Origin of the sequence: Pseudomonas syringae CC1557, from assembly GCF_000452705.1 — a bacterium.
GTDB lineage: Bacteria > Pseudomonadota > Gammaproteobacteria > Pseudomonadales > Pseudomonadaceae > Aquipseudomonas > Aquipseudomonas syringae_F.
Window position 1 is genome coordinate 4,577,915 of record NZ_CP007014.1, and the last position, 57,104, is coordinate 4,635,018.

Here is a 57,104-nt window from a genome sequence, read left to right on the forward strand (position 1 = left end):
GCTTGACCTTGCGTGCACGCTTGCTCGCAGGCTCAGCCAGGGGAGGTTTCTTGTTCACGCACATCCATCCAGTGATGCCGAAATGAGCGGGCATCTTAACGGGCGCAGCTGTTTTGTCGATACGGATCACACGCCCTGTAAGCGCTGCCCTATCAGCGTGCGCACTGCACAAACCAAGTGCTCTTATTCGGACCAGATGGTCTGAACTAATTCATATAAATCCTCAACTCATTGAATAAAAACAATAAAAAATTATGGCCCGCTTAATGCAAAGCCCTCGATGCAGGTAAGGATTCACCGGGTGCCAGCGACAGTGGCTCGCATCGACTAACGCAGAGAGGCCTTATATGGACATCGGTATCTTCATCCCCATTGGCAATAACGGCTGGCTGATTTCCAGCAACGCGCCGCAATACATGCCGACTTTCGAGCTGAACAAGCAGATCGTGCAGAAGGCCGAGGGCTACGGCTTCGACTTTGCGTTATCGATGATCAAACTGCGCGGCTTCGGCGGCAAGACCGAGTTCTGGGAACACAACCTGGAGTCCTTCACGCTGATGGCGGGCCTTGCGGCAGTCACCAGCAAGATCCAGCTGTTCGCCACGGTCGCGACCCTGACCATTCCACCCGCCATCGCCGCGCGCATGGCATCGACCATCGATTCGATCTCCAACGGGCGCTTCGGGATTAACCTGGTGACCGGCTGGCAGAAACCCGAATACGAGCAGATGGGCCTGTGGCCCGGCGATGAGTTTTTCCATACGCGTTACGAATACCTGGCTGAATACGCGCAGGTTCTGCGTGACCTGTGGGCCACTGGCAGCAGCGACTTCAAGGGCGAACATTTCAGCATGCAGGACTGCCGCGTCAGCCCGCGCCCGCAAGCTGACATGAAACTGATTTGCGCCGGTCAGAGCGAAGCCGGCATGGCGTTTTCGGCGCAATACGCAGACTACAATTTCTGCTTCGGCAAAGGCGTGAACACCCCCACGGCCTTCGCACCGACCGCCCGGAAACTGCTCGAAGCCAACGAAAAGACCGGCCGTAATGTCACCTCCTGCGTGCTCTTCATGGTCATCGCCGACGACACCGATGAAGCCGCAAGGGCGCGCTGGGAGCACATCAAGGCAGGTGCCGATGAAGAGGCCATTGCCTGGCTGAGCGAAAAAGGCGCGGCCGACAAGAGTGCAGGTTCGAACCTGCGGCAGATGGCCGACCCGACCTCGGCGGTCAACATCAATATGGGCACCCTGGTGGGGTCCTGGTCCAACGTTGCGAAGATGCTCGATGAGGTCGCCAGCGTGCCGGGCACGCAAGGCGTGATGCTGACCTTCGATGATTTCGTCAAGGGTGTCGAAGATTTCGGGCAGAAGATCCAGCCACTGATGACCAGCCGCAAACACATCACCCAACTCAAGGAGGTGGTGTGATGAGCCTGTCGGCAACGGTCGCAGGCGTAGACCTGCCGCTGGATCAACAACCTGCACGCGAGTTGCCTGCACGTCCGGAAGCCTTGCGCATGAAGCTCGGCGAAACGGCACTGGTGGTGGTCGACATGCAGAACGCCTACGCATCACTGGGTGGCTATCTGGACCTGGCCGGGTTCGATGTCAGCAGCACCGGGCCGGTCATCGCCAACATCAAGAAGGCCTGCGCTGCTGCACGAGCAGCAGGCATTCCGGTGATCTTTTTTCAGAATGGCTGGGACCCGGCGTATGTCGAAGCCGGTGGCCCCGGCTCGCCGAACTGGCACAAGTCCAACGCATTGAAAACCATGCGCAAGCACCCGGAACTCGAGGGCCAACTGCTGGCCAAGGGCGGCTGGGACTATCAACTGGTCGATGAACTGACGCCGCAGCCTGGCGACATTGTGGTGCCGAAAATCCGTTACAGCGGCTTCTTCAACTCCAGCTTCGACAGCGTGTTGCGCAGCCGTGGCATTCGCAACCTGGTGTTCACCGGCATCGCCACCAACGTCTGCGTCGAGTCAACCTTGCGGGACGGTTTCCACCTGGAATATTTCGGCGTGGTATTGGCCGATGCTACCCATCAGGCAGGCCCCGAGTTCGCTCAGCAAGCCGCGCTGTTCAACATTGAAACCTTCTTCGGCTGGGTCTCCAGCGTCGATGACTTCTGCACCACTTTCGCCCCTGTCGGGCACACTTCGTGAGGACCTCAGCATGACCAAGAAAGCGATCATTCCCGCTGGCACCAGCAAACCCATCGCCCCGTTTGTACCAGGCTCGATGGCCGATGGCGTGCTGTATGTGTCGGGCACTCTGCCGTTCGACAAGGACAACAATGTGGTGCATGTCGGCGACGCCACCGCGCAGACCCGCCACGTGCTGGAGACCATCAAAAGCGTGGTCGAAACCGCTGGTGGCACCATGGATGACGTCACGTTCAACATGATCATGATTCGTGATTGGGCCGATTACGCAAAGGTCAACGAGGTCTATGCCGAGTATTTCGCAGGTGAAAAACCAGCGCGCTACTGCATTCAGTGCGGCCTGGTGAAACCCGAAGCGCTGATCGAAATCGCCAGCATCGCCCATATCGGCTGAAAACCGATCTGCAGCACGACCGGAGAACGCGCATGTTTCATGAAATCCATCGTTGCCAGCATGATGATGCGCCGATGTTGGTACTCAGCTCCGGGTTGGGCGGGGCCAGCCGTTACTGGGCGGATGACCTGTCGACACTGACCCGCGATCACCATGTGCTGGTCTACGATCACGCCGGCACCGGACGCAGCCCTGCGGTGCTGCCGGCGGATTACTCGATCCGGCACATGGCCGTCGAACTGTTGAATCTGCTCGACACGCTGAACATCCAGCGTTGTCATTTCATGGGCCATGCACTGGGCGGTCTGGTCGGTCTGGAGCTGGCACTGTTGCGTCCTGCATTGCTGCAAAGCCAGGTCCTGATCAACGCCTGGAGCAGCCCGAATCCACACAGTGCGCGCTGCTTCTCCATCCGTAGACAACTGCTGTTGAACAGCGGGCCTGAGGCCTATGTGCAAGCTCAGGCGCTGTTCCTTTATCCGGCTGACTGGATCGCTGCCAACAGCGCCCGCCTGACCGAAGATGAAGCCCATGCACTGACGCATTTTCCCGACACCGATAACCTCCTGCGGCGTATCAATGCGCTGGAGACCTTCGATATCGAGGCGCAGCTGACGCGCATAAACACGCCGACACTGCTGATTGCCAACCGCGACGACATGCTGGTGCCATGGCAGCAATCCTTGCATCTGGCCGAGGCATTGCCAAACGCCAGGCTGGCATTGCTGGAATACGGCGGCCACGCCTCCAGCATCAGCAACCCGGCACCGTTTCGACGTGCCTTGCTCGATTTTCTCAACACTCGCTCTTGAAAGGATGCTCGCCATGCGCCCCCAGACCCAACCTCATGCCCAAAACCCGGACAGCCCTCTTTTGACCGCTGACAGTGCAGCGGTCAGCCAACAGGACTTTCGCAATGCGATGTCCAGCCTGGCAGCAGCAGTCAACGTCATTACCACCGACGGCCCCGAAGGACGGGCAGGATTTACCGCCACCGCCGTGTGCAGCGTGACGGATCAGCCACCCACGTTGCTGGTGTGTATCAACCGTTCGGCATCGGTATATGACACTTTTATCGGCAATGGAACGCTGTGCGTCAACACGCTGGATAACAGCCAGCAGGCACTGTCCAACCTGTTCGGCGGCAAGACCTCACAGGAGGAGCGTTTTGCCGCGGGTCAGTGGCACAGCGGCGTGACAGGCTCGCCCATCCTGGATGGCGCCAAACTGGCTCTCGACTGTCAGGTGAAGCAATCCGTCAGCGTCGGCACGCATGACATTCTGCTCTGCGAAGTCGTGGATATCAGACACCAGACTGAAACTGCCGCACTGGTTTATTTCGGGCGCCGATACCACTGCCTGTCAGGTGCGACGGCCACTGTTTGAACACAACAGGCGACGCTCAGATGTTTTCAATGCGTCAGAAAACCTTCAAACGAGCGTTTTCCTATCAATGTCACACAGCATCCGGCGAGTTGTTGACGCTCTATAAATAGACATGATTTTCACAGACAGCCCCGTATACTGGCATTACGAGATCAGGATGATCCTTGTCGCCAATCAGGTGAAATCATGTCGACCGATAAACCCGGCACGCTGCTTGCGTCAGCAAACACGCTGCCGCCCTCTAATAACCCTGGCCCGCGACCCCTGATGTCAATGCACACGGGTGACTGAGCATGTTAAAGAAAATCCCCGTCGACCAGCTTGCCCTGGGCATGCACATTCATAAATTCTGCCGCGCGTGGACCAACGATCCCTTCTGGATAGGCCTGGTCGAAGTGGTGCTTGAAGATGTGGAAGTGCTCAAGCGTATTCAGCAGTCAGACACACGGGAAGTCTGGATTGAAACCAGCAAATACCGCGTGATCAAAGGGCCTGTAGTGACCGCGCCAGCTTCAAATGACACCGCTCCGGTCAGTCTGGACAAGGAAGTGCTGCGCGCCCGGGCCATTTGCGGCAAAGCCAGAAATGCTGTCATGAACATGTTCACCGAAGCCCGCAAGGGCAGGTCGATGGACGTCGACGATGTACTGCTGCTGGTCGAGGAGATATCCAACTCCATTCTGCGCCATCCTCATGCGCTGATCAGCCTGTCACGGCTGAAAACATCCGACGAATACACCTACATGCATTCGGTGGCAGTCTGTGCACTGATGGTCGCACTCGCTCGGCGCATGGGCATGCCGGATGAACAGATACGCGAAGCAGGCGTAGCGGGACTGATGCACGATGTCGGCAAAATGATGATCGACCCGGAAGTGCTCAACAAGCCCGGCCGGCTGACGAGCGAGGAATTCGCAGTCATGAAAGCCCACCCGGAACTGGGCCTGAAAATCCTCAAGGAAAATCAGCCGGTGGCGCAAATGGTCATGGACGTATGCCTGCATCACCACGAAAAAGTCGACGGCTCAGGCTACCCGCATGGCCTGCAAGGCGATGAGATCAGCCTCTTTGCCCGGATGGGCGCGGTGTGCGATGTGTACGACGCCGTCACCTCCGACCGGCCTTACAAAAAAGGCTGGGGCGTCGCCCACTCGATTCGCGAAATGGCCTCGTGGAAAGGCCACTTCGATGACGTAGTGTTCCAGAGTTTCGTCAAAACCGTCGGCATCTATCCGATCGGCGCGCTGGTGCGACTGGAAAGCGGACGTCTGGGGGTCGTGATCGAGCAGAGTGAAAATTCCCTGCTGAAGCCGAAAGTAAAAGTGTTTATGTCCGCACACACGGGCAAAACCTTCGCAGCGCAGATTATCGACCTCGAAGACTCTGTCGAGCGCGATGCCATCGTGAAAATCGAATTGCCAGCCGATTGGGGGTTGGAGGACATCGATACGCTGTGGGCAGGCAATGCAGACTGATCGCCCTGCACACTCACCCCAGCAAACCCAGTGTCTTCGCCCTTGCCACCGCCTGAGTACGCCGCTCGACGCCCAGCTTGCTGTTGATGTGGCTGGCGTGGGTCTTGACGGTATGCAGGGAAATGAACAGTTGCTCGCTGATTTCCTGATTCGAGCAGCCTTCGGCAATCAGCTGCAGCACGCCCAGTTCCCGCACGCTCAGGCAATCGCTGCCATGCGCAGGCTCCAGTAATACGCGAGCAGCGCAGGCCGGGAGTTTTTCCAGCAAGGCATCGCGTACTGTGCCGGGCGGAGCCTGAAGCAGTTGTTCGTGCAGCCACTGGGCATGCTCGCCAAGCAGGACTCTGAACGGCAGCAGCGCACCGCCCGCCGCGACCGGCAAACTGCGCAGCAACAGAGCACGGGCCTCATCCTGCCGCGCCTGCCCCAGCAATAATCCGATCTGCTGGGTCATGGCGATCAGTCGCAACAACTGCGAACCGACAGCCTCAGCACGCCGTTCAAGCGCCTGCAAACGCCGTTCACTGGCATCGCCGTCGCCTTTCAATCGCTCAAGCACCGCACGCTGCAACTCAATATGCTGCGGCAATTGCGGATGACACTCAGGAGCCGCAGCGCCAAGGCCGCCGTTGCAGGTGTGGGTCAGTCGCAGCAACCAGGCCTCGGCCAAATCGATGCGCCCCTGCACCAGCCACAGCTCGCACTTCACCAGCGTGATCATGCCCAGGTAGTAAATCGGTGGCACGTCCCAGATATGCATCAGCCTTTCGGCTTCGGCGAGTTCGGCAAACGCTTCGGCAAAACGGCCAGCACAGCCCTCTATCGTGGCGATCACGCAGTGCCCGATCAGCACACTGATGTCACGGCAGGCGCGTGCTTCGGCCAGACCGGCAAGTAGCAGGGCCCGCCCTTCATCGACCTGCATGCGCAGGGTCAGCAGGTAGCCTTCATACAACGTCAGACGTGCGCGAACGGCGTACAGCCGGGCGCTGGACAAGCCCTTGAGACGCTGCTGACCCTGGCGCACTTCTTCAATCGCCCGCCTGACTTCGCCACGCGCCTGCAACGCTCTGGCCCGGTCATAATGCGCCAGTGCTTCGAACAGCGGATTGGCAACCCGCTGTGCCACTTCGAGCGCGTCGCGGTTCAGTACCTTGGCACGCCAGAGATCGCCGTTGGCAATCGCCAGGTTGGCCAGCGTCGACAGGCAGACCAGCCGCTGGCCGTAGCGCTTTTCCGGCAGCGTAAGCAGCGCCTCGCTACAACAGCGCTCGGTCTTTTCGCTGTCGCCCCGCCCACGTGCAATGATGCCGCTCAGCGCCAGCCATTGGGCGAGCATGGATTTCTGTGCAGTGGCAGACGGCGCGGGCAGGAACCGACTCAGCTGGCTGGCCAGTTCCTCCGCCGCGTCCAGCTGACAGGCCAGCCCCAGTGCCCATGCGTAGAGGACGATCAAGCGCGGCGTACTGGTCAGCAGCTCGTCCGGTAAGTCCATCTTCCAGCGCAGCAACATGCCGACATTCTGTTCGGCCAGCAATTGCTCCTCGGAAAGGTTCTGCACCAGATTGGCGGCAACATCCAGATGCCCGGCGCGCAAGGCCTGCTCGACTGCCTCGTCCAGCAAGCCCTGAGCGCTGAACCAGCGACAGGCGTTGAGGTGCAGACGGGTGGGTTGCGTTCCGGTCGCCTGGCGCGCGCGCAACAGGTCGGAGAACAGATGATGGTAACGAAACCAGCGGCCCTGTTCGTCCAGCGGCACCAGAAACACCTGATGCGCTTTCAGGTAACGCACCATGTCTTCGCTGTCGTGACTGTCACGGGCGGCGTCGCACAGCTCGAAGCAAAAACGCTCCAGGCACGCCGTGTCGTAAAGGAACGCCTGAACATCGGCAGGCAGACAGTCGAGGACTTCTTCGAGCAGGTATTCACGAATCAGTACTTCACTGCCGCGCAACGCCTGCGGCAAGGCGTTGCCATCACCCGCTTCGGCAGCCGCCAGCAGCCAGAATCGCAGCCCCGCCACCCAGCCTTCGCTGCGCACGATCAGTCGTTGCAGCGTCTCGCTGTCAAGCGAACGACCCGGCTGGTCCAGTACCGCGATGGATTCGGCCTGCGTCAGGCGCAGATCCTGCTCGCCGACTTCAAGCATCTGACGCGACAGACGCAGGCGCGACAGTTGCCAATCCGGCCGCTGGCGGCTGGTCACCATGACCACCAGCCCGACCGGCAGATGGTTGAGGAAAAACTGCAGACAGCGATCAAGTACCGGCCCCTGGGCCAGATGGTAGTCATCCAGAACAAGCAACAGCGGCTTGCTCAGCATCAGGTGCATGGCCAATTCGTCGAGCAAACCTTCAAGCCACTCGTCGAACACTGACGGCTGCTGCCGCTGACGCATTTTCAGCAGGCCCATCGCCTGGGCGCCCAGTTGCGGAAAGAACTGCTGAAGGCTGGCGAGCAGCCTTTCAAGGAAGCGGCCCGGATCACTGTCCCGAGTACTCAGCCCCAGCCATATATTCTGCCATTGGTCTGGCAAGCCCTGACAAAACTCCACCGCCAGCGAACTCTTGCCGAACCCGGCCGGAGCGCAGATCAACAGCAAACGACCGCTCAACCCGGCGTCGAGGCGCTGACACAGGCGGGCGCGTGGAACGTAGCCCTCCGGGAGCGGTGGACGAAAGAATCGCCCTTCTAGCGCAGGAATTGCGCTGTCTGCAAACCCTTGCATGCGGGACAGATCGGTCATGGCCGGCTCGTGTGAGAATCGTTGGTTCGGCATCGCGGTGCTCGGAGACTAGCGGGTAAATCTGCACCTTTGAAAGTCCATCACCGAAAAGACTGTAACAAAATTCCTACCGCTTATAAGCCGCCTGAACAGGCGCAAAAAAGCCCCATTCAAGGGGCTTTCATGCGAATCAACAGCTTATCGGCCTGCGGTAGGTATCAGCTGTCGCCACAGGCGTTTATCCAGTGCGTTCAACGCACGCCTTCCTGGCGTAACGCGTTGGGAGAGAAGTCGCTGGTACCCGCTGTGAAACCGAACTCGTAAGCCTTTTTCTCTTCGTTTTTCATGCCAAGGGCCACGTAGCGGCCGGATTGCAGGTCATACAGGGTTTCGACGGCATACCACGGCACTTGCTTGTCGTAATAATTTTCCGAATGCGCTTCGGCGACCCGCCACAGTTGACCACGCCCGTCGTAATGGTCGATCACTGCTGCCTGCCATGTGTCTTCGTCGATGAAAAAGTCGCGTTTGGCGTAGATATGCCGCTGGCCTTCCTTGAGCGTTGCAGTCACGTGCCAGACACGGCGCAGCTCGTAACGGGTCAGGTCCTGGTTGATATGCCCGGCCTTGATGATGTCGGCGTATTTCAGTGTCGGATCGTCCAGCTTGTGGCTGTTGGCGGCGATGTACATTTCCTGCTTGCCGATCAGCTTCCAGTCATAGCGATCCGGGGCGCCATTGTACATATCGAGGTTGTCGGAGGTCCGCAGACCATCGGACGCCGTACCAGGCCCGTCGTAGGACACCTGCGGCGCACGCCGCACACGACGCTGACCGGCGTTATACAGCCATGCCGAGCGAGGCTCCGCTACCTGATCGAGGGTTTCATGCACCAGCAGTACACCGCCTGCCAGCCGCGCCGGAGCCGTGACTTCCTGCTTGAAGTAGAACAACACGTTGCCCGGATTTTTCGGATCGAAATCCCTCATCTTGTCGCGGAACACGAACTGATCGGAGAAATACACCAGGCTGTAAGAGCCATTGGGCTGCGGCGTCGCCTGCGTGACCAGACGTTTCACGCTGCCACCCCGGTAACGGGTGATGTGGTTCCAGATGACTTCAACACCGCTGGCCGGAATCGGGAACGGGATGGCCGTGTCGAAATTCTCCAGACCGCTGCCGCCACCGACCAGTTTGGTGGTAGTCGCGTTTTTCCTGATCGCGGCGAACACTTCATCCGGCACCGTGGCGCCGCGATGAGTGGGGTAGACCGGAATCCGGTAACTGTCAGGGTAACGCTTGAACATCGCGTATTGACCGGGTGCCAGCTTGTCCTTGTACTGCTCGACGTTGGCCGCCGTAATAATGAACAGCGGCTTTTCACTGGCATATGGGTTGGCCAGGAACCCCTTGCTGTCGACCGCACCGGCAGTTTTCAGCATCGGGCTCCAGGCAGAAATCGTGTTGGCCGCGTTACCGGCTTTTTCCGCCCCCATTGGGGTCAGGGAGCTGCCCAGCTTTGCCGCTTCGGATGCGGAGACTGCCGCCATAACTCCGGTCGCCAGCAACGACATTCCCAGTACACCCGCTTGCAACAGACTTTTTGTTATTTTCATGTTCGTCGTCATCCTGAAAACATGTGCTTAGAAGTTCATGCCGAAGCTGAGCGCTACGAAATCCCGGTCGTCCACCGTGGTGTACTTGCCGTCGAAGAAGTTGGTGTAGGAGAGGTTTGCGGTGTAGGTGTTCTGGTACTCGGCATCAAGCCCCAGACTGACCGCCTTGCGACCCTCTTCGAAGTTGCCGCCAGGGCCGGGGGAATAGCCTTTGACGTCATGCGACCAGGCTATGCTCGGCTTGAGGTTGATCCCGGCGAATACGCTGTTGTAGTCCCAGATGGCGCGACCGCGATAACCCCACGAATTGGCCGTGGTAAAGCCGTCGTCTTCGCAATAGCGATTCAGGTTGTTCTGCTCTGCGCCGGTCAGCGTGCCTGCGTTGAGGGTCGCGCACTGGCCACCCGGCAGAGGACCGGGGCCATACACCGGGTCGCGGCCATAGCGGATTTTCGAGGTACTTTCGAGACCACCGACGTGTGTCCAGCCCACCTCGCCCACCAGGGTCAGCCGCTCTGCGCCCATGACCTGATCGAAAAACTGGGTGAACGTGGTTTGCAGCTGGGTAATTTCCTTGCGGCGATAACCTGCCTGGTCGGTGTTCGGTTGCCCACTCAACAGCGATACGTTGGGGTTGAGCGGGGAAATGCCCGAATACAGGATGTCAGTGGTGTTGACCTGAATCGGCGCGTTGGGACGGTAGCTGATCTCGCCACTCCATGCGGTGCCGGTAGGCAAGGTAGTCGAGAAGCTCAGACCGTACAGACGGATATCTTCGGGGTATTCGACGTAGTAACTGGAGTTGCCCGCCACGACGACCGGAAGCAGCGTTGGTGCAAGTTGCGTTGCGGTTGCGACCGGAATCCCGTTGCGAACCAGTGAACCCACCAGCCCCTGAGGACTGAAGGACGCGGCCGAACCACCGCGCCCGCTGAAAATCGGCGCACGGCTGTGGTAATTCATCATGTAGGCACCGAATTCGGTGTCCAGCGGCTCAAAGTTGTAGCGCATGGCAAAGCCGAACTGGCCACTGTCGCGCGCATCGCGATCAGGACCTCGCCGCACCACGGCGCCTTCATCCGGGTTGCCGAATACCACGCCCTGCTGTGACAGCGAGTTGAAAACCGCCCCGCGCGCACCGGCTGGCAGACCGGCAGCTGTCAGCGAATTGTTCAAACCGCTGCGGCTGCGCAGTACCGCGAGGTTGTTGTTGCAGCCGTCAGCGATCACGTCCGGTTGCGAAAAGAAGGTGCCGCAGTTGTCGACGACAGTCTGGTCCCATTCAAGCTGGTAGAAACCTTCGGCAGACAGATTGTCAGTCAGGTTCTGGGACACGTAGAACATGTTGACCGGAATCAGGCCTTCCTTGATTTCCGAACCTGGACGCCGAAAGGCCGAGACATCGACCGGGTTGACGCTGTTGATACCACCCTGAATAAAGGTACTTTCGCCCCAACTGATGACCTGCTTGCCGAAGCGTACTGCGCCCGGTTGATCCGCGATCGAGTAGTTGTGATAGACGAAGGCGTCGAGCAACTGGAACCCGGACGACTTGGCGCCTTCTTTACGGCCCGAGTCGCTGATGTCCTTGAACTCGCGATTTTCATCCTTGAGTTCGAAGTCGTACCAGTATTTGCCACGCAAAAACACACCGGTGTCGCCGTATTTCAGCTCCAGATCATGAATGCCCTTGAAGATCTTCGAAAACGTCTCCCCACGCTTGAAGTTCAAGTGACCGTCATCCGACGTCTGCGACAGACCCCGCCCGCCGTTGTTGGCCCCGATCAGGTTCTTGTCGGGGCTGGCGGTCGACCAACTGGCCCCCACTGACAGCGAGGAATCGAAACTGCCTTCGATTTCACCGACATTGAACGTCACGCCGAACGCCGGGCCGGCCAGTGACGAAGCAAGACTCACGGCCAGCGGCAGCTTTGCCCGCCGCCAGAACAGGGTTGTGGTAGTCATCGATGCTACTCCGTGTGTTTTATTGTTATGGCAGTGGGAAAATCCGGAAAACGATTCAGTCATCGAATCAACTCACACGCCAGGTCCGCGGTCACTCATTCCCTGTGGCGACTATAGCCAGCAGACTCCGCCCCTTGATCCCTCTAAAGGGTGATTTGCAGAACCAACGCCTCTGGCCCGCTCTTTTTCGAGCCGCTGCGCAAAAGTCAGGCGGGGAGAATGGCTGAAATAGAAAATTTGGCAAGTCGCAGAGCAGGACCGGCGACGCAGACGCTTGCCGTACCCGACAGGCACGGCAAGCGTCAATCATCAGAGCGTGGAGAGAAACGCGCTGTTGCTGTTTTGCCACTCGACGATATCCAGACGCATACGCTTTTTATCGAGCTTGCCGACACTGGTCTTGGGAATTTCAGTAACAAGCGCGATCTGGCGGGGAATGGCCCATTTGTTGATGTGACCATTAACGACAAAAGGCATGAGGTGTTCCTTCAATTCAGTCGCGTCGAACGGATGGCCTTCGCGAATCACCAGCAAGGCAAACGGCCGCTCGCCCCATTGCGGATCAGCGATACCGACCACAGCCACTTCGCGGACAGCAGGGTGGCGGCTGCACAGGTCTTCAAGCTCCAGTGACGAAATCCACTCACCACCGGTTTTGATGACATCCTTGATGCGGTCACGAATGTCGATGAACCCCATGTCGTCCAGAGTGGCCACATCGCCCGTATGCAGCCAGCCACCGGCCCACAATTCGGCGCCTTTCTCAGGCTCGCGAACATAGCTTTCGGTCAGCCAGGGCGCACGCAGCACCAGCTCGCCCTGGGTTTCGCCATCGGCTGGCAGAAAGTTGCCCTCCTGATCGATGATCGCCGCCTCGACCAGCATGCCGGGAACACCGGCCTTGATCCGGTAAGTGATGCGCTCGTCTTCGCTGCCGGCTTTCAGCTCTTCGTTGATGTGCGCCACGGAAATCAGCGGCCCGGTTTCCGACATGCCATAGGCGGCGGTGAGCTGGATACCCCTGGCCTTGGCCGCCTGATAGAGGGTGCGAGTCAGGGCGCTGCCGCCAATGATGATTTTCCAGCCGCCGAAATCCGCATCCTGCGCCCCTTTGGCGTTAAGCAGCATTTGCAGGATGGTCGGCACGCAATGCGAGAAGGTCACCTTCTCCCGGCGCCACAACTCCACCAGCATCTCGGGCTCGTAACGGCCGGGATAAACCTGTTTGAGCCCGAGCATGGTGGCGGCATACGGAATGCCCCAGGCATGCACATGAAACATTGGCGTGATGGGCATGTAGACGTCATCGGTGCCCAGCAGCCGGGTACTGTCAATGCACCCCATGATGGTCGCCACGCCCAGGGTGTGCAGCACCAGTTGACGATGGGTGAAATAGACCCCTTTGGGGTTGCCGGTGGTGCCCGTGGTGTAGAACGTGGTCGCGACCGAATTTTCGTCGAAGTCCTCGAACGCGTATTCGGGGCTGGCGGCCGCCAGCAATTCTTCGTATTCGCCGATCAGATTGGGCAGCTCGGCAGTCTTTTCCGCCTGATCGGTCAGTAACAGGGTTTTCTCGACCGTAGTCAGGTGCCCGGACATGGCCTGATACAGGCCGACGAACTCGCTATTCACCAGTACAAAGCGGTCATCGGCATGGTTGATGGTGTAGGCGATCTGTTCTGGAGACAGCCGGACGTTGACGGTGTGGATCACCGCGCCCAGCATCGGAATCGCAAACATGCATTCCAGATAGCGGTGGCTGTCCCAGTCCATGACGGCCACCGTATCCCCGGCCTTCACGCCTGCGGCGGTTAGCGCGTTGGCCAGGCGAGCGATACGTTCGTTGAGGGTCTGGTAGGTGTAGCGGACGGAATCACGGTAGACAATTTCACGCGTCTTTTCATAACGCCTGCCGGATAACAACAGGCGTTTTATTAACAGAGGGTACTGATAAGCGCCATCGGCAGGCGGAAGAACGCGAGTCTGTAACATATGAGTCCCTTTTCAAAGTCCACAGGCGAGGCCTGAAATATGGACGCTAGAGCCTTCTTCTGCCAGTAAAATCCCGTGAAATCAGCGTTGGGAATGCGGTGTCGACCGGCGCTCGCGGGGTAACTGGTCAGGTAGAAGCACTGCTAACCCGGGAATTTCAGCGCACCTCGGTCAGTGCGAGCTTGATGCCCAACGCGACCAGAACACCGCCCATGGCCCGGTCGAACCAGTGGCCCATGCGCGCAAAACCGGCGCGTACCCGTGCCTGACTGAACAATCGCGCCACCAGACAGAACCAGGCCGCCGTGGCCACCGCCAGGTACACGCCATACCCGGCCTGCACCGGCAGCGGGGTATGCGGGTTGATCACCACCGTGAACAGCGACAGGAAAAACAGCGTCGCCTTGGGGTTCAGGCCGTTGGTAACGAAACCACTGATGTAGGCGCCCCGAGCAGTGCGTTCGCCGGGCGCCTTGCTGATCGCCGCCTCGTCGCCCGCCGCAGCCGGTTTGGCGCGCAAGGCTTTGATACCGATGTACAGCAAATACGCAGCCGCCGCCCATTTCAGCGCGTTGAACAACACAATCGACTGAGAAACAATGATCCCGATCCCCAGCAGTGAATAGCCCACATGCAGGAAAATGGCCGAGCCGACACCCAGCGCTGACCAAGTGCCCGCCTTGCGGCCATGGGTCACGCTTTCCCGTACCACGACCGCGAAGTCCGGACCGGGACTGGCAACGGCCAGCAGGTGAATCAGAGCAACGGTGAGAAATTCTGCCAAGTACATGTGAGACCTCATGGAGGGTTGACGTTGGACCTGGCAGGTTACGCCGTCTGATGCCTTCGCAAAAGGTGCCGGCATCTTTGCGACGCAGAGCGTCGTGAACTGCATTCTCACGCGGAGCGTGCGGAACGATAATCTCAACTATCGTGCGACGCTCCGCGTCGGCATGCCGTTCTGGACGCTCCGCGTCCTCTTTGCGACGCAGAGCGTCTAGAGCTACGTTCTCACAGGAACGAGAGTCGTCCTGACGAACGTCTCTCGTGTCGCTGCTACGCGTTTCAGCAGGCGGCTTTCTGCTGTGCATCCAGACGACGCAGGCTACGGACCTTGTTCAAGGTGTCCGCGCAGGTCTTCGCCGCTTCTTCGCCTTTGTGCACGAAGTGATTGAAAAAGAACTTCTGATGCTCTTCGCCCGAATGAAAATGGTGCGGTGTCAGGACCACGGAGAAGACCGGTACTTCGGTTTCCAGCTGGACCTGCATCAACGCGCTGACCACGGACTGCGCGACGAATTCGTGGCGGTAGATACCACCGTCCACCACCAGTGCGGCACCGACGATGCCCGCATAGCGACCGCTATTGGCGAGGAGTTTTGCGTGCAGCGGAATTTCAAAAGCACCACCGACTTCAAAGATGTCGATGTCACTTTCGGCGTAGCCCTGATTGGCCATTTCGGCGATGAAACTTTTACGGCTCTGGTCGACGATATCTTTGTGCCAGCAGGCCTGGATGAAAGCGACGCGTTCGTTCGAATGGTTTTTGCTTTTGCTGTCAATTGCGGTTGGTTGCACGTGTTCTGACTCCTGTTTATGAAAAAAACAGGGCATTTGGATCGAAAGGGATTCAAGTCGCGTAGGAAAGCCTCCTGAACGATGTCGTTCATGATGAGGTTTTGCAGACGTTCTTGCAGACACCAATCCCGCTCTCTCTTCATCCGGACTATGACCGTCGGCCCCGGAATCACACCGGGTCTGCTGACCTTGCAGATCGCCCGCCAAAGCTGCGACCTGCAAGCGCTCGCGGGCTAGACACATTGCGCGCCATTACCGCCGGTGGGGAGTTGCACCCCGCCCTGAGAACGTTGCCGTCACTTTACGTGGCCGGCGGGGGATTTTTATCACAGATCAATCAATCATGCATGGACACTTTCGTACGGTACACCTACCTTTTTCATCTAAGGAAACAGCGTATCGGCAGTCGTAGCGCTTGATTATCATGTATGCCGGCTCAAGTAATGCCTTGTTGCAAGCCAAAGGTTGCATGCATTATCGATTTTCAATTTCAGGGAGCTTTTTCGTGACCGTCATCGATCTGCGCAGCGACACAGTGACTCTGCCCACGGCGGGCATGCTCGACGCCATGGCCCATGCGCCTGTAGGCGATGATGTTTATGGTGAGGACCCGACGGTCAATCTGCTCGAAGCAACTCTCGCCGAGCGTCTCGGGTTTGACGCCGCACTGTTCGTGCCTTCCGGCACCATGAGCAATCTGCTGGCGCTGATGGCGCACTGTGAGCGCGGCGACGAATACATCGTCGGCCAGCAGGCGCATACCTACAAGTACGAAGGTGGCGGCGCGGCGGTGCTGGGTTCGATCCAGCCGCAGCCGCTTGAAGTGCAGGCTGATGGTTCGCTTGACCTTCAGCAAGTGTGCGACTTCATTAAACCCGACGACATTCACTTTGCCCGCACACGGCTGTTGGCACTGGAAAACACCATGCAGGGCAAAGTGCTGCCTCAGGCTTACCTCGCCGCTGCGCGCAAACTCACGCTGGATAAGGGCATCGCGCTGCATCTGGACGGTGCCAGGCTGTATAACGCAGTGGTGAAGCTGGGCGTCGATGCGCGCGAGATCACCAGGCACTTCGATTCAGTGTCCGTGTGCCTGTCCAAGGGCCTGGGTGCGCCGGTCGGTTCGGTGCTGTGCGGATCGCAGGCGCTGATCGCCAAGGCGCGTCGCCTGCGTAAAATGGTTGGCGGCGGCATGCGTCAGGCCGGCAGCCTCGCAGCCGCCGGGCTCTACGCACTGGATCATCAGGTCGAGCGACTGGCGGACGATCATGCCAACGCAGCGTTTCTGGCCAAGGGCCTGAGCGAACTGGGTTACAGCGTCGAGCCGGTGCAGACCAACATGGTCTATGTGCAGGTCGGGGAGCGCGCCGCCGCGCTCAAGGCCTTTTGCGCCGAGCGTGGCATCCTGCTCACTGCTGCGCCGAGGCTGCGCATGGTCACCCACCTGAATGTCTCGCGTGCTCAGACAGAGCAGGTGGTCGAAGCATTCGCAGCGTTTGAACACTCATGACATGCCGATAATCCAGTTACTTGTTTCTATCGCACAAACACACTGTACCGAGGGCGCAACGCCTATATAATGCGGCCCTTTGCCGTCGCTACGTCATTTGACGTTTTGCACTTGCCTCTGGCCGCAGTCTCCGTGGAAGAACCTATGAAAAGCGCAGAAATCCGTGAAGCCTTCCTTGGCTTCTTCGAAGAGCAAGGCCACACCCGTGTCGCTTCAAGCTCCTTGATTCCGGGCAACGACCCAACCCTGCTGTTCACCAACGCAGGCATGAACCAGTTCAAGGATTGCTTCCTGGGCCAGGAAAAACGCGCCTACACCCGCGCTGTCACCAGTCAGAAATGCGTGCGCGCCGGTGGCAAGCACAACGACCTGGAAAACGTCGGCTATACCGCTCGTCACCACACTTTTTTCGAAATGCTGGGCAACTTCAGCTTCGGTGACTATTTCAAGCGTGATGCCATTACCTACGCCTGGACCTTTCTGACCTCCGAAAAGTGGCTGAACCTGCCCAAGGAAAAGCTTTGGGTCACGGTCTACGCGACTGACGACGAAGCCTACGACATCTGGACCAAAGAGGTCGGCGTGCCTGCCGAGCGCATGGTTCGCATCGGCGACAACAAAGGCGCGCCTTACGCTTCCGACAACTTCTGGACCATGGGTGATACCGGCCCGTGCGGTCCTTGCAGCGAGATATTCTTCGATCACGGCCCGGAAATCTGGGGCGGCCCGCCGGGTTCGCCGGAAGAGGATGGCGACCGTTACATCGAAATCTGGAACAACGTGTTCATGCAGTTCAACCGCACCGCAGACGGCGTGCTGCACCCGCTGCCAGCGCCGTCGGTGGACACCGGTATGGGCCTGGAGCGTGTCAGTGCCGTCCTGCAGCACGTGCATTCCAACTACGAAATCGACCTCTTCCAGAGCCTGCTGGCTGCGTCAGCCAAGGCCATCGGTTGCAGCAACGACAATCAGGCCTCGCTGAAGGTTGTGGCTGACCACATCCGCTCGTGCGGCTTCCTGATCGCTGATGGCGTGCTGCCTTCCAACGAAGGCCGCGGCTACGTGCTGCGCCGTATCATTCGGCGCGCCTGCCGTCATGGCAACAAACTGGGTGCCAAGGGCAGCTTCTTCTATCAGATCGTAGCGGCACTGGTCGCCGAAATGGGCTCGGCATTCCCTGAGCTGGTGCAACAACAGTCGCACATTGAGCGCGTCCTCAAAGGCGAAGAAGAGCAGTTCGCCAAGACCCTGGAACAGGGTTTGAAGATCCTTGAGCAGGATCTGGCCGAGCTGAAAGGCACCGTGGTGCCCGGCGAAGTCGTGTTCAAGCTGTATGACACTTACGGTTTCCCGATGGACCTGACCGGTGACATCGCCCGTGAACGTAATCTGACACTGGACGAAGAAGGCTTCGAGCGCGAAATGGACGCTCAGCGCGTGCGCGCTCGTTCGGCCAGCTCGTTCGGTATGGACTACAACAGCCTGGTAAAGGTCGATGTGGCCACTCAGTTCACCGGCTATTCGGCGACCACCGGCAGTGCCACAGTCGTTGCTCTGTACAAGGAAGGTCAGTCCGTCACGCACCTGAACGAAGGTGAGGAGGGCGTTGTGATCCTCGACATCACGCCGTTCTATGCCGAATCGGGTGGCCAGATCGGCGACAGCGGCTTCCTGCTGGCTGGCGAAGCGCGCTTTGACGTCAGCGACACCACCAAGACCGGCGGCGCATTCCTGCACCACGGCGTTGTGGCGTCCGGCAGCCTGAGCGTTGGTGCGCAGGTTGAAACACAGGTGGCTGATGAAGTCCGCGATGCAACCAAATTGAACCATTCGGCCACTCACTTGCTGCACGCCGCATTGCGTCAGGTACTGGGTGAGCACGTTCAGCAGAAAGGCTCGCTGGTCGACAGTCAGCGTCTGCGTTTCGACTTCAGCCACTTCGAGGCCATCAAGCCTGAGCAATTGCGTGCGCTGGAAGATATCGTCAACGCCGAGATTCGCAAGAACACGCCAGTGGTTACCGAAGAAACCGACATCGAAACCGCCAGAAAGAAAGGCGCCATGGCGCTGTTTGGCGAGAAGTACGGCGACAGCGTTCGTGTGCTGAGCATGGGCGGCGAGTTTTCCGTCGAGCTGTGTGGTGGCATTCACGCCAACCGCACCGGTGACATCGCGCTGTTCAAGATCGTCAGTGAAGGTGGCGTTGCTGCCGGCGTGCGCCGTATCGAAGCGGTGACCGGTGCTGCGGCACTCGCCTGGCTGAATTCGGCGGAAGATCAACTCAAGGAAGCCGCGACGCTGGTCAAAGGCAATCGCGACAACCTGCTGGACAAGCTGACAGCTGTGCTTGAGCGCAACCGTCTGCTGGAAAAGCAACTGGAACAACTGCAAGCCAAGGCAGCCAGTGCCGCCGGTGACGATCTGTCGTCGGCTGCGCAGGATGTCAAAGGGGTCAAGGTTCTGGCCACGCGCCTGGATGGTCAGGACGGCAAGGCGCTTCTGGCGCTTGTCGACTCCCACGCCGGAGCGTGCGGAACGAGAATCTTGTAACGCTTGTGCCAATGCTCTGCGTTGGCCTGCCGTTCTCGATGCTTTGCGCCTGACGCTGTGGCACGCCGAAACATCCTGCACAAAAATACCCCGCCGCTGTCACCCAAGCGTAACGAAGCGCCTGCATTGTGTGGCTCCTCAAGAAACGGACTTCACTCTTTTTGGAGCTTGTCATGCTGCACGCAAAAAATCAGGATCGCCTTTATCTCATGGCCCAGAGCGATGAGCAGCAGGAGTTGATCGATGGCCTGGCCTTCAACGTTCAGGACCGCCACTGGCTGGTCTATTGCGCACTGGGCGGACATGTTCATCACGACCTGCCGGACCTGGATCAGGACACCGGCTTCAGTTTTCTGGAGTTCTATCAGCAGGCAGCCTGAGCCGGACCGCTATTGCCCGGCGGCCAACCACCAGAAAACAAAAAGCCCGGCCTCTTCAACAGGGGCCGGGCTTTTTAATGACCGCTGGGTTTACTGCGACAGGGTCGAACCGATGGTCGCGTCCTGGAAGACGCGGGTCAGCGCGTCGCTCAACACGTCACTGACCAGCTTGGTGTTGGTTTCCTGGTTCGGCGCCATGCCGAAACGCTGGTCCAGCGATGCTGCGTAACGACCGCTGTAGGTACGGCCGTTGTTGCGCACGTCAGCACGGAATGTCGAGCTGATGGTGGCTTCGGTCACGTACAGGCCTTCTTTCGGCGACTGGTACTTCAGGTCCGCCAGCGTGACCGTCAACTGTGGAGCGTTGCCGCTCTGAGTCGGAGTGAAGCCCAGCAGACGCACTGCCGCTTCAGCCTGAGCCTGCAATTTCGGAACGATGTCAGCACCGTTGACGCTGATGGCGCTGGTTTCCGGGTACATGCCACCCCGCGTACCCAGCGTCGGACCAGGACGGCCGTCAACCACGCGCACAACCACAGGCTGACCACGACCAACCGGAGCAAGCTGTGCGTTGATCTTGGGGGTAGGACTCAATTGTTGTGGACTGTGGGCGCAGCCCACCAGGGTCAAACTGCTTACAGCAAGCAAACCGAACAAAATGCGACGCAGCATGCTCATTTCTCCATGGGCCAGACACTGAATGTGCAGCAGTATAGCGGCGGGCGTGACCCGCCCACCAGTAGCCAGTGGCCGCTGAACCGCCATCCGTTGAGGTTGCGCAATGTAATCAGGGCGTAACATCAGCGCGGCAGACTCGCTCCCATCGCACAGGCACTCATCCACGTCATAGGAGCTGCGCCATGAATCTGTTCCAGTCCTTGTTCTCGGCACGCCGCCAATTCCGCCATTACGCACGCGTTGATCAGGCCGGCATCTGCCGTGCATTCAAGCACTCTGCCCAGCGCCCATCCGGTGTCGAGTGGGTCGAAGTGACCGAACAACGACTGGCCTGGTTGAATCAGCCATTGCCCGCCAGCGCACGCGCGGCGCAGCCTCGCATGCGCTCGACTCGCGGCCAGTTGCTCACCGCCTGACCCGATGGCGAATAAAAGTCATTTAAACCGATCAATTCCTGTCATTTCATCGCTATAATCTCCCCCCGATTATAAGGACGTCTCCTGATCGGGCCTCGCAGCATCGCTAATCCTCGTATTAGCTCCTTCGTACTGCCCACAGAGAGCCGCCCACACAGGTCATTTGCGCACGGGTGTGCTCGATGAATGGTGCAGAATGCTCGAATCGTATCGAACCTTTCTCGCCTGACAGCGCCTCACTCTTTATGCACCTGACCTGCCAGCGCTGTCATCGCAGCCATTTTGAGGTTTGGTTCACGTTCCCAAAAGGACGTGAAAAACGGGTTTCACTACTTCACAAGAGTGTGGCGAGCAAATGAATAGGTACGCGTTTGTAAATGCACCATCAGTGTCTGAACCGGCCCTTTTGCACAGGACTGACCGCAGCTGCGCCTCCATCACCGGAGCCTGAAGCCGTCGTCGGAGCCTTTGCGATAGCAGGCTCCCTGACGATGGTCGAATGGCCCTGCGGGCTTGAAAATGCGTTCATGCTGGCCTGATGAACCATGACTGAGCCTGACCGGGACCTGCGCTTTGGAAGCGAAGAATTGCGAAGAATCGGACAGGCGATCCTGGCCGGGAAATGAGGGCACAACCTTGATCCACGCCCCGCACACCCGGCCATCAGCCTCAGGATCGTATGCCGTCAATTTGGTGCTGCAGATTTTGGAGACGCGTTAATGGCGCATAACGAAGCAGTCGACGTAGTACTGGTCGGAGCGGGCATCATGAGTGCCACGCTGGCGGTATTGCTCAAAGAGCTCGACCCCGGCCTCAAGCTGGAAGTCGTTGAGCTAATGGATTCCGGCGCTGCGGAGAGTTCCAACCCGTGGAACAACGCCGGCACCGGTCATGCCGGTCTGTGCGAGCTGAACTACACACCGCCCGCCGCCGATGGCTCCATCGACATCAAGAAAGCCGTGCACATCAACACCCAGTTCGAGGTCTCGAAGCAGTTCTGGGCCTACCTGGCACGCAAGGGCACCTTCGGTTCGGCGAAGTCGTTTATCAATCAGGTCCCGCACCTGAGCTTCGTGCAGGGCGAAAAAGGCATCTCGTTCCTCAAGACCCGTTTCGAGGCGATGAGCAAACATCACGCGTTCTCTTCGATGGAGTACACCGAAGACAAGGCCAGGCTGGCCGAGTGGATGCCGCTGATGATGCCCGGGCGTCCGGCCGACGAAAAAATCGCGGCAACGCGCATGATGAACGGCACTGACGTCAATTTCGGTGCGCTGACCAATCAATTGCTCACTCACCTCTCGCGCTCTGCGGACGCACAGATCAAGTACCGCAGCCGTGTTACTAACCTCACCCGCAAGGGTGCTGGCTGGACCGTGACCGTCAAGGACGTGAACGGCGGCGGCACGCGTGAGATCGACGCAAAATTCGTGTTTCTCGGTGCAGGTGGCGCAGCATTGCCGCTTTTGCAGCTTTCGGGTATCGAAGAAAGCAAAGGGTTTGGCGGCTTCCCGGTCAGCGGCCAGTGGCTGCGTTGCGACAACCCGGAAGTGGTCCGGCACCATCAGGCCAAGGTCTACAGCCAGGCAGCGGTTGGTTCCCCACCGATGTCGGTGCCGCACCTGGACACCCGTGTGGTCGACGGCAAGAAATCCCTGCTGTTCGGACCTTATGCCGGTTTCACTACCAAATTTCTGAAACACGGTTCGTTCCTCGACCTGCCGCTGTCTGTGCGTATAGCCAACATCAAGCCGATGCTGGCCGTGGCACGCGACAACATGGACCTGACAAAGTACCTGGTCAGCGAAGTGATGCAGTCGATGGAGCAACGTCTGGAATCATTGCGTCGCTTTTATCCGCAGGCAAAAGCCGAAGACTGGCGTCTGGAAGTCGCGGGTCAGCGGGTGCAGATCATCAAGAAAGATCCGAAAAAAGGCGGTGTTCTGCAATTCGGCACCGAGCTGGTTTCTGCGCAGGACGGCTCGCTGGCCGCGCTGCTCGGCGCTTCGCCAGGTGCTTCGGTGACGGTATCGATCATGCTGGAGCTGCTTGAGCGCTGCTTCCCGGAAAAAACCCGTACTGAATGGGCGGCAAAACTCAACGAGATTTTCCCGGCTCGCGAGAAGATTCTGGAAACCGATGCGCAGCTCTACGAACGCATCAGCAGTCAGAACGACGAGGCTCTGGAACTGGTCGAGAAGAGCAATCAGGAACAGACGTTTGCCTGATGACTTCTGCTGTGTGAACAGACTGTAAAAACCATACGCTGTAAAAACCAAAAGCCCCGTGAGCTCTTTCAAGCCACGGGGCTTTTTATCAGCGCCCGTCAGAGGCTTTTCGACAGCACCGCGATATGTTCCGGGCCAATCCCGCAGCAACCGCCAATGTGCGTGGCACCGCGCTTGACCCAGTCCGCCGCCCACTGCTGGTAGCCCTGCGGGTCGAGATCTTCACGCAACTCGTCCAGACCGTCATTGGCCTTGGCATCCTTGGGCTGCGGCGGGAAAGCGTTGGCGTAAGCGCCAATGGCGATATCGACCCCCAACGATTCAAATACCTCACGCGCTGCATCGATCGCACCACCAATCACTTCCGGCTGGCTGCAGTTGAACAGCAGCGTCGCAACGCCCATCTCGGCCGCAGCCCTTGCCGCGTCGGCAACCGGCTCGCCGGAACGCAGGCGCGGAACCGCGTCGGTGTCTTCATCCTGCAAGGTAAATGACAACCAGAACGGCTTGCCGTCAACCGGCAGACCGGCGCGAATGGTCTGCGCTTCGAGGATGCAGCTCTGTGTTTCGGCCAGCCACAGGTCGACATAAGGCGACAAACCGGCAACCAGCGGTTTCAGCACATCGGCCGCCAGCTCAGGTTGGTACAGGTCCGGGCGATAGGAGCCGAACAGCGGCGGGATCGAACCGGCCACGCGCGCACGACTGCCCGAGGCATCGGCTGCCCCACGTGCCAGTTGCCCGGCCAGTGCTGCCAACGCCTGACCTTCACGCGCGAAGCGCTCTTCGCCAATGTGAAACGGTACAACCGCATAACTGTTGCTGGTAATGACCTGAGCGCCACTTTCGATATAAGCGGCGTGTACTGCACTGACCGCCTCAGGCGCTTCGCTCAACGCCAGCGCCGACCATTCGGGCTGACGAAACGGCGCACCGCGACGCTGTAGTTCGCGGCCCATGCCGCCATCGAGAATTACAGTTGTGCCTTGGGTCATATGTGATCTGCTTATATGTATATGAAAAAAACTCATTATGAGTCAGTCTTGTATACCGTATTTAATACGTCCCCTCACTCAAACCACAAACACTTTTTCAGGGGTCATTTGTGAATTATCGCGCTCTGCTGGGCATTGGCCTGGTCACTCTGGCTGCCTCCACTCAAGCTCTGGCCGGCGCCACGCTGGATCGCGTGCAGAAAAACAAAGAGTTGGTCAACGTCCTGATGGAAAGTTACCCGCCCTTCTCTTTCCTGAATGACAAGAACGAACTGGACGGCTTCGATGTGGACGTAGCCAAGGCCGTTGCGCAGAAGCTGGGCGTCAAATTGCGCCTCGAAACACCCTCCTGGGACGTGATTGCGGCAGGTCACTGGAGCGGCCGCTATGACATCTGCGTCTGCTCGATGACCCCAAGCAAGGCACGCGCTGAGGTCTTCAACTTCCCGGTCGAGTATTACGCTTCGCCGGCGGTCATTGTGGTCAACGCCACCGACGACCGCATCCACTCGGCCAAGGACTTGAGTGGCAAGAAAGTCGGCCTGACCAGCGCCTCCAGTTACGAAAGTTACCTGAACAAGAACCTGGTCATCGACGGCGCGGAAGACAAGCCGTTGCAGTACCCGTTCGAAGACGTGCAGATCGCCCCGTATGACAACGACAACGTGGCCTTTCAGGACCTCGGTCTCGGCGCTGGCAAGCGGCTGGACGCTATCCTCACCAATCTGGTGACGGCAAAGCCGCGTCTGGATCAGGACAAGCGCTTCAAACTGGCCGGTGAAACGCTGTACGAAGAACCCAACTCGGTGGCCATCGAGAAAGACGATCCGGAATGGGACGCCAAGGTTCGCGAGGTCTTCGCTGAACTCAAGAAAGACGGCACCTTGAGCAAGCTGTCACAAAAGTGGATCGGTGCTGATATCAGCAAATGACTTCTTTCGAGCCCCAACGCCCACCTGAGCAGGCTGATCAAGGCCTGCTCAAACGAGTCTTCGGTTTCCGCACGCGGCTTTACCTGACCTGGCTGGTCATGTTTGTGCTGTTCGCCGGGTTCTTTCTGAGTTTCGACCTCAAGCTGTCGATCATTCTCGACAAACTGCCCAATCTGATTGGCCTGCATCTGGCGCCCAACGGCTTTCTGCAAGGCGCGGCGCTGACGCTGTTTGTGTCGGTATGCTCGATTGTCGTGTCAGTGGTGCTGGGCTTTGTCACAGCGCTGGCGAGGCTGTCCAGCAGTGCTGTCGCGTTCGGCATCGCCAGCTTTTACGCCTCGTTCTTTCGCGGTACACCGCTGCTGATCCAGATTCTGCTGATCTATCTGGGCTTGCCGCAGGTGGGCATTGTGCCGGGCGCGATCATGGCGGGGGTTATTGCCTTGTCGCTCAACTATGGGGCCTATCTGAGCGAGATCTTCCGTGCCGGGATCATCGGCGTTGCGGCCGGGCAGCGTGAAGCTGCGCTTGCCCTGGCGCTGCGTCCGGCGCAGATCTTCTGGCGCGTCACACTGCCCCAGGCCATGCGCACCATCATCCCGCCGACCACCAACCAGTTCATCTCCATGCTCAAGGACTCGTCACTGATCTCGGTGATGGGCGTCTGGGAAGTGATGTTTCTGGCCCAGTCCTATGGCCGGTCCAGCTATCGCTACATCGAGATGCTGACCACCGCAGCGGTGCTGTACTGGATCATGTCGATCGGGCTGGAGCTGTTGCAGTCGCGACTGGAAAAACATTACGGCAAGGCGTATCAGGCTCGGAAGTAGCTGCGGCGTTCGTCTTAAGCTCCGCGTGGGAATACGGTTCGAGGTGCTCCGCGTGCTGTGCAGCGTAGCTGTGTGACGCAGAGCGTCACGAAATGCATGCAAACGCGGAGCGTTGGCACGATAGGTGTTCTCTTGTGCGCCTCTCGTTCCTCACGCTCCGCGTGGGAAAGAAGTTCCGGACGCTCTGCGTCCAGCTCTGGCAACGCGGAGCATTGGCACGATAGTCAGCCGCGGGCTTTTTCGATCAGTTCGATGTACTCGTCTGCATTGCGCTGATCCTTGATCAGGGCGATGAAGTCGTTGCCGTGCTCGTCCTTGCCATCGAAGTCATGGCCCGCTTCCTTGAAGAACACCAGAAAGCGCTCAAAGTCGTTTATGCGCAGGCCACGGTAGGCCTTGATCAGTTTGTGCAGCGACGGCGAGGTAGCATCATACGGTTCGAAGTCGAGGAACAACTTGATCTGCTCGTCGCCGATCTCATCACCAATCAACTGTTTCTTGTCTTTACGCATTACAGGCTCCAACTTGTCGCAGACACTTTCACGGGCGGGCAGTTTACCCCCCGGCGAGCGCAGGGCTCAACGCGCATGTGCAGTGGTATGCAGATCGGCCCAGATGTGGCCGTTGGCGTAGCTCAGGTACTGGCAATAGACCTTCTCGTTGCGCAGCAGGTCAACCAGTATCCGATACTGTGACAGCGGGTAATAAAGCGTCAGCGTGCGGGATGCTTCATCGTAAGTGGGCTTCTTCAGGCTTTTGTTTTCGCCGCCATCAAAATGCACCAGCACCTGCGAGATCGACGCGCCCTTGTTCAGCGACTTGCCATTGAGGCGCAGCGACAGGGGTGAGGTCACCGGGATGGGTTGCTGACTGGATTGCCTCTGATTACCGGCAACAATCGTGTACTCAGTCACCTGCATCAACTGTTGCTGCTCCGGCACACCTTCACGCAGGCTCAGGTCATCAGGCGGCAGATATTGCTCGTGCATAGGGCTGGTCGATGCCGGCGCGGCGGGTGCCGCGAATGCCTGACCAGACAACAGCACCAACGCCAGGGCGCCGGGAATCAGTAACTTCATTGAGGGTTTCCAGATAATTGCGAATCGACGGCCGCGCTCTTTCAAGACAGAGGCGGCCGTCAGGATGCCTTACATCCCTTTGACCGCATAGATGCCAGCAGCATTGCGCCAGTAGCCTTTGTAGTCCATACCGAAACCGAAGATGTAACGGTCGATACACGGCAAGCCTACATAATCGGCTTTCAGGTCCGGACGGGCCTTGCGGTCGTGATCCTTGTCAATCAGCACTGCGGTATGTACAGCGCGGGCACCGGCGTGTTTGCAGAAATCGATGATAGCGCCCAGGGTGTGACCTTCATCTAGGATGTCATCGATGATCAGCACGTCACGATCAATGAACGAGACCTCAGGCTTGGCTTTCCAGAACAGATCGCCGCCCGTGGTTTCATTGCGATAACGTGTCGCGTGCAGGTAAGACGCTTCCAGCGGGAAGTTCAGGTGAGTCAGCAGTTTGCCCGAAAAAATCAGGCCGCCGTTCATCACGCAGAACACAACCGGGTTGCGATCTGCCAGTTCGGCATTGATCTGCGCACCGACGCGGGCGATGGCAGCATCGACTTGTGCCTCGGTATACAGGCAGTCAGCTTCGCGCATGATTTGACGGATATGCTCGAGATCAGCGGACATGACGCTCTCCAGGTAAGGCAGTTCAAGAAAAGCGGGCAAAGGTACGCATCCGTTCAATCCAGAGCAAGCGATTCTGGACTAACGTTGCGAGTGTCTTCTAAAAGCCGCGAACGTCGAAGCTTCCAGCTGATACTGCACGCGCTTTAAGACAGTAACAGCTGAATAGATTAATCTAGGCCGATTTTTTGCCCCGCTGGAGCTTTTCCCCATGCCCATTCGTGAAATCCGTCATCCGCTGATCCGCCACAAGCTCGGCCTGATGCGCCGCGCCGACATCAGCACCAAGAATTTCCGTGAGCTGGCTCAGGAAGTCGGAGCGCTGCTGACATATGAAGCAACTGCCGACCTTACGCTGGAAAACTACGATATCCAGGGTTGGGCCGGTACGGTGTCGGTCGAGAAAATCGCCGGCAAGAAAATTACCGTGGTGCCCATCCTGCGCGCCGGTATAGGCATGCTCGATGGCGTGCTCAGCCTGATTCCGGGCGCCAAGGTGAGTGCCGTGGGCGTGGCCCGCAATGAAGAAACCCTGCAAGCGCATACGTATCTGGAAAAGCTGGTCCCAGAGATCGACGAGCGTCTGGCCATGATCATCGACCCGATGCTGGCCACCGGCAGCTCCATGGTCGCGACCATCGACCTGCTCAAGAAAGCTGGCTGCAAGGAAATCCGCGCCATGGTATTGGTCGCTGCACCCGAAGGTATTGCGGCAGTGGAAAAGGCCCACCCGGATGTGATGATCTACACCGCCTCCATCGACGAGCGCCTCAACGAACACGGCTACATCATTCCGGGCCTGGGCGATGCCGGTGACAAGATTTTCGGCACCAAACAGAAGGACGCGTAACCCGATGACGCAGCAGGAGTTCAACGATCCACTGTGGCGCACGATCCTTTCCGGTGCGCAAATGCTGTTCGTGGCGTTCGGCGCGCTGGTGCTGATGCCGCTGATTACCGGGCTCGACCCTAACGTCGCGCTGTTTACCGCCGGGCTTGGCACGCTGCTGTTTCAGATCATCACGGGCCGTCAGGTGCCGGTGTTTCTGGCCTCGAGCTTTGCTTTCATCACCCCAATCATTCTCGCCAAAGGTCAGTTCGGCCTGGCCGCGACCATGGGCGGCGTGATGGCAGCAGGCTTCGTCTATACCTTTCTCGGTCTGGCGGTGAAGATCAAAGGCACCGGATTCATTGACCGCTTGCTGCCCCCCGTGGTCATCGGGCCGGTGATCATCTCGATCGGTCTGGCCATGGCGCCGATTGCGGCCAATATGGCGATGGGCAAGACCGGCGATGGCGTACAGCTGATTCCCTATCAAACCGCCATGCTGATTTCGATGCCTGCGTTGCTGACCACCCTGATCGTGGCCGTGTTCGGCAAAGGCATTTTCCGTCTGGTGCCGATCATCTCCGGCGTGCTGGTGGGTTTTGCCCTGTCGTTCTACTTCGGCGTGGTCGATACCCAGAAAATTGCCGACGCCGCCTGGCTGGCCCTGCCGCACTTCACGGCACCGGAATTCAACTGGCAGGCGATTCTGTTCATTGTTCCGGTGGCACTGGCTCCCGCCATCGAGCACATCGGCGGCGTGATTGCAGTCGGCAGCGTGACCGGGCGCGATTACCTGAAAAAACCAGGACTGCATCGCACACTGTTCGGTGATGGTGTTGCAACAACCGTGGCTGGCCTGTTCGGCGGACCGCCCAACACCACTTATGCCGAAGTCACCGGCGCGGTGATGCTGACCAAGAACTACAACCCGCAAATCATGATCTGGGCGTCGTTCTTCGCGATCACTCTGGCATTTATCGGCAAGTTCGGCGCGCTGCTGCAAAGCATCCCGGTGCCGGTGATGGGCGGGATTCTGTGTCTGCTGTTCGGTTCGATTGCGGCGGTCGGCATGAACACGTTGATCCGCCACAAGATCGACCTGGCCGAAGCACGCAACCTGGTCATCGTTTCGGTAACGCTGGTGTTTGGAATCGGCGGCGTGCTGATCGGCACGGGCAACGGCCCGAACGATTTCGGCCTGAAGGGCATCGCGCTCTGCGCCGTGACCGCTATCGTCCTGAACCTGATTTTGCCGGGCAATGACAGCTGGAAGAACAAGCAACTGGATGATCAGTTGCCGTAATACCTGGCCGGAGTGGGCTTGACGATCGTGCCAATGCTCTGAAGTTGGCATGCAGCTCGTGGCTATGTGACGCGGAGCTTCACGAGATGCATTCCTACGCGGAGCGTAGGAACGATCATCAACATTACGCTATCGTGCCTGCGTTTCGCGTGGGCATGGCTGTTATGGACGCTCTGCGTCCATCTTGCATGTTCAGCGCATCACAACATCAACGGCGCACGCTCGCACAGTCTGCTCAATTCTTTCGCCCAGTTCGGATCGTCGTTCAGGCAAGGGATCAGGATCAGCTCCTCTCCTCCCGCGTCCTTGAACTGCTCGGCACCACGGTCGCCGATCTCTTCCAGCGTCTCGATACAGTCAGCCACGAACGCCGGGCACATGACCAGCAGCTTCTTCACACCTTTCGCCGCCAGTTCGTCCAGGCGCGCCTCGGTGTAGGGTTCGATCCACTTGGCGCGCCCCAGTCGTGACTGGAACGACACCGACCATTTGCCATCAGGAATACCCATGCGCCTGGCAAACGCCGCAGCCGATTGTATGCACTGAGCGCGATAGCAGGTGGCAAGCACTTCGGCTGGCGCGGTCATGCAGCAATCGTCCTTGAGGCAGTGCTTGCCGGTCGGGTCGAGCTTATGCAGATGCCGCTCGGGCAGGCCGTGAAAACTCAGCAGCAGGTGATCGTAAGACTGCTCCAGATGCGGGCGCACACTTTCTACCAGTGCACTGAGGTACTCAGGCTGATCGTAGAACGGTTGTAGCACCGAGAACTGCATCTTCAGCGATTTGGCGCGCACCACGCGCTTGGCCTCTTCGATAACGGTGGTCACCGTACTGTCGGCAAACTGCGGATACAGCGGGGCCAGCGTGACTTTCTTGAAGCCTTGCTCTGCCAGACGCGTCAGCACGGTTTCAACCGACGGCTCGCCATAACGCATCGCCAGTTCGACCGGCCCGTGCGACCACTCTTTTTTCACAGCGGCCTGAAGCCGTTTGCTCAGCACTACCAGCGGCGAACCTTCGTCCCACCAAATTGATGCATAGGCATGCGCCGACTGTTCGGGCCGCTTGATCAGAATCAGCGACACCAGCAGCCTGCGCACCGGCCATGGCAGGTCGATCACATACGGGTCCATCAGGAACTGGTTCAGGTAACTGCGCACGTCTGCCACTTGAGTAGAAGCAGGTGAACCCAGATTGACCAGCAACAAAGCGTGATCGGTCATGCAACATCCTATTTCAATGGCTTTCAGTGGCGGCCCAGCAAATCCTGCAGGGCAGTATCGAGTTCGGTGTACTTGAACGTGAAACCGGCTTGCTGCAAACGTGCAGGCCGGGCGCGCTGGCCGCCCAGCAACAAGACCGACAATTCGCCCAGCAGCGCTCTCAATGCCAGCGCAGGCATGGGCATGAACGCAGGCCGATGCAGAATGCCTGCCAGCGTCTTGGCAAACTGACGATTGCGGACCGGCGACGGCGCGCAGACATTATAAGGACCCTTTGCTTCATTCAGATTCAACAGAAAATCAATCGCGGCAATTTGATCCTGAATGTGAATCCACGGCATCCACTGCCGACCGTTGCCAATCGGGCCACCCATACCGAACTTGAAAGGCGGCAACAGACGCTGTAAGAAGCCGCCGCGATCCGACAACACCAGACCGGTGCGCAGCAGCACGACACGCACGCCCAGCGCTTCGGCACGCTGCGCGGTTTCTTCCCAGGCGTTGCACAGCTGGCTGGCGAAGTCTTCCTTGGCAGGTGGTGACGTTTCGTCGATTTCGCGCTCGCTGCTGTCGCCATACCAACCGACAGCAGAGCCTGAAATCATCAGCGCAGGCTTCTGCGAGCGGCTACCCAGCCACGTCAGCAATTGTTCAGTCAGACCGATACGGCTTTCCCACAACAACAGTCGGCGTTTGCGCGTCCACGGACGATCCGCAATCGGTGCGCCGGCCAGGTTGATGATCGCATCCACCGGCTGCTCGCCCAACTCGTCGAGACGGGCAATGCCGCGCACAGTGGGACCACACAATTGGGCCACATCGGCGGGTTGGCGACTCCACACGGTCAGTTCATGGCCTTGGGCGGACCACAGGCGACAGAGCGCTCTTCCGATCAAACCAGTACCACCGGTCAGCAATATGTGCATGGCAGGTAACCTCGCGTGGCGTGCATGACAATTGAGTTGTCTTATTTTCAACAGCTTCGCTCGTCAGAAAAACGAAACTGTTTACTGAACCATAGGCCACACCTGAACAGGTCGCCGCTTTGAACGCCCTGACCGGGTGGCTGATCGGTTCGACCTTGCAGGTAGCAATGTGACTCACTGTGCAGACTCGAAAACCTCTGCAACTTATACCAAACAAGAAGATTGTACAGGTTTTAACTACGGCGTAGTCTGTACAGACAAGGTAACGAGGCCCCTATGACTGTCCCAATCGCAATCATCGGTACCGGTATCGCCGGACTTTCAGCCGCCCGGGCGCTCACAGACGCCGGGCATCAGGTGCACCTGTTCGACAAAAGCCGCGGCAGCGGCGGTCGGATGTCGAGCAAGCGCAGCGACGCGGGTTCGCTGGACATGGGCGCACAATATTTCACCGCACGAGACAGGCGTTTTGCGACTGCCGTCAAGCAATGGCAGGCTCAAGGGCATGTCGCTGAATGGACCCCGTCGCTCTACAACTTTCATGGCGGCAGGCTCACCCCTTCTCCCGATGAACAAGTGCGCTGGGTCGGCAAGCCAGGCATGAGCGCCATCACCCGAGCCATGCGCGGCGACCTTCCAGTGTCGTTCTCGTGCCGTATCACTGAAGTGTTTCGCGGGGAAGAACACTGGAACCTGCTGGACGCCGAGGGCAAAAACCACGGCCCGTTCAGCCATGTGATCATCGCAACCCCTGCCCCACAGGCCACTGCATTGCTGGCTGACGCACCGAAACTGGCCAGCGTGGTAGCAGGCGTCAAGATGGAGCCGACCTGGGCAGTCGCTCTGGCCTTCGAGAAGCCGCTGCAAACGCTTATGCAGGGCTGCTTCGTGCAAGACAGCCCGCTGGACTGGCTGGCACGTAATCGCAGCAAACCCGAGCGTGATGACACCCTCGATACCTGGGTGCTGCACGCCACCAGCCAATGGAGCCGACAGCATCTCGACGCCTCCAGAGAGCAGGTCATCGAACATTTGCATGGCGCTTTCGCCGAATTGGTCGACTGCAGCATGCCCGCTCCGGTATTCAGCCTGGCGCATCGCTGGCTGTATGCACGGCCTGCCGGCTCGCACGAATGGGGCGCCCTGTCTGATGCTGACCTGGGCATTTATGTCTGCGGTGACTGGTGCCTGTCGGGGCGAGTGGAAGGCGCATGGCTGAGTGGCCAGGAAGCGGCACGCCGGTTGCTGGAACACATGCAATGAACCAGATCAATCCGCGCAAACTGCTGCTGTCGAAGTGGACGGCAGCCACCCCGGTCAATCGCGAGAAGCACTTTCTGGTGACCGAGTTGTTCAAGGACGAAGAAGGCACTGTGCTGGAAATCGAACTACAGGCCGTGTTGACGCAACGCAGCGAGCGGCTGCCGTGGCAGGTGTTGCAACAATCGGACACATGGCGCATGGGCTGGAAGTAGCTGGGCACACGTCTTGATGATGATTCCTGCGCAGAGCGTGTGGAACGAGAGTCAGCGCCTATCAGGAGCAGACTCAAAAGCCCTCTACAAAGAATTTGACTTGTACAGCTACACACCTATGATGAAGCCAAGTTGTACAGAGCGCTCTATCTGTACAAGTCTTCTGTAGAGGTGGTTGATGCTCATGCCCGCAATCGAAAAACCAAAACTCGGTATCAGTGCCTGCCTGATGGGCGCCGAAGTTCGTTTCAATGGTGGACACAAGGAGTCTCATTTGTGCACCCAGGCATTGAGCAAGTATTTCGATTTCGTCCAGGCATGCCCCGAAGTCGCAATCGGCATGGGCATCCCGCGTGAGCCGATCAGACTGGTCGGTGATGCAGAGAATCCCAAGGCGCTCGGCACGGTCAATCGTGACCTGGATGTGACCGCAGCACTGGCTGAATACGGCGTACAGATGGCCGATGAGCTGGGCGATATCTGTGGTTACATCTTCATGCAGAAGTCGCCATCCTGTGGTCTGGAGCGGGTCAAGGTCTACCGTGAAAACGGTGCGCCGGTCGATGGCGGCGGGCGCGGTATCTACGCGCAGGCTTTTTGCGAGCGTCATCCGAACCTGCCCGTCGAGGAAGACGGACGTCTCAATGACGCCGTGCTGCGCGAGAACTTCGTGACCCGCGTATTTGCCTACGCCGCCTGGCAACAGCTGTTGAAAGAAGGCGTGACGCGTCGCGCCCTGACCGAATTTCATTCGCGCTACAAATACCAACTGATGGCCAACGATCCAGTGCAATACAAGGCTCTGGGCAAAATGCTCGGCAGCATGGGCCGCAGTGATCCGAACGAAATCGCCCCGCTGTATTTCAGCAACCTGATGGCAGCATTGAAAAAGTGCGCAACGCGCAGTACTCACACCAATGTCCTGCAACACCTGTGCGGCTACCTCAAGCAGACCATCAGCAGTGAAGACAAGCAGGAAATCCAGCAAGTGATCAGCCAGTACCATCAGGGCATCGTGCCGCTGATCGTGCCTCTGACCCTGCTCAAGCATCATTTTCGCCAACATCCAGACCCGTATGTGGCGCTTCAGGTGTACATGCAACCCCATCCGGAAAATCTCAGCCTGCGAAATGCGATTTGATACTCATGAATGAAGCAGAGAAAGATACCGACCCAGAGGTACCAGGCGACTGGCTGCCTATTCGGGAAGTTGCACGACAGACTGGCGTCAACGCCGTGACCTTGCGCGCCTGGGAGCGCCGCTATGGCTTGATAGTCCCGCATCGTACGGCCAAGGGGCATCGGCTGTATTCGGAAGAGCATGTCCAGCGGGTCATGAAAATCCTGACCTGGCTCAATCGTGGCGTCTCGGTCAGCCAGGTCAAAAACCTGATCGACGACAACCGTACGGACGCCCTGCCCCCTACCAATGACTGGGATGCGCTGCGCCAGACGCTGTTGATAGCGATTGGCGAACTGGCCGAGCGTCGCGTGGATGACGTGTTTAATCAGGCCATGGCGCTCTACCCGCCGCGCACCCTGTGTGAACAACTGTTGCTGCCACTGCTCGCCGAGCTGGAACAGCGCTGGCAAGGCAAGTTTGGTGCTCAACTGGAGCGCACATTTTTCTATTCGTGGCTGCGCAGCAAGTTCGGTGCGCGCATCTACCACAACAACCGTCAGCTCAATGGCAGCCCGTTGCTGCTGGTCAATCAGTCCGATCTGCCGCTTGAGCCGCACCTGTGGCTCGCGGCCTGGCTGGTCAGCAGTGCCGACTGCCCGGTAGAGGTGTTTGATTGGCCGCTGCCGGTCGGTGAGCTGGCGCTGGCCGCTGAATACCTGAAGCCTCGCGGCATACTGCTGTACTCCAGCAAAGCCCTGAACATCGCCCAGTTACCGCGCCTGCTGGCCAATATCACCTGCCCTGTCGTGCTCGGTGGACCAACGGTACAGATCCATAAAGCCGATTTGCTCGTACAGGCAAGCGAGATAGCTGGCTTGACCCTTGCCAACGACGCGCTCAGCGCTCAGATCGAGCTGGGCAAGCTCGGACTTATCTAAGGACTTCTCATGCAACTGATCTGGCTGCGTAGCGACCTGCGCGTTCATGACAACACTGCCCTGACCGCCGCCATGCAGCGCGGTCCGACGCTGGCGGTTTACCTGCTCAGCCCTGCGCAGTGGCTAAGTCACGACGATGCCGACTGTAAAGTCGATTTCTGGCTGCGCAACCTGGTCGAGCTGGAAAAAGCCCTTGGCAAACTGAACGTGCCGCTGCTGATTCGCGAGGCTGACACCTGGGACAAGGCACCTGAGGTGCTGTCGACACTGTGCAGTGAATTCAAGGTCGAGGGCCTGCACCTCAACGAGGAATACGGCATTCACGAAACCCGCCGTGACCAGGCCGTGCAGAAGATGCTTGAAGACGCCGGTGTGCATTGCACCCGCTACCTCGACCAGTTGCTGTTCAAACCGGGTAGCATCCTGACCAAGACCGGCAACTACTTTCAGGTATTCACCCAGTTCAAGAAGGCCTGCTATACCCGACTGCATGCAGCTATGCCGCCTCTCGTGCGCACGCCCACCGCACAGCAAGCGCTGTCGATAAAAAGCGATCGGGTTCCTCACCAGGTGAGCGGTTTTGCTACGCCGACGGATGCGTTACGCGCACTGTGGCCCGCTGGCGAGGGCGAGGCCAGTCGCCGCATGGACGCTTTCGCAGACGAGCAGATCAGCTACTACAAGGACGAGCGGGACTTCCCGGCAAAGCCCGGCACCAGCCAGCTTTCAGCCTATCTCGCTGCCGGGGTCATTTCGCCGCGCCAGTGCCTGCATGCCGCCTTGACCAGTAATCATGGGGAATTCGAGACCGGCGACGTGGGCACGGTGACCTGGATTAACGAACTGTTGTGGCGAGAGTTCTACAAACACACGCTGGTGGGCTACCCTCGTGTTTCGCGTCATCGCGCTTTCAGACCGGAAACCGAAGCACTGCAATGGCGCGACGCCCCTGAAGAGCTGCTGGCGTGGCAGGAAGCGCGCACCGGCCTGCCGATCATTGACGCGGCCATGCGTCAATTGCTGGAAACCGGATGGATGCACAATCGGCTAAGGATGGTCGTTGCCATGTTTCTTACTAAAAACCTGTTGATAGACTGGCGGGAAGGCGAGCGCTTTTTCATGCGCCACCTGATCGACGGCGACCTGGCGTCCAATAACGGCGGCTGGCAGTGGAGTTCGTCCACCGGTACCGACTCGGCCCCGTATTTCCGTATCTTCAACCCGTTGTCACAATCGGAAAGATTCGACCCCGAGGGCGTGTTCATCAAGCGCTGGCTGCCGGAGCTGGCAGACCTCAACAAAAAACAGATTCATGACCCCGCTTCTGTCGGCGGGCTGTTTGGCGTCGCCGATTACCCGAAGCCCATCGTCGACCTGAGCAAAAGTCGCGCCCGCGCGCTGGCAGCGTTCAAGGCGCTGCCAACCCGCGTGCCCGCCGCAGGGGCTGACCATGGCTGACTTTCTGCACAGCTTCGCTCAGCGCTTTGCCGCACTGAACAAAGACAACCTGAATCAGGTCGCCGAGCTGTACAGCGAAGACGTGTCGTTCAGCGACCCGCTGCACGATATTCATGGCCTGCCTGCCATGCAGCGTTATTTCGCCGAGCTGTACGCCAACGTTCGTGATCTGCATTTCGATTTTCACGCCTTCGACGAAGTCCGGCCCGGCGAAGGCTATCTGGTCTGGACCATGAGCTACTCGCACCCACGCCTGGCCGCCGGCCAGACCATCCGGGTCGAAGGCTGTTCGCACCTTAAATGGCATGAAAAGGTTTACCGGCATCGCGACTATTTCGATGCCGGAGCGTTGCTCTACGAACATCTGCCCATCATGGGCCGAGTCATCAATTGGCTGAAGAAGAGGTTGGGATGAGCACTCCTGGCGCACGACGTATCTGGTTGACCGGCGCCAGCAGTGGCATCGGTCTCGCTTTGGCAAAGGAATTACTCGACGCAGGGCATCGGCTGGCATTGACTGCCAGAACCCTGGAACCGCTGCAGAACCTCGCGACCCTGTACCCGGAGCAGGTGCTGCTGGTCACGGGTGATATCACCGATGGCTTGCAAGTGAAGTCCATAAGCGACCGCATCGCTCAGGAATGGGGCGCCCTGGACACGGCGATTCTCAATGCCGGAACTTGCGAATACATTGACACCCGCAACTTCGAAGCGGCAATGGTCGAACGCGTGGTGCGCACCAATCTGCTGGCCAGCAGTTACTGTATTCAGGAAGCGCTGCCGTTGTTGCGCAAGGGGACACAGCCGCATCTGGTCGGTGTCGCCAGCGCAGTGACGTTCCTGGCACTGCCTCGCGCAGAAGCCTACGGCGCGTCGAAAGCCGGGCTGCGCTATCTGTTTGAAGCCCTGCGCATTGATCTGGCCAGCGAAAACATCGATGTGACCATCGTCAGCCCAGGGTTTGTCGATACCCCGCTGACGCAAAAAAACGATTTTCCGATGCCCATGCGCTGGCCCGTCAAAAAGGCCGCACAGTACATTGCCGAAAAACTCAACCGCGCACGGCGACCGCTTGAAATTGCCTTCCCGACGGCATTCATCCTCAGTATGAAACTGTTGGCCCTGTTCCCGGCGCGCGTCAGATTCGCCATCGGCAAGCGCATGGCGCGCAGCGAGACGGCCAATAAGGACGCGCAATGAAAATCGCAGTCATTGGCAGCGGGATCGCTGGGTTGACCAGTGCCTATCTGCTCAATCGCAAGCATGAGGTCACGGTATTCGAGTCCTCGGACTGGGTCGGCGGGCACACGCACACAGTCGATGTCCAGGTCGAGGGGCGTGCCTATGCCATCGACACCGGTTTCATTGTGTTCAATAACTGGACCTACCCGAATTTCATTCGCCTGCTGAGCCAGCTGGGCGTGGACTTCAAACCCGCTGAAATGAGCTTTTCGGTGCACGATCCGCGCACTGGCGTCGAATATAACGGCAACAACCTCAACAGCCTGTTTGCCCAGCGCAGCAACCTGCTGTCGCCAAGGTTCTGGGGCATGCTGCGCGATATCCTGCGGTTCAACCGGCAGTCCGTCGAAGACCTGGAAAATCAGCGCATCGCGGCAGACACCACGCTCGGCGAGTACCTGAAAAAAGGCGCTTACGGGCAACGCTTCATCGACCACTACATCGTGCCGATGGGCGCGGCGATCTGGTCCATGTCGCTGGCGGAAATGCTCGGCTTTCCGCTGCAATTCTTCGTGCGCTTCTTCAAGAACCACGGCCTGCTCTCGGTCACCAACCGGCCGCAATGGTGCGTGATAGAGGGCGGTTCCAGAAGCTATGTCGAGCCCTTGACTGCCTCGTTCCGGGAGCGCATTCGCCTGTCATGCCCGGTCACCCGCGTGGAACGCGACAACGAGGGTGTAACAGTACACAGCGCTGCGGGCAGCGAACATTTCGACAAGGTGGTGTTTGCCTGCCACAGCGACCAGGCCCTGGCATTGCTGGCCGAACCGTCCAGCGCCGAGCAGTCGGTGCTTGGCGCCCTGCGCTACGCCGAAAACGATGTGGTGCTGCACACCGATACCCGTCTGCTGCCAGACCGCCGTCTGGCCTGGGCCAGCTGGAATTATCGTCTTGGCGGCGATGATAAACAGTTGGCAGCCGTCACGTATGACATGAACATCCTGCAAGGCATCGACAGCGACACCACGTTCTGCGTCAGCCTGAATCAGACTGCGGCCATCGACCCGGCCAGCATTCTCGGTCGCTACCGCTATTCGCATCCGCAATACAGCCTTGACGCAATAGCGGCACAAGCGCGCTGGCAGGAAATCAATGGCGTCGACCACACCTGGTACTGCGGCGCCTACTGGGCCAACGGTTTTCACGAAGACGGCGTTGTCAGCGGCTTGCGCGTGGCTCAGGCGTTCGGTGAAACATTGTGAACAGCGCCCTCTACAGTGGCTGGATCAGTCACCGGCGATTTTCGCCACGGTCTCATGAGTTCACCTATCGCATCGGTCTGATCTATCTGGACCTGGATGAGCAAGAGAGCGTATTCGGGCTTTCGCCGCTGGCGGGCAACAGACGTTTCGCCGCGTTTTCGTTCCGCGAGCGCGACTATTTGCCGGAACTGACCGGGCGCGGCGTGCCGCTGATAGAAGCGGCACGCGAACGGGTCGGCAAAGCGCTGGGGCGTATGCCGCTGGGTCGGGTCTGCCTGCTGACCCAGGCGCGCAGTTGGGGGTTGTCGTTCAACCCGGTCAGTTTTTTTTACTGCCATGAGGTGGACGGCACGCTGGCCGCCATCCTCTGTGAAGTCACCAACACACCGTGGGGCGAGCGCTACAGTTATGTACTGCCAGCCACGGTTGAAGGCCATCAGCATTTTGCCGTGGCCAAGGCTTTTCATGTTTCACCGTTTCTGCCGCGTGATCTTGAGTACCGCATGAGCTTCAGCCAGCCTGCCGAGCGTATCGGTGTCCATATGGCGGACTGGCAAGGCGAGCTGAAGATGTTCGACGCCACGCTCAACCTGACACGGCAAAACCTCAATCGCCAGACATTGCACCGCCATCTGATGGCGTTCCCATGGATGACCGCGAAAACCTGTCTGGCCATCTATTGGCAGGCCGTGCGCCTACTGGTCAAACGCATCCCTATTTTTTCCCATCAGGCCGCCGACGGCGAATACCGTGCCGCCGCCGTGCAATCCAAGGACTCACACCATGAAAAGCAGTAGCAGTAGTTTTTCTGCCAATCTGGGGACCAATGGTCTGACGGCAGACATCCTGCGCCGAGGCGTTCTGCGGCAGATGACAGGCCTGCGCAACGGTCAGTTGGTGGTCGTTGAAGGAGGCCGGCGGCATGTGTTCGGCAAGAGCGATGCGCTGATCCAGGCCGAAGTCCACATTCTGGATTCGGCGGCCTGGGGCATGATTGCCAGCAGCGGCTCGATCGGCGCTGGCGAGGCGTTCATCCACGGTTACTGGACCACACCTGACCTGACGGCGGTGGTACGGGTATTTGTCAGCAATCTGGATGTTCTCGACGCGATGGAAGGCGGCGTAGCGCGTCTGACCCGGCCTTTGATTCATGGTCTGCACTGGCTTAACCGCAATACCCGCAAAGGTTCGCAGAAAAACATCGCGGCCCACTACGACCTGGGCAACACACTGTTCGAACAGTTTCTCGACCCGACCATGATGTATTCGGCGGCACAGTTTCTGAATGAAAACGACACGCTTGAACAGGCGCAACTGAACAAGCTGGAGCGTATCTGCCAGAAGCTGGCCCTGAAACCCGAAGATCACCTGCTGGAAATCGGCACCGGCTGGGGCAGCATGGCCATTTACGCTGCGCAGCATTATGGCTGCCAGGTGACCACCACCACGCTGTCGAAAGAGCAGTTTGCTTATACGCAGCAGAAGCTTGTCGAACTGGGACTGCAGGATCGCGTGACGTTGCTGCTGACCGACTACCGTGACCTGACCGGCGAGTACGACAAGCTGGTGTCCATCGAAATGATCGAAGCGGTCGGCCATCGCTTCCTGCCGACCTATTTCAAGCAATGCGCCAGCTTGCTGAAGAGCAACGGCATGATGCTGCTGCAGGCAATCACCATTCGCGAACAGCGCTATACCCAGGCCAAGCGCAATGTGGACTTCATCCAGCGCTATATTTTCCCCGGCGGCGCCCTGCCCTCGGTGGCAAAGATGCTCGACATCGTTGGCAATGATACCGATATGAACCTGCTGCACATGGAAGACTTTGGCCTGCATTACGCCCGCACGTTGCGCCTGTGGTACGACAATTTCCGGAACGCCCACGGCAAACTGACCGAACTGGGTTACGACGAGTACTTTTTGCGTCTTTGGGAGTTTTACCTGTGCTACTGCGAAGGGGGCTTCCTGGAACGGACCATCGGCACCGCGCAACTGCTGCTGGCCAAGCCGGACGCGTTACGCGAACCACTGCTTGGGCGCTTCAATGCTTAAAACCATCGCCAACGCGCTGCTGTTTCAGATCGGCTGGTTTGCCTGCGTGCTGGGCGGCAACAGCTACTGGTTGCTGATTGCTTTGGGCGTGCTGGTCATCCACTTTTTGTGGATCAGTTCGTGGGCCGCAGAAGGTCGACTGGTGACTACCGTCATGCTGATCGGCGCATTGATCGACAGCTTGCTGATGACCCTGGGCGTGTTCGACTTCGGCGTCAGTGGCTACCTGCTGCCCTTGTGGCTGGCTTTGTTGTGGGCGGTCATGGCCACCACGCTTAATCATTGCCTGGCCTGGACCGCCAGACCGCTGTGGCGTGCAGCCATTCTTGGCGCTATCGGCGGCCCGATGTCGTACTATGCCGGCTCGCAACTGGCGCAGGTTCACCTTCCACTTGGAGTGTGGCCGAGCATGTTGCTGCTGGGGCTGGTCTGGGCAGGTGTTTTCCCCCTGTTGCAATGGCTGGCCGGCCGCACAACGCGCCATTCAGCCTGACACTCGGGAGACCCGCTCTGGACGCCACACTTATTCCGCTCGCCGATATTCACAGCGAAACGGAAGTCACCTGCTCAACCTGTGCGGCCTGCTGCTGCCAACTGGAAGTGATGCTGATCACCGACACGGGCGTGCCCGAGCGCTATATCGATAACGACGAATGGGGTGGCGAGGTCATGTTGCGGCTGGATGACGGCTGGTGCGCAGCGCTGGATCGCAACACCATGATGTGCACGATCTATGAAAAGCGTCCCTTGATCTGTCGTGAGTTCGAAGCCGGAGCAGAAGATTGCCTGAACGAACGCAAGGGGATTGCGACGGCTTATCTTTGATTCATCACTATCGTTCCTGCGAACGCAGTTATACCTGTCTTCGACTCAGGTCACCTTTGCGCCCTTACGGCGCCCTACTTTGAAGGACCAAAGTAGGCAAAGTCCCCGCTCCTGTTTCCGGCCCGACTTCGTCGGGTTCCTTCGCCCTGACACTGATCCGGGGGCCGCCGCAACGGGCCATCCATGGCCCGGTGCGGCTAGCCTGGCGTCCTGCCAGGCTACCCCCGGATCAGCGCCAGGACTCAGCCGTCACTTACGTCGCAATCTGTGTCGTCAGTGCCATCGCGTTAGAAAAAGCACCCGTTGGCAGTAGCTATAGACCAGGTATGACGTTGTGCCGCACCAGAGTCGATCAAATCAGAACGGCATTTTGTAATGCAAAGCGTAGCTTTCGATACCGTCGTTAGGCTGCTTGATGCCGGCGTTGGAGTAATGAGTGGCACGGATGCCGACTTCATGTCCGCCAGCGAAGCGCAGGCCGAAACCGATGCGGTCTTCGAAGTTGAATGCCGAGCCGAACTTGCGATCTTCAACCTGAGTGTTGGAGAACACCGAAACACCGATACCCGCTTCGACGTAAGGCTTCACGCTGCTGTTGCCGAACTCGTACACCAGAACCGGGGAGAACGACAGGCTGTGGTTATCCTTGTAGTCCTTGCCATCCCAGTAGGTGTAGGCGCCGTCCCAATAACCGGTCAGACGGCCAATGTCGCTTTGCAACCAGGTTTTGTCCCAGTCGAACTGAACACCCAGGCGATAAGTCATTGTGGACTCGCCGGTCTGCCCAACCGAAAATTCAACGCCGTCGGCCTGCGCCAGTGAAGTCTGGCCTGCCATAAGGGCCGAGAGCACGGCCAGGCAAAAGAGTCTCTTCATGAGAAACGTCCTAAATTGTATGAGTTTGTAAGAAAGTGTTGGAATTCGTTAACCGCAATTATAGAAGCCAGCGGCACAAGGTAAGTTCAGCCTCGAAACGCCTTTTTTCACATTTTTTTTACAAACGGAAGCTTCTCACATTGCCAGCACTTTGCGACAGAAAACGTAGGATTTTTCTGAAATTGTCCGGTATGCCACTAGACCAGTACAAAGTCTCCCGCGCAGGACCGCCTGCAAGCAGATCGGAGCGGGACAAAAGACGCTGTAACTGACGCGCCACCGCAGCGCCGGTATCGATCAGGGTGACCGATTCGGGAAGCATTTCTCGCAGCAGCGGCTTAAGAAACGGATAGTGCGTACAGCCCAGTATGACGGTGTCACAGCGCGCTGCCAGCAAAGGCTGGACATAGCGCGCCAACAGCTCACGAATCTGCGGGCTGGTCAGATCGCCGGTTTCGATCAGTTCGACCAGCCCGGGGCAAGGCTGCGTCACAACCTGCACGTCGCTGGCAAAACGATCCAGCAGTGCCGCGAATCTGGCGCTCTGCAGTGTCCCGGTGGTCGCCAGCACGCCGACCACACCACTGCGCGTGGCCTCGGCCGCAGGTTTTACCGCAGGCTCCATGCCCACAATCGGCCAGTCCGGATAGCGCTGACGAATATGCGCCACGCCCGCAGCGGTGGCGGTATTGCAAGCGACGACCAGCGCCTTGGCGCCTTGCTCGCGGAAAAAACCGGCAATTGTCAGGCAGCGCTCAATGATGAATTCAGGGCTTTTCTCGCCATAAGGAATATGCCCACAGTCCGCCAGGTACAACAGCGACTCGCTGGGCAATAACTGGCGAATTTCATTCAGCACGGAAAGCCCGCCCACCCCGGAATCAAAGATCCCGACCGGCGCATCGCTGCTGTGGCTCATGTGGATGTCAGGCATGCCCGCGCTGCCCGTTTGCCGGACCGCACACGCTGCATGCCGGATCGCGTTTGACTTTCAGCTCACGAAAACGGGTGCTGAGGGCATCGATCAATAACAGGCGCCCGACCATCGGCTCGCCGAAACAGGCCAGGATCTTCAAGGCTTCCAACGATTGCAGACTGCCGACCAGCCCCACCAGAGGCCCGATGACACCGGCTTCGCTGCAGGTCAATTCGGCTTCGCTGCCATGGCCATACAAACAGTGATAGCAAGGGCTGTCGTCACGACGCGGATCGAAAACCGACAGTTGGCCCTCAAGACGGATCGCTGCGCCGCTGACCAATGGTTTGCGCGCCGCAACGCAGGCCGCATTGACCGCCTCGCGCGTGGCGAAGTTGTCGGAACAATCGAGCACCAGATCCACAGCATTTACCGCCGCGTTCAGTGAGTCCGCGTCCAGTGCCGCACGATGGGCAATCAGGGTGATTTCAGGATTTATTGCGCTGAGTCGAGCCATGGCCGAGTCGACCTTGGAAAGACCGATGCCTGGCGTATCGTGGATGATCTGGCGCTGTAGATTGGTCAGATCAACATGGTCAAAATCCGCCAGGTGCAGCTCGCCCACCCCGGCAGCGGCCAGATAAAGAGCCACTGGCGATCCAAGCCCACCCACGCCCACGACCAGCGCACGGCTCTGCTTGAGTCGCAGTTGGCCGTCGATGTCGACATGTTGCAACAGAATCTGCCGGCTGTAGCGCAGCAGTTCCTGATCACTCAGCACGGCTTGCATCCGAAGGTAATGCGCTCGTGCTCGCCCAGGTCGCGTCGGGTCTGGATGCGCTCGAAGCCCTGGCGAATCAGCAGCTCGCGCACGGCAGGGCCCTGATCATAACCATGCTCCAGCAACAACCAGCCTTCCGCATTCAGATGGGCAGGCGCCTGTTCGATGATCGTCCGCAGATCGTCCAGCCCATCGGCCCCGGCGACCAGCGCACTGCTCGGTTCGAAACGCACGTCACCGGCCGCCAGATGCGGATCAGTGTCGGAGATATAGGGCGGATTGCTGATGATCAGATCGAACTGGCGACCTTGCAGGCTGCTGAACCAGTGGCTTTCAAAGACTTCGGCATTGTTCAGTTGCAGGCGCTGTCGATTGCGCTCGGCCAGCGCAACGGCTTCAGCCACACGGTCGACCGCAGTCACCTTCCACTGCTGGCGATCGCTGGCTAATGCCAGACCGATTGCACCGGTCCCGGTGCCAAGATCCAGCACCTGAGCAGATGCAAAAGCGGGCACTAATTCCAGCGCCGCCTCGACCAGCATTTCAGTCTCCGGTCGCGGTATCAACGTGTGCGGCGCGACTTCAAGGTCCAGCTTCCAGAAGCCTTGCTGACCGAGAATGTAAGCCACCGGCTCACCCTTGCGTCGACGTTCCAGATAGCCTGCAAATGCCACTGCAGCTTCAGTGCTGACGATGCGCTCGGGCCAGGTGTGCAGAAAACTGCGTGGTTTGCCCAGTGCTGCCGCGAGCAGCAGTTCGACATCAAGCCGTGCAGTGGGTGAATCGGGAAGCTCGGCGCTTCTTAGCACACTTGCGATGATGGTCATTTAATCACCCAGTGCCGCAAGTTGATCAGCCTGATATTCAGCGAGTAGCGGCTCTATCACTGCATCAACTCCGCCCGCCAGCACTTCATCCAGCGAGTACAGGGTCAGATTGACACGGTGATCCGTCACTCGCCCCTGAGGAAAATTGTACGTGCGGATACGCTCCGAACGATCACCCGACCCGACGAGCAGTTTGCGCTCACTGGCGATGGCATTGGCAGCCGCGCTGGTCTGTTGATCATTCAGTTTGGCAGATAACCAGGACATTGCCCGGGCTCTGTTCTTATGCTGCGAACGCTCTTCCTGACACTCGACAACGATGCCCGATGGCAAGTGAGTGATACGGATCGCCGAGTCAGTCTTGTTGACGTGCTGACCACCGGCCCCCGACGAACGATAGGTGTCGACGCGCAGGTCGGCCGGGTTGATTTCGATCGCTTGCTGCTCATCAGGCTCCGGCAGGACCGCAACGGTACAGGCCGACGTATGGATGCGGCCCTGGGATTCGGTCTCGGGCACGCGCTGTACACGGTGCGCGCCAGACTCAAATTTCAGTTTGCCGTAAACACTGTCACCCTCGACCCGCGCGATGACTTCCTTGTAACCGCCGTGCTCGCCCTCGTTTTCGGAGAGTACTTCCACCCGCCAGCCACGTCGCTCGGCATAACGCGAATACATGCGAAACAGGTCGCCAGAGAAGATCGCGGCTTCATCACCGCCGGTTCCCGCACGGATTTCCAGAAACACGTTGCGACCGTCGTTCGGGTCCTTGGGCAGCAGCATGCGCTGCAATTGAGCTTCCAGCTCGACCAGTTGCTGTTTTGTCTCGCGCACTTCCTCGACAGCCATTTCGCGCATGTCCGGGTCGCTGTCTTTGAGCAGAGCCTGTGCGCCGTCAAGATCGCCCTGCACCTTGAGCAACTGCGTGTAGAGCGCAACAACCGGCTCCACCTCGGCGTACTCACGGGAATAAGCGCGAAAGCGTGTCTGATCGCTGATGACTTCCGCGTCGCCTAGCAGCGCGGTCAGTTCCTCGAAACGGTCGCTGAGTACATCCAGCTTATTGAGCAGTGAAGCTTTCATTGCGGGGGTTTATCCGTCGAGCCCTCACCGAGGGCAAAAAGTTCCTGGGCCATGGCCAGCGCATCCACGCGACCTTCAGCAGACAGCTTCTTCAGTTGCACACTGGGCGCGTGCAGCAATTTGTTGGTCAGCCCGCGTGCCAGCTGGATCAGCACCTCTTCGGCATTGCTGCCGTTGGCCAGCATGCGCTGCGCCTTGCTCAATTCTTCGTCGCGCAACCGCTCGCTCTGCTGACGGTAAGCGCGCAATACGTCGACCGCCGCCAGTTCGCGCAGGCGCGACATGAAGTCTTCGGCACCGACACTGACCAATTGTTCGGCAGCCAGTGCCGCACCCTGACGGCTCTTGAGGTTTTCTGCCACTACTTCATGCAGATCATCGACGCTGTACAGGTAAACGTCGTCCAGCTCGCCGACTTCCGGTTCGATGTCGCGCGGTACGGCGATGTCGACCATGAAAATAGGTTTGTGCTTACGCAGTTTCAGCGCACTTTCCACCGCACCCTTGCCGAGAATCGGCAACTGACTGGCGGTGGAGCTGATAACGATGTCGCTGTTGACCAGTTCAGCAGGAATATCCGAGAGCAGCACCGCATGCGCACCAAACTCGGCGGCGAGCATGCTGGCACGCTCCAGCGTTCGGTTAGCCACCACGATTCGCTTGACGCCAAGGTCATGCAGGTGCCGGGCGACCAGAGTAATGGTCTCGCCTGCACCGATCAACAACGCCTGACTGCGTTGCAGGTCGCTGAAAATCTGTTTCGCAAGGCTGACTGCGGCAAACGCCACTGAAACCGGGTTTTCACCGATTGCGGTGTCTGTGCGCACCTGTTTGGCGGCGCTGAATGTGGCCTGAAACAGGCGACCGAGCAATGGCCCGACCGTTCCGGCTTCGCGGGCAACGGCATACGCGGACTTCATCTGACCGAGAATCTGCGGCTCGCCCAGCACCAGCGAGTCCAGCCCCGACGCCACGCGCATCATGTGACGCACTGCCGCATCATCCTCATGGACATAGGCGCTGGCGCGCAACTCTTCCAGGCTGAGGTGATGGTAATTGGCAAGCCAGGCCAGAATGCTGTCGGCCGCGAGGTGATCATGTTCGATGTACAGTTCGCTGCGATTGCATGTCGAAAGGATCGCAGCCTCACGACTGTCGGTCAGGCGACACAGCTGTTGCAGCGCCTCGACCAGCTGTTCCGGGGTAAATGCCACACGCTCGCGAACGTCGACCGAGGCGGTCTTATGGTTGATACCGAGTGCAAGGAAGGCCATTCAGGGTCGCAAGTGGTGACATGAAGCCGGTAATTGTCCTACTTCGATAGGTTCAGAACAACCACCGCATATTATTGTCCCACTACAATCGCACGTTGTCGGCAGCGCTTTGAGGCCGGCAACGCAGCAAACATCAGCATTGCATCAGTTTTTCCGACGGCTGTGGGTTTTGCCGACAGCCTTGTGTCATGATGCTCACACCGCAGGTAAGCCGCCCTTCTTATATATGAATAGATCCTCCGCGTTGTTCCTAGCTCTTGCCTTTCTAGGTGGCTGCCAGTCCATGGCCCCCGCTACGTCGCAACCCGTGACAGCCCAGAAAGATGCACCTCCCGCGCCTGAAGCCAAGCCGCAGGTGTACGGCTCGTTCACTCAGGACACCCTGGTCAGCCTGTTGAGCGCGGAGCTGGCTGGCCAGCGCAACCGTTTCGATATCGCGCTGGATAACTACGTGACCCAGGCGATCAAGACTCAGGACCCTGGCGTTTCGGAGCGTGCCTACCGTATTGCCGAGTACATGGGCGCGGATCAGTCTGCACTGCAAACAGCGCTGATCTGGGCAAAAAACGATCCGAAGAATCTGGAGGCACAACGCGCCGCTGCGATCCAGCTGGCACGTGCCGGGCGTTATGACGACTCTCTGGTGTACATGGAGAGAGTCCTGCAAGGCCAGGGCGATACCCATTTTGACTTCCTCGCACTGTCCGCGGCGGAAACCGACCCGGACACCCGCAATGGCCTGCTTAAAAGTTTCGACCGACTGCTGGGTAAATACCCCAACAACGGTCAGCTGATTTTCGGCAAGGCGCTGCTGCTCCAGCAGAACGGCGACGCCGAGCAGTCGCTCAAGCTGCTTGAAGACAACCCGCCGAAAGAAGGCGAAGTCGCGCCTATTCTGTTGCACGCACGCTTGCTGCAAAGCATGAATCGCGGCAAGGAAGCGGTGCCCCTGCTGGAAAAAAGCATCAAGAAGTACCCGGACGACAAGCGCCTGCGCCTGACGTATGCGCGCATGCTGGTCGAACAGAACCGCATGGAAGACGCCAAAGTACAGTTCGCTGCGCTTTTGCAGCAGTACCCCGATGACGACGAGTTGCGCTTTTCGCTGGCACTGGTCTGCCTCGAAGCCAAGGCCTGGGATGAAGCAGCAGGTTACCTCGAAGAACTGATTGCCCGAGGCGCGCATGTGGATTCGGCGCATTTGAATCTGGGCCGCATTCACGAGGAGCGCGAGGACCCGCAAAGCGCGCTTAATGAATACGCTCAAGTCGGCCCGGGGCCGGACTATCTCGCCGCGCAGTTGCGCCAGGCCGATATTCTGGTCAGCAATGGCAACGGCGCGGAAGCCGCCAAACGGCTTTCCGAAGCGCGCGCCGAAGAGCCGGATTACGCAATCCAGCTGTACCTCATCGAAGCCGAGACGCTGACCAGCAATGATCAGTTGGATCGTGGCTGGCAGGTCCTGAGCCAGGCGCTCAAGCAATATCCGGACGACGTCAATCTGCTTTATACGCGGGCCATGCTGGCTGAAAAGCGCAATGACCTGACCCAGATGGAAAAAGACCTGCGCACCATCATCAAGCGCGAACCGGAAAACGCCATGGCGCTGAACGCGCTGGGGTACACCCTTTCGGACCGCACGACCCGCTACGCAGAAGCCCGAGCACTGATCGAGAAAGCCCACAAGATCAACCCCGATGATCCAGCAGTACTCGACAGCCTTGGCTGGGTGAACTACCGCATGGGGAATCTGGACGCCGCCGAAGGCTATCTGCGTCAGGCCCTTGAGCGCTTTCCCGACCATGAAGTAGCAGCGCATCTGGGCGAAGTACTGTGGGCCAAGGGCGAGCAGCGCGAAGCCCGTAAAGTCTGGGCAAAAGCCCTGGAACAGCAACCCGACAGCCCTATTCTGCGCAGCACCCTGCAGCGCTTGACCGGATCAGAGAACCTTTGACGTTATGTTTTTGCGCCACGTAATCGTATTCAGCCTTATCGCCCTGCTCACCGGCTGCGCCGGACTCACTTCCCGCGAAGCCGTTCAGGGCAAGGGCGATCCCGCGCAATGGCGCGAACATAAACAGCAATTGAGCAGCCTCGATGGCTGGCAGATCAACGGCAAGGTCGGTATTCGTGCGCCGAAGGATTCCGGCAGCGGCACCCTGTTCTGGCTACAGCGCCAGGACTACTACGATATTCGCCTGTCCGGTCCGCTGGGCCGGGGCGCTGCGCGACTGACCGGCCGGCCGGGTGCCGTGGCACTGGAAGTGGCCAATCAGGGTCGCTACGAGGCCGCGACACCGGAGTCGCTGCTGCAGGATCAACTGGGCTGGAAACTGCCCGTTTCGCATCTCGTGTGGTGGGTCCGCGGCTTGCCCGCCCCCGACAGCAAGAGCAGCGTGACGCTGGATGGCGACAGCCGCCTGGCGAGCCTGATTCAGGATGACTGGCAGGTGGAATACCTCAGTTATGTCGAACAGAACGGCTACTGGCTGCCTGAGCGCATCAAGCTGCACGGTCAGGACCTCGACGTCACACTGGTCATCAAGGACTGGCAGCCTCGCAAACTGGGGCAATAAGCATGCGTACGCCACAACTGGTACTGCCTGCCCCGGCCAAGTTAAACCTGATGCTGCACATTCTTGGGCGTCGTCCTGACGGCTACCACGAACTGCAAACCCTGTTTCAGTTTCTCGATCATGGCGACGAGCTGGGCTTCGCCGTTCGCGAGGACGGCGAAATCCGTCTGCAGACCGACGTCCCCGGCGTCCCCCATGACAGTAACCTGATCGTCAAAGCTGCCCGCGCCCTGCAGCAACAGTCAGGTTGCACGCTGGGCATGGACATCTGGCTGGAAAAACGCCTGCCTATGGGCGGCGGCATCGGTGGTGGAAGTTCCGATGCGGCCACTACCCTGCTCGGCCTGAATCATTTGTGGCAACTGGGTTGGGATGAAGATCGTCTCGCCGCGCTGGGCCTGACGCTGGGTGCCGACGTACCTGTTTTTGTGCGTGGCCGTGCAGCGTTTGCTGAGGGTATCGGTGAAATACTGACCCCGGAAAACCCTGAAGAACCATGGTATTTGGTGCTCGTGCCGCAAGTCGCTGTAAGTACAGCAGAAATTTTTTCAGATCCGTTGTTGACACGCGACACTCCGCCCATTAAAGTGCGCCCCGTTCCCAAGGGAAACAGTCGAAATGACTGTAAAGCGGTTGTAGAGAGGCGTTACCCGGAAGTACGTAACGCTTTGAATTTGTTAGGTAAATTTACCGAAGCAAAATTAACCGGAACTGGAAGTTGTGTGTTTGGGGCCTTCCCAAACAAAGCTGAAGCTGATAAAGTCTCGGCCCTTCTTGCAGAGACCCTTACGGGGTTCGTAGCGAAAGGAAGTAACATCTCGATGTTGCATCGCAAGCTGCAAATTCTGTAGCAGGAATTGAGTGCAAAACACTCGATTGATTCAATTACAGGGGCGTCGCCAAGCGGTAAGGCAGCAGGTTTTGATCCTGCCATGCGTTGGTTCGAATCCAGCCGCCCCTGCCATTTTCTATACTCATCCAGGTTACCCTCAGCCTCTAGGTACTGCGCGTGTCCAAGATGATGGTCTTTACGGGGAACGCCAACCCCGATCTCGCTCGGCGTGTAGTACGTCAGCTGCATATCCCACTGGGTGATGTTTCTGTTGGAAAATTTTCCGACGGCGAAATCAGCACTGAGATTAATGAAAACGTCCGCGGTAAAGACGTCTTCATCATTCAGCCGACCTGCGCTCCGACGAACGATAACCTGATGGAACTCGTCGTGATGGCTGATGCCTTCCGCCGCTCCTCAGCGTCCCGAATCACTGCTGTGATTCCTTACTTTGGTTATGCCCGCCAGGATCGCCGTCCGCGCTCCGCACGTGTTGCTATCAGCGCGAAAGTCGTTGCCGATATGCTTACCGTGGTGGGAATCGATCGTGTACTCACGGTTGATCTTCATGCTGACCAGATTCAGGGTTTCTTCGATATTCCGGTAGATAACATCTACGGCTCCCCCGTTCTGGTGGACGACATCGAAGACCAGCGCTTTGAAAACCTGATGATCGTTTCCCCGGATATCGGTGGCGTCGTGCGTGCACGTGCTGTTGCCAAATCCCTGGGCGTCGATCTCGGGATCATCGACAAGCGCCGCGAGAAAGCCAATCACTCCGAAGTGATGCATATCATCGGTGATGTCGAAGGGCGTACCTGTATTCTGGTTGATGACATGGTCGATACCGCAGGCACTCTGTGCCACGCGGCCAAGGCCCTGAAAGAGCATGGCGCTGCCAAGGTCTTTGCCTACTGCACACACCCTGTGCTTTCGGGTCGGGCGATCGAAAACATTGAAAACTCCGTGCTGGACGAACTGGTGGTCACTAACACCATCCCGTTGTCCGCCGCGGCTCAAGCTTGTGGCCGTATCCGTCAACTGGACATTGCCCCGGTAGTCGCCGAAGCGGTTCGCCGCATCAGCAACGAAGAATCGATCAGCGCGATGTTCCGTTAAGGGTTCGCCCTTGACCTGCATCCCGCTGACGAAAAGCGCCCCGCCCTGACATCCGGTCAGGGCGGGGCTTTTTTGCCCATACCGTCCTAGCGCTGGTCGCAAACGCAACGGCGGATGTGGTTAATTTGGAGATACAACATGAACGAATTTACCCTGAATGCAGAACAGCGTTCCGACCTGGGGAAAGGTGCGAGCCGCCGCCTGCGTCGTCTCGCCAGCCTGGTTCCAGCTGTCGTCTACGGTGGCAACAAAGCCCCTGAGTCCATCAGCATGCTGGCCAAAGAAGTTGCCAAACTGCTCGAAAACGAAGCGGCTTACAGCCACATCATCGAGCTGAATGTTGGCGGCACCAAGCAAAACGTCATCATCAAGGCACTGCAACGTCACCCGGCCAAAGGCCACGTGATGCACGCTGACTTCGTACGCGTTGTTGCTGGTCAGAAACTGACCGCAATCGTACCTGTCCACTTCATCGGTGAAGAAACTCCGGTCAAGAAAGGCGGCGAAGTTTCGCACGTTACCTCCGAACTGGAAGTTTCCTGCCTGCCGAAAGATCTGCCTGAGTTCATCGAAGTAGACGTGTCTGCTCTGGAAATCGGTTCGATCGTTCACCTGTCCGACGTCAAAGCGCCTAAAGGCGTCGAGTTCGTTGCACTGGCACACGGCAACGACCTGGCTATCGCCAACGTCCACGCACCACGTGTAGTCGCTGACGAAGCTGACGAAAAAGAAGAAGGCGCTGCCGAGTAATCATTTACTTGGCAACGTCGGAGTTGCTCAGGAAACACCGCGAGCGATAGCAGGCAAAGCGGGCGGGATCGCGGAGTTTACATCATGGTAAATGAGCAGTTTTCGTCCACATTGCCGCTGTCGCCAGCGGTCTAACCCCAACTCCAAAGGAAGAGCCCCTGTCGTGACCGCCATACAACTGATCGTGGGCCTGGGAAATCCAGGTGCTGAATACGAACAGACCCGGCATAACGCAGGGGCTCTTTTCGTTGAGCGTATTGCTGCGGCGCAACGAGTCAATCTCGTTCCCGAGCGCAAATTCTTCGGCCTGACCGGACGCTTCACGCATCAGGGTCAGGATGTTCGTCTGCTGATTCCCACCACCTACATGAACCGCAGCGGCCAGGCCGTCGCGGCACTCGCCGGTTTCTACCGGATTCCGGTCGAGTCGATTCTGGTGGCGCATGACGAACTTGATCTGCCTCCGGGCGTTGCCAAACTCAAAGTGGGCGGCGGCCATGGCGGTCATAACGGCCTGCGCGACATCATCGCGCAGCTCGGCAACCAGAACACTTTTCATCGCTTGCGGCTTGGCATTGGCCACCCGGGCGATGCCAGCAAGGTATCCGGTTTTGTCCTGGGTCGAGCGCCACGCGCCGAACAGGAAAAACTGGACGCCAGTATCGACTTTGCCCTCGGCGTGCTGCCGGATATCTTCGCCGGTGAATGGAACCGGGCGATGAAAAACCTGCACAGCCAGAAGGCCTGACATCACTCGAGGGGAAACACCATGGGATTCAATTGCGGCATCGTCGGCCTGCCTAACGTCGGCAAGTCCACCCTGTTCAACGCCCTGACCAAATCCGGTATTGCGGCCGAGAACTTCCCCTTCTGCACCATCGAGCCGAACACCGGTATCGTGCCGATGCCCGACCCGCGTCTGGCGGCCCTGGCAGCCATCGTCAACCCGAAGCGCATCCTGCCAACCACCATGGAGTTCGTCGACATCGCCGGCCTCGTGGCAGGTGCCTCCAAGGGCGAAGGCCTGGGCAACAAGTTCCTCGCCAACATCCGCGAGACTGACGCCATCGCCCACGTAGTGCGCTGCTTCGAAGACGAAAACGTGATTCACGTTTCCAACAGCGTCGACCCCAAGCGCGACATCGAGATCATCGATCTGGAGCTGATCTTCGCCGACCTCGACAGCTGCGAAAAGCAACTGCAAAAGGTCACACGTAACGCCAAGGGCGGCGACAAGGACGCAGTGGTCCAGAAAGGCCTGCTCGAGCAACTGATTGCACACTTCAGCGAAGGCAAGCCGGCACGCAGCCTGATGAAGCGCATGAGCAATGACGACAAAGCCGTCATTCGTGGCTTCCACCTGCTGACCACCAAACCGGTCATGTACATCGCCAACGTCGCCGAAGACGGCTTCGAGAACAACCCGCTGCTGGACGTGGTCCGTGCCATCGCCGAAGAAGAAGGCGCGATGCTGGTACCGGTCTGCAACAAGATCGAAGCAGAAATCGCCGAGCTGGATGACGGCGAAGAGAAAGACATGTTCCTCGAAGCCCTGGGCCTAGAAGAACCCGGCCTGAACCGCGTGATTCGCGCAGGCTATGAAATGCTCCACCTGCAGACTTACTTCACCGCAGGCGTTGAAGAAGTCCGCGCCTGGACCGTCCGCGTCGGCGCTACCGCACCACAGGCCGCTGGCGTGATCCACACCGACTTCGAAAAAGGCTTTATTCGCGCCGAAGTGGTGGCCTATGACGACTTCATCCAGTTCAAGGGCGAAGCCGGCGCCAAGGAAGCGGGTAAGTGGCGTCTGGAAGGCAAGGAATACATCGTTAAAGACGGTGATGTGATGCATTTCAGGTTTAATGTGTAAGCCACAAGCAGCATTCAGGGGAACCTCCAGAGAGCAGGTCCCTTAGCGCAGAAGCCCCATTCTTTGGGGCTTTTGCGTTTTAATGCCTCGGCTTGATGAAACAGGTTTCACGATCGCGGGCACCCCAAAATTATTTTGCTGGGGATACGTATGTTTCTATGTAAAATATCGTTCTTAAACCGCCGTTCATCCACATCATTTTAGACACTAATGTTTAACGCAAACAGATGTCTTAAGACGGCGACTGATCAGCGATTGTTTCCACGGACCAGGCAGAGCCTTGTCATAACCCAAGGTAGATACTCTTTTGAAGATCTTAGTAACAGGCGGTGCTGGCTTCATCGGTTCGGCGGTCATTCGGCACATCATTGCCAATACGACCGACTCCGTCGTAAACGTCGACAAGCTTACCTATGCGGGCAATCTTGAATCACTTCAGTCCGCCGACAAGAGCGAGCGTTACGCTTTTGAACACGTAGACATCTGCAACCGTGAGGATGTGGATCGGGTTTTTAAACAGCATCAGCCCGATGCCGTCATGCACCTGGCTGCCGAATCCCACGTTGATCGCTCAATCACCGGTCCGTCGGAATTCATCCAGACCAACATTATTGGCACCTATACGCTGCTTGAAGCTGCACGCGGCTACTGGAGCCAACTGGACGAAGCGCGCAAAGCCAACTTTCGCTTCCACCATATTTCGACCGATGAAGTGTATGGCGATCTGGAAGGCCCGGAAGATCTCTTCACGGAAACAACCCCATATCAGCCAAGCTCACCCTACTCGGCCAGCAAGGCCAGCTCCGACCACTTGGTACGTGCATGGAGCCGCACCTACGGCCTGCCAACGCTGGTCACCAACTGCTCGAACAATTACGGCCCGTGCCATTTCCCCGAGAAGTTGATCCCTCTGATCATCCTCAACGCGCTGGAAGGCAAGCCACTGCCCATTTACGGGAAAGGCGATCAGGTGCGTGACTGGCTCTACGTCGAAGACCATGCCCGCGCACTTTACAAAGTCGTAACCGAGGGCGAGATCGGCGAGACTTACAACATCGGTGGTCACAACGAGAAGCAGAACCTCGAAGTGGTACACGCGGTCTGCGCCCTTCTCGACCAACTGCGTCCTGACTCCGCTCATCTTCCGCATGCAAGCCTGATCACTTATGTTCAGGACCGTCCGGGCCACGACCTGCGCTACGCTATCGATGCCAGCAAAATCCAACGAGAGCTGGGCTGGGTGCCGGAAGAAAGCTTCGAATCCGGAATTCGCAAGACCGTGCAGTGGTATCTCGATAATCCTGAGTGGGTAGCTCACGTCAAAAGCGGCAGCTACCAGCAGTGGATAGATAAAAACTACACAGCACGCGCCGATAAATGATGAAAATTCTTCTGCTGGGAAAAAACGGCCAGGTTGGCTGGGAGCTGCAGCGTTCGCTCGCTGTAGTGGGCGAAGTGGTTGCTCTTGATCGCCATACTGTTTCGACGGCCTACGGAGAGCTTACTGGCGATCTGTCTGACCTGAACGGTTTGCGAAACACCCTTCGCAGCGTTCAACCTCAGGTTATCGTCAACGCAGCAGCCTATACAGCTGTCGACAAGGCCGAAACCGAGCGAGAGCTCGCGCACACGGTCAATGCGCTGGCAAGTCAGGTCCTTGCAGAAGAGGCCCTCACGCTGGACGCGCTGTTGGTTCATTACTCGACCGACTACGTGTTCGACGGTACGGGAGGCACTGCATGGAAAGAAAGCGATGCGGTGTCTCCGGTCAACTATTACGGCGCAACCAAACTAGAAGGCGAGCAACTTATTGCTGCCTCAGGCTGCAAACACCTGATCTTCCGTACCAGCTGGGTGTACGCAGCGCGCGGCAACAACTTTGCCAAGACCATGCTGCGTCTTGCAAAAGATCGCCCGACGATGAATGTAATCGCCGATCAGATTGGCGCCCCTACAGGTGCGGAATTGCTGGCCGACATCGCGACAGCAGCCTTGCAGCAGACGCTTTCAAGGCCAGAGCTTTGCGGCATCTATCATCTGGCACCTGCTGGCGAAGTGTCATGGCACGCCTATGCGCAATA

55 protein-coding genes, 1 tRNA gene, 1 pseudogene and 1 riboswitch (2 of these 58 running past the window's edge) are annotated in these 57,104 nt (G+C 58.5%); of the genes and pseudogenes, 37 read left to right on the forward strand and 20 right to left on the reverse strand.

Translation table 11 applies throughout. From position 1 onward, the window contains the following. A protein-coding gene (gene rutR / locus N018_RS20235; protein WP_024647350.1) for a pyrimidine utilization regulatory protein R crosses the window boundary here: on the reverse strand, nt 1-64 show its start. 665 nt of this gene lie to the left of the window's left edge; 64 of the gene's 729 nt are visible here — the first part of the coding sequence; it begins with the start codon at nt 62-64; its stop codon lies beyond the left edge, outside the window. A gap of 283 nt (nt 65-347) precedes the next feature. On the opposite strand from rutR, the gene rutA reads away from it, so the two are divergent. The 6 genes from rutA to N018_RS20265 all read left to right on the forward strand — a co-directional run bounded on the left by rutA (nt 348) and on the right by N018_RS20265 (nt 5,425). Then, the gene (gene rutA / locus N018_RS20240) at nt 348-1,430 is read left to right on the forward strand and encodes a pyrimidine utilization protein A (RefSeq protein WP_024647351.1); all 1,083 of its coding nucleotides are present in this window, start codon (nt 348-350) and stop codon (nt 1,428-1,430) included. Next, nucleotides 1,430-2,170 carry a pyrimidine utilization protein B gene (gene rutB / locus N018_RS20245; protein ID WP_024647352.1) on the forward strand — a complete coding sequence of 247 codons (741 nt, stop codon included), beginning with the start codon at nt 1,430-1,432 and terminating at the stop codon, nt 2,168-2,170. Before rutA ends, rutB begins: the two co-directional genes overlap by 1 nt. Before the next feature lie 10 nt (nt 2,171-2,180). Further along, nucleotides 2,181-2,564: a pyrimidine utilization protein C gene (rutC, locus tag N018_RS20250; RefSeq protein WP_024647353.1), complete on the forward strand. Its 384-nt coding sequence runs from the start codon at nt 2,181-2,183 to the stop codon at nt 2,562-2,564. 32 nt (nt 2,565-2,596) lie between these two features. Next, nucleotides 2,597-3,376 carry a pyrimidine utilization protein D gene (rutD, locus tag N018_RS20255; protein ID WP_024647354.1) on the forward strand — a complete coding sequence of 260 codons (780 nt, stop codon included), beginning with the start codon at nt 2,597-2,599 and terminating at the stop codon, nt 3,374-3,376. 13 nt (nt 3,377-3,389) lie between these two features. After that, on the forward strand, nt 3,390-3,950 hold the full coding sequence (rutF, locus tag N018_RS20260; protein WP_025390580.1) for an NADH-dependent FMN reductase RutF: 561 nt from the start codon (nt 3,390-3,392) through the stop codon (nt 3,948-3,950). 293 nt (nt 3,951-4,243) lie between these two features. Continuing rightward, nucleotides 4,244-5,425, forward strand: a complete 1,182-nt coding sequence (locus N018_RS20265; RefSeq protein ID WP_025390581.1) for an HD-GYP domain-containing protein — start codon at nt 4,244-4,246, stop codon at nt 5,423-5,425. A 13-nt stretch (nt 5,426-5,438) separates the two neighbouring features. Here the strand turns inward: N018_RS20265 and N018_RS20270 are convergent, their stop codons facing one another. The 6 genes from N018_RS20270 to N018_RS20295 all read right to left on the reverse strand — a co-directional run bounded on the left by N018_RS20270 (nt 5,439) and on the right by N018_RS20295 (nt 15,301). Then, entirely contained in the window at nt 5,439-8,171 is a 2,733-nt protein-coding gene (locus N018_RS20270; RefSeq protein ID WP_025390582.1) for a LuxR C-terminal-related transcriptional regulator, read from the reverse strand. 230 nt (nt 8,172-8,401) lie between these two features. Then, nucleotides 8,402-9,766, reverse strand: a complete 1,365-nt coding sequence (locus N018_RS20275; protein WP_025390583.1) for a DUF1329 domain-containing protein — start codon at nt 9,764-9,766, stop codon at nt 8,402-8,404. 27 nt (nt 9,767-9,793) lie between these two features. Further along, the gene (locus tag N018_RS20280) at nt 9,794-11,731 is read right to left on the reverse strand and encodes a DUF1302 domain-containing protein (RefSeq protein ID WP_024647359.1); all 1,938 of its coding nucleotides are present in this window, start codon (nt 11,729-11,731) and stop codon (nt 9,794-9,796) included. Nucleotides 11,732-12,040: 309 nt separating this feature from the next. Then, entirely contained in the window at nt 12,041-13,723 is a 1,683-nt protein-coding gene (locus tag N018_RS20285; RefSeq protein ID WP_025390584.1) for a fatty acid--CoA ligase, read from the reverse strand. Between the two features lie 157 nt (nt 13,724-13,880). After that, on the reverse strand, nt 13,881-14,513 hold the full coding sequence (locus N018_RS20290) for a LysE family translocator (RefSeq protein ID WP_025390585.1): 633 nt from the start codon (nt 14,511-14,513) through the stop codon (nt 13,881-13,883). A gap of 275 nt (nt 14,514-14,788) precedes the next feature. Continuing rightward, the gene (locus tag N018_RS20295; RefSeq protein ID WP_025389239.1) at nt 14,789-15,301 is read right to left on the reverse strand and encodes a 6,7-dimethyl-8-ribityllumazine synthase; all 513 of its coding nucleotides are present in this window, start codon (nt 15,299-15,301) and stop codon (nt 14,789-14,791) included. Nucleotides 15,302-15,427: 126 nt separating this feature from the next. Beyond that, a riboswitch (FMN riboswitch) is annotated at nt 15,428-15,594 on the reverse strand. A gap of 212 nt (nt 15,595-15,806) precedes the next feature. On the opposite strand from N018_RS20295, the gene ltaE reads away from it, so the two are divergent. From ltaE to N018_RS20310, 3 genes and pseudogenes are all read left to right on the forward strand, one after another. Next, nucleotides 15,807-16,811, forward strand: coding sequence for a low-specificity L-threonine aldolase (gene ltaE, locus N018_RS20300; RefSeq protein ID WP_025389240.1), 1,005 nt, complete (start codon nt 15,807-15,809; stop codon nt 16,809-16,811). A 144-nt stretch (nt 16,812-16,955) separates the two neighbouring features. Beyond that, nucleotides 16,956-19,358 (forward strand): annotated as a pseudogene (gene alaS, locus N018_RS20305) (alanine--tRNA ligase); the annotation flags it as partial. 176 nt (nt 19,359-19,534) lie between these two features. Then, on the forward strand, nt 19,535-19,741 hold the full coding sequence (locus N018_RS20310) for a hypothetical protein (RefSeq protein ID WP_024643627.1): 207 nt from the start codon (nt 19,535-19,537) through the stop codon (nt 19,739-19,741). 90 nt (nt 19,742-19,831) lie between these two features. Here N018_RS20310 and N018_RS20315 read toward each other — a convergent pair whose 3' ends face one another. Next, nucleotides 19,832-20,413, reverse strand: a complete 582-nt coding sequence (locus N018_RS20315; protein ID WP_024643628.1) for a YajG family lipoprotein — start codon at nt 20,411-20,413, stop codon at nt 19,832-19,834. Between the two features lie 188 nt (nt 20,414-20,601). Between N018_RS20315 and N018_RS20320 the strand changes: the two genes are divergently transcribed. Next, nucleotides 20,602-20,835 (forward strand): hypothetical protein, encoded by a 234-nt coding sequence (locus N018_RS20320; RefSeq protein WP_024643629.1) that lies wholly within the window; start codon nt 20,602-20,604, stop codon nt 20,833-20,835. A gap of 719 nt (nt 20,836-21,554) precedes the next feature. Then, the gene (gene mqo / locus N018_RS20325; RefSeq protein ID WP_024643630.1) at nt 21,555-23,063 is read left to right on the forward strand and encodes a malate dehydrogenase (quinone); all 1,509 of its coding nucleotides are present in this window, start codon (nt 21,555-21,557) and stop codon (nt 23,061-23,063) included. 98 nt (nt 23,064-23,161) lie between these two features. Here the strand turns inward: mqo and N018_RS20330 are convergent, their stop codons facing one another. Next, a complete protein-coding gene (locus N018_RS20330; RefSeq protein WP_025390587.1) occupies nt 23,162-24,058 on the reverse strand; it encodes a homocysteine S-methyltransferase family protein in 897 nt (298 codons plus the stop codon). A gap of 110 nt (nt 24,059-24,168) precedes the next feature. Between N018_RS20330 and N018_RS20335 the strand changes: the two genes are divergently transcribed. Both N018_RS20335 and N018_RS20340 read left to right on the forward strand, forming a co-directional pair. Beyond that, complete coding sequence (locus tag N018_RS20335) at nt 24,169-24,990, forward strand: ABC transporter substrate-binding protein (protein ID WP_024671881.1); 822 nt, start codon at nt 24,169-24,171, stop codon at nt 24,988-24,990. Continuing rightward, nucleotides 24,987-25,820, forward strand: a complete 834-nt coding sequence (locus N018_RS20340) for an amino acid ABC transporter permease (protein WP_024643633.1) — start codon at nt 24,987-24,989, stop codon at nt 25,818-25,820. The genes N018_RS20335 and N018_RS20340 overlap by 4 nt, the downstream gene beginning before the upstream one ends. 224 nt (nt 25,821-26,044) lie before the next feature. Here the strand turns inward: N018_RS20340 and N018_RS20345 are convergent, their stop codons facing one another. The 3 genes from N018_RS20345 to N018_RS20355 form a co-directional block, all read right to left on the reverse strand. Beyond that, nucleotides 26,045-26,332: a PA4642 family protein gene (locus tag N018_RS20345; protein WP_003365576.1), complete on the reverse strand. Its 288-nt coding sequence runs from the start codon at nt 26,330-26,332 to the stop codon at nt 26,045-26,047. A 66-nt stretch (nt 26,333-26,398) separates the two neighbouring features. Then, nucleotides 26,399-26,899: a hypothetical protein gene (locus tag N018_RS20350; RefSeq protein WP_024647581.1), complete on the reverse strand. Its 501-nt coding sequence runs from the start codon at nt 26,897-26,899 to the stop codon at nt 26,399-26,401. A 69-nt stretch (nt 26,900-26,968) separates the two neighbouring features. Next, complete coding sequence (locus N018_RS20355; RefSeq protein WP_024647582.1) at nt 26,969-27,526, reverse strand: hypoxanthine-guanine phosphoribosyltransferase; 558 nt, start codon at nt 27,524-27,526, stop codon at nt 26,969-26,971. Between the two features lie 208 nt (nt 27,527-27,734). On the opposite strand from N018_RS20355, the gene upp reads away from it, so the two are divergent. Further along, nucleotides 27,735-28,373 (forward strand): uracil phosphoribosyltransferase, encoded by a 639-nt coding sequence (upp, locus tag N018_RS20360; protein ID WP_002552170.1) that lies wholly within the window; start codon nt 27,735-27,737, stop codon nt 28,371-28,373. 4 nt (nt 28,374-28,377) lie between these two features. Continuing rightward, the gene (locus N018_RS20365) at nt 28,378-29,655 is read left to right on the forward strand and encodes a uracil-xanthine permease family protein (RefSeq protein WP_024647583.1); all 1,278 of its coding nucleotides are present in this window, start codon (nt 28,378-28,380) and stop codon (nt 29,653-29,655) included. 200 nt (nt 29,656-29,855) lie between these two features. Here the strand turns inward: N018_RS20365 and hemH are convergent, their stop codons facing one another. Further along, nucleotides 29,856-30,878: a ferrochelatase gene (gene hemH, locus N018_RS20370; protein ID WP_025390588.1), complete on the reverse strand. Its 1,023-nt coding sequence runs from the start codon at nt 30,876-30,878 to the stop codon at nt 29,856-29,858. A 23-nt stretch (nt 30,879-30,901) separates the two neighbouring features. Then, nucleotides 30,902-31,804, reverse strand: a complete 903-nt coding sequence (locus N018_RS20375; RefSeq protein ID WP_025390589.1) for a TIGR01777 family oxidoreductase — start codon at nt 31,802-31,804, stop codon at nt 30,902-30,904. A 276-nt stretch (nt 31,805-32,080) separates the two neighbouring features. On the opposite strand from N018_RS20375, the gene N018_RS20380 reads away from it, so the two are divergent. From N018_RS20380 to N018_RS20435, 12 genes are all read left to right on the forward strand, one after another. Next, a complete protein-coding gene (locus tag N018_RS20380) occupies nt 32,081-33,067 on the forward strand; it encodes an NAD(P)/FAD-dependent oxidoreductase (protein WP_024647586.1) in 987 nt (328 codons plus the stop codon). Then, nucleotides 33,064-33,279 carry a TIGR02450 family Trp-rich protein gene (locus N018_RS20385; protein WP_024647587.1) on the forward strand — a complete coding sequence of 72 codons (216 nt, stop codon included), beginning with the start codon at nt 33,064-33,066 and terminating at the stop codon, nt 33,277-33,279. Before N018_RS20380 ends, N018_RS20385 begins: the two co-directional genes overlap by 4 nt. A gap of 184 nt (nt 33,280-33,463) precedes the next feature. Further along, entirely contained in the window at nt 33,464-34,420 is a 957-nt protein-coding gene (locus N018_RS20390) for a YbgA family protein (RefSeq protein ID WP_024647588.1), read from the forward strand. Between the two features lie 5 nt (nt 34,421-34,425). Beyond that, complete coding sequence (locus N018_RS20395) at nt 34,426-35,340, forward strand: MerR family transcriptional regulator (RefSeq protein WP_024647589.1); 915 nt, start codon at nt 34,426-34,428, stop codon at nt 35,338-35,340. 9 nt (nt 35,341-35,349) lie between these two features. Beyond that, nucleotides 35,350-36,798, forward strand: a complete 1,449-nt coding sequence (gene phrB, locus N018_RS20400) for a deoxyribodipyrimidine photo-lyase (RefSeq protein ID WP_025390590.1) — start codon at nt 35,350-35,352, stop codon at nt 36,796-36,798. Then, entirely contained in the window at nt 36,791-37,213 is a 423-nt protein-coding gene (locus N018_RS20405) for a nuclear transport factor 2 family protein (RefSeq protein WP_024647591.1), read from the forward strand. Before phrB ends, N018_RS20405 begins: the two co-directional genes overlap by 8 nt. Continuing rightward, nucleotides 37,210-37,998 carry an SDR family NAD(P)-dependent oxidoreductase gene (locus N018_RS20410; RefSeq protein ID WP_024647592.1) on the forward strand — a complete coding sequence of 263 codons (789 nt, stop codon included), beginning with the start codon at nt 37,210-37,212 and terminating at the stop codon, nt 37,996-37,998. Before N018_RS20405 ends, N018_RS20410 begins: the two co-directional genes overlap by 4 nt. Continuing rightward, the gene (locus N018_RS20415; protein WP_025390591.1) at nt 37,995-39,242 is read left to right on the forward strand and encodes an NAD(P)/FAD-dependent oxidoreductase; all 1,248 of its coding nucleotides are present in this window, start codon (nt 37,995-37,997) and stop codon (nt 39,240-39,242) included. The genes N018_RS20410 and N018_RS20415 overlap by 4 nt, the downstream gene beginning before the upstream one ends. Further along, a complete protein-coding gene (locus N018_RS20420; RefSeq protein WP_025390592.1) occupies nt 39,239-40,039 on the forward strand; it encodes a DUF1365 domain-containing protein in 801 nt (266 codons plus the stop codon). The genes N018_RS20415 and N018_RS20420 overlap by 4 nt, the downstream gene beginning before the upstream one ends. Then, a complete protein-coding gene (locus N018_RS20425; protein ID WP_025390593.1) occupies nt 40,026-41,294 on the forward strand; it encodes an SAM-dependent methyltransferase in 1,269 nt (422 codons plus the stop codon). The genes N018_RS20420 and N018_RS20425 overlap by 14 nt, the downstream gene beginning before the upstream one ends. Then, nucleotides 41,287-41,787, forward strand: coding sequence for a DUF2878 domain-containing protein (locus N018_RS20430; protein WP_025390594.1), 501 nt, complete (start codon nt 41,287-41,289; stop codon nt 41,785-41,787). Before N018_RS20425 ends, N018_RS20430 begins: the two co-directional genes overlap by 8 nt. Nucleotides 41,788-41,804: 17 nt before the next feature. Continuing rightward, a complete protein-coding gene (locus N018_RS20435) occupies nt 41,805-42,119 on the forward strand; it encodes a YkgJ family cysteine cluster protein (RefSeq protein WP_032606082.1) in 315 nt (104 codons plus the stop codon). Nucleotides 42,120-42,476: 357 nt separating this feature from the next. On the opposite strand, the gene N018_RS20440 is transcribed toward N018_RS20435, so the two are convergent. The 6 genes from N018_RS20440 to hemA all read right to left on the reverse strand — a co-directional run bounded on the left by N018_RS20440 (nt 42,477) and on the right by hemA (nt 47,876). Beyond that, the gene (locus N018_RS20440) at nt 42,477-42,995 is read right to left on the reverse strand and encodes an acyloxyacyl hydrolase (RefSeq protein WP_024645448.1); all 519 of its coding nucleotides are present in this window, start codon (nt 42,993-42,995) and stop codon (nt 42,477-42,479) included. A gap of 118 nt (nt 42,996-43,113) precedes the next feature. Further along, nucleotides 43,114-43,929, reverse strand: coding sequence for a glutamate racemase (gene murI, locus N018_RS20445; RefSeq protein ID WP_025390595.1), 816 nt, complete (start codon nt 43,927-43,929; stop codon nt 43,114-43,116). Then, complete coding sequence (locus N018_RS20450; protein WP_195757152.1) at nt 43,922-44,692, reverse strand: molybdopterin-synthase adenylyltransferase MoeB; 771 nt, start codon at nt 44,690-44,692, stop codon at nt 43,922-43,924. The genes murI and N018_RS20450 overlap by 8 nt, the downstream gene beginning before the upstream one ends. After that, entirely contained in the window at nt 44,686-45,519 is an 834-nt protein-coding gene (gene prmC, locus N018_RS20455; protein ID WP_025390597.1) for a peptide chain release factor N(5)-glutamine methyltransferase, read from the reverse strand. Before prmC ends, N018_RS20450 begins: the two co-directional genes overlap by 7 nt. Continuing rightward, nucleotides 45,520-46,602, reverse strand: coding sequence for a peptide chain release factor 1 (prfA, locus tag N018_RS20460; RefSeq protein ID WP_025390598.1), 1,083 nt, complete (start codon nt 46,600-46,602; stop codon nt 45,520-45,522). Continuing rightward, the gene (gene hemA, locus N018_RS20465; protein WP_024645453.1) at nt 46,599-47,876 is read right to left on the reverse strand and encodes a glutamyl-tRNA reductase; all 1,278 of its coding nucleotides are present in this window, start codon (nt 47,874-47,876) and stop codon (nt 46,599-46,601) included. The genes prfA and hemA overlap by 4 nt, the downstream gene beginning before the upstream one ends. Nucleotides 47,877-48,102: 226 nt before the next feature. Between hemA and N018_RS20470 the strand changes: the two genes are divergently transcribed. The 10 genes from N018_RS20470 to rfbD all read left to right on the forward strand — a co-directional run. Continuing rightward, entirely contained in the window at nt 48,103-49,830 is a 1,728-nt protein-coding gene (locus N018_RS20470; RefSeq protein ID WP_080265724.1) for a tetratricopeptide repeat protein, read from the forward strand. A gap of 4 nt (nt 49,831-49,834) precedes the next feature. Further along, entirely contained in the window at nt 49,835-50,452 is a 618-nt protein-coding gene (lolB, locus tag N018_RS20475; RefSeq protein WP_025390599.1) for a lipoprotein insertase outer membrane protein LolB, read from the forward strand. Nucleotides 50,453-50,454: 2 nt separating this feature from the next. Next, nucleotides 50,455-51,303 carry a 4-(cytidine 5'-diphospho)-2-C-methyl-D-erythritol kinase gene (ispE, locus tag N018_RS20480; RefSeq protein WP_024645456.1) on the forward strand — a complete coding sequence of 283 codons (849 nt, stop codon included), beginning with the start codon at nt 50,455-50,457 and terminating at the stop codon, nt 51,301-51,303. A 38-nt stretch (nt 51,304-51,341) separates the two neighbouring features. Then, a tRNA-Gln gene (locus N018_RS20485) sits at nt 51,342-51,416 on the forward strand. Nucleotides 51,417-51,461: 45 nt separating this feature from the next. Continuing rightward, nucleotides 51,462-52,403: a ribose-phosphate pyrophosphokinase gene (locus tag N018_RS20490; RefSeq protein ID WP_003317125.1), complete on the forward strand. Its 942-nt coding sequence runs from the start codon at nt 51,462-51,464 to the stop codon at nt 52,401-52,403. Between the two features lie 138 nt (nt 52,404-52,541). Further along, entirely contained in the window at nt 52,542-53,153 is a 612-nt protein-coding gene (locus tag N018_RS20495; protein WP_025390600.1) for a 50S ribosomal protein L25/general stress protein Ctc, read from the forward strand. A 163-nt stretch (nt 53,154-53,316) separates the two neighbouring features. Next, a complete protein-coding gene (pth, locus tag N018_RS20500; RefSeq protein WP_024645458.1) occupies nt 53,317-53,901 on the forward strand; it encodes an aminoacyl-tRNA hydrolase in 585 nt (194 codons plus the stop codon). Between the two features lie 21 nt (nt 53,902-53,922). Continuing rightward, nucleotides 53,923-55,023, forward strand: a complete 1,101-nt coding sequence (gene ychF, locus N018_RS20505) for a redox-regulated ATPase YchF (protein ID WP_024645459.1) — start codon at nt 53,923-53,925, stop codon at nt 55,021-55,023. A gap of 307 nt (nt 55,024-55,330) precedes the next feature. Further along, the gene (gene rfbB, locus N018_RS20510) at nt 55,331-56,404 is read left to right on the forward strand and encodes a dTDP-glucose 4,6-dehydratase (protein ID WP_024645460.1); all 1,074 of its coding nucleotides are present in this window, start codon (nt 55,331-55,333) and stop codon (nt 56,402-56,404) included. After that, nucleotides 56,404-57,104: the 5' portion of a dTDP-4-dehydrorhamnose reductase gene (gene rfbD, locus N018_RS20515; RefSeq protein WP_024645461.1), read on the forward strand. 205 nt of this gene lie beyond the right edge of the window; 701 of the gene's 906 nt are visible here — the first part of the coding sequence; it begins with the start codon at nt 56,404-56,406; its stop codon lies off the right edge, out of view. Before rfbB ends, rfbD begins: the two co-directional genes overlap by 1 nt.

Excerpts from the sequence above, each read along its gene's own strand:
- mqo (WP_024643630.1), top strand. The coding sequence starts at position 21,555 with ATGGCGCATAACGAAGCAGTCGACGTAGTACTGGTCGGAGCGGGCATC.
- N018_RS20395 (WP_024647589.1), top strand. The coding sequence starts at position 34,426 with ATGAATGAAGCAGAGAAAGATACCGACCCAGAGGTACCAGGCGACTGG.
- rutD (WP_024647354.1), top strand. The coding sequence starts at position 2,597 with ATGTTTCATGAAATCCATCGTTGCCAGCATGATGATGCGCCGATGTTG.
- N018_RS20410 (WP_024647592.1), top strand. The coding sequence starts at position 37,210 with ATGAGCACTCCTGGCGCACGACGTATCTGGTTGACCGGCGCCAGCAGT.
- phrB (WP_025390590.1), top strand. The coding sequence starts at position 35,350 with ATGCAACTGATCTGGCTGCGTAGCGACCTGCGCGTTCATGACAACACT.
- ychF (WP_024645459.1), top strand. The coding sequence starts at position 53,923 with ATGGGATTCAATTGCGGCATCGTCGGCCTGCCTAACGTCGGCAAGTCC.
- N018_RS20315 (WP_024643628.1), bottom strand. The coding sequence starts at position 20,413 with ATGCTGCGTCGCATTTTGTTCGGTTTGCTTGCTGTAAGCAGTTTGACC.
- N018_RS20265 (WP_025390581.1), top strand. The coding sequence starts at position 4,244 with ATGTTAAAGAAAATCCCCGTCGACCAGCTTGCCCTGGGCATGCACATT.
- N018_RS20320 (WP_024643629.1), top strand. The coding sequence starts at position 20,602 with ATGAATCTGTTCCAGTCCTTGTTCTCGGCACGCCGCCAATTCCGCCAT.
- N018_RS20275 (WP_025390583.1), bottom strand. The coding sequence starts at position 9,766 with ATGAAAATAACAAAAAGTCTGTTGCAAGCGGGTGTACTGGGAATGTCG.
- rutA (WP_024647351.1), top strand. The coding sequence starts at position 348 with ATGGACATCGGTATCTTCATCCCCATTGGCAATAACGGCTGGCTGATT.
- N018_RS20390 (WP_024647588.1), top strand. The coding sequence starts at position 33,464 with ATGCCCGCAATCGAAAAACCAAAACTCGGTATCAGTGCCTGCCTGATG.
- N018_RS20355 (WP_024647582.1), bottom strand. The coding sequence starts at position 27,526 with ATGTCCGCTGATCTCGAGCATATCCGTCAAATCATGCGCGAAGCTGAC.
- N018_RS20415 (WP_025390591.1), top strand. The coding sequence starts at position 37,995 with ATGAAAATCGCAGTCATTGGCAGCGGGATCGCTGGGTTGACCAGTGCC.
- upp (WP_002552170.1), top strand. The coding sequence starts at position 27,735 with ATGCCCATTCGTGAAATCCGTCATCCGCTGATCCGCCACAAGCTCGGC.
- N018_RS20330 (WP_025390587.1), bottom strand. The coding sequence starts at position 24,058 with ATGACCCAAGGCACAACTGTAATTCTCGATGGCGGCATGGGCCGCGAA.
- N018_RS20270 (WP_025390582.1), bottom strand. The coding sequence starts at position 8,171 with ATGACCGATCTGTCCCGCATGCAAGGGTTTGCAGACAGCGCAATTCCT.
- ispE (WP_024645456.1), top strand. The coding sequence starts at position 50,455 with ATGCGTACGCCACAACTGGTACTGCCTGCCCCGGCCAAGTTAAACCTG.
- N018_RS20430 (WP_025390594.1), top strand. The coding sequence starts at position 41,287 with ATGCTTAAAACCATCGCCAACGCGCTGCTGTTTCAGATCGGCTGGTTT.
- N018_RS20340 (WP_024643633.1), top strand. The coding sequence starts at position 24,987 with ATGACTTCTTTCGAGCCCCAACGCCCACCTGAGCAGGCTGATCAAGGC.
- N018_RS20375 (WP_025390589.1), bottom strand. The coding sequence starts at position 31,804 with ATGCACATATTGCTGACCGGTGGTACTGGTTTGATCGGAAGAGCGCTC.
- N018_RS20385 (WP_024647587.1), top strand. The coding sequence starts at position 33,064 with ATGAACCAGATCAATCCGCGCAAACTGCTGCTGTCGAAGTGGACGGCA.
- lolB (WP_025390599.1), top strand. The coding sequence starts at position 49,835 with ATGTTTTTGCGCCACGTAATCGTATTCAGCCTTATCGCCCTGCTCACC.
- N018_RS20470 (WP_080265724.1), top strand. The coding sequence starts at position 48,103 with ATGAATAGATCCTCCGCGTTGTTCCTAGCTCTTGCCTTTCTAGGTGGC.
- N018_RS20425 (WP_025390593.1), top strand. The coding sequence starts at position 40,026 with ATGAAAAGCAGTAGCAGTAGTTTTTCTGCCAATCTGGGGACCAATGGT.
- hemA (WP_024645453.1), bottom strand. The coding sequence starts at position 47,876 with ATGGCCTTCCTTGCACTCGGTATCAACCATAAGACCGCCTCGGTCGAC.
- prmC (WP_025390597.1), bottom strand. The coding sequence starts at position 45,519 with ATGACCATCATCGCAAGTGTGCTAAGAAGCGCCGAGCTTCCCGATTCA.
- rutB (WP_024647352.1), top strand. The coding sequence starts at position 1,430 with ATGAGCCTGTCGGCAACGGTCGCAGGCGTAGACCTGCCGCTGGATCAA.
- prfA (WP_025390598.1), bottom strand. The coding sequence starts at position 46,602 with ATGAAAGCTTCACTGCTCAATAAGCTGGATGTACTCAGCGACCGTTTC.
- N018_RS20310 (WP_024643627.1), top strand. The coding sequence starts at position 19,535 with ATGCTGCACGCAAAAAATCAGGATCGCCTTTATCTCATGGCCCAGAGC.
- rutF (WP_025390580.1), top strand. The coding sequence starts at position 3,390 with ATGCGCCCCCAGACCCAACCTCATGCCCAAAACCCGGACAGCCCTCTT.
- N018_RS20350 (WP_024647581.1), bottom strand. The coding sequence starts at position 26,899 with ATGAAGTTACTGATTCCCGGCGCCCTGGCGTTGGTGCTGTTGTCTGGT.
- N018_RS20345 (WP_003365576.1), bottom strand. The coding sequence starts at position 26,332 with ATGCGTAAAGACAAGAAACAGTTGATTGGTGATGAGATCGGCGACGAG.
- N018_RS20280 (WP_024647359.1), bottom strand. The coding sequence starts at position 11,731 with ATGACTACCACAACCCTGTTCTGGCGGCGGGCAAAGCTGCCGCTGGCC.
- N018_RS20290 (WP_025390585.1), bottom strand. The coding sequence starts at position 14,513 with ATGTACTTGGCAGAATTTCTCACCGTTGCTCTGATTCACCTGCTGGCC.
- N018_RS20285 (WP_025390584.1), bottom strand. The coding sequence starts at position 13,723 with ATGTTACAGACTCGCGTTCTTCCGCCTGCCGATGGCGCTTATCAGTAC.
- rutC (WP_024647353.1), top strand. The coding sequence starts at position 2,181 with ATGACCAAGAAAGCGATCATTCCCGCTGGCACCAGCAAACCCATCGCC.
- hemH (WP_025390588.1), bottom strand. The coding sequence starts at position 30,878 with ATGACCGATCACGCTTTGTTGCTGGTCAATCTGGGTTCACCTGCTTCT.
- N018_RS20495 (WP_025390600.1), top strand. The coding sequence starts at position 52,542 with ATGAACGAATTTACCCTGAATGCAGAACAGCGTTCCGACCTGGGGAAA.
- N018_RS20380 (WP_024647586.1), top strand. The coding sequence starts at position 32,081 with ATGACTGTCCCAATCGCAATCATCGGTACCGGTATCGCCGGACTTTCA.
- murI (WP_025390595.1), bottom strand. The coding sequence starts at position 43,929 with ATGCCTGACATCCACATGAGCCACAGCAGCGATGCGCCGGTCGGGATC.
- N018_RS20440 (WP_024645448.1), bottom strand. The coding sequence starts at position 42,995 with ATGAAGAGACTCTTTTGCCTGGCCGTGCTCTCGGCCCTTATGGCAGGC.
- N018_RS20365 (WP_024647583.1), top strand. The coding sequence starts at position 28,378 with ATGACGCAGCAGGAGTTCAACGATCCACTGTGGCGCACGATCCTTTCC.
- N018_RS20405 (WP_024647591.1), top strand. The coding sequence starts at position 36,791 with ATGGCTGACTTTCTGCACAGCTTCGCTCAGCGCTTTGCCGCACTGAAC.